The sequence below is a fragment of the Paenibacillus radicis (ex Xue et al. 2023) genome, assembly GCF_024722015.1.
Taxonomy (GTDB): Bacteria; Bacillota; Bacilli; order Paenibacillales; family NBRC-103111; genus Paenibacillus_S.
Genome location: NZ_JANQBD010000023.1, coordinates 1 through 57,671, shown reverse-complemented (window position 1 = coordinate 57,671; position 57,671 = coordinate 1). Strand labels below are relative to the sequence as shown.

At 42.6% G+C, this 57,671-nt stretch carries 55 protein-coding genes and 3 tRNA genes (1 of these 58 running past the window's edge); 42 read left to right on the top strand and 16 right to left on the bottom strand.

Annotation, left to right across the window (positions count from 1 at the left end):
* Nucleotides 1-1,168, bottom strand: partial view of a pyridoxal phosphate-dependent aminotransferase gene (locus tag NV381_RS27350; protein ID WP_258216475.1) — the 5' portion only. Its footprint begins 38 nt before the window's first position; 1,168 of the gene's 1,206 nt are visible here — the first part of the coding sequence; its start codon is at nucleotides 1,166-1,168; the stop codon falls past the left edge of the window.
* Between the two features lie 255 nt (nucleotides 1,169-1,423).
* On the opposite strand from NV381_RS27350, the gene NV381_RS27345 reads away from it, so the two are divergent.
* The gene (locus NV381_RS27345; protein ID WP_258216474.1) at nucleotides 1,424-2,212 is read left to right on the top strand and encodes a class I SAM-dependent methyltransferase; all 789 of its coding nucleotides are present in this window, start codon (nucleotides 1,424-1,426) and stop codon (nucleotides 2,210-2,212) included.
* Between the two features lie 80 nt (nucleotides 2,213-2,292).
* Nucleotides 2,293-3,090, top strand: a complete 798-nt coding sequence (locus NV381_RS27340; protein WP_258216473.1) for a carbon-nitrogen family hydrolase — start codon at nucleotides 2,293-2,295, stop codon at nucleotides 3,088-3,090.
* 884 nt (nucleotides 3,091-3,974) lie between these two features.
* Here the strand turns inward: NV381_RS27340 and NV381_RS27335 are convergent.
* On the bottom strand, nucleotides 3,975-4,895 hold the full coding sequence (locus NV381_RS27335; RefSeq protein WP_258216472.1) for a LysR family transcriptional regulator: 921 nt from the start codon (nucleotides 4,893-4,895) through the stop codon (nucleotides 3,975-3,977).
* Nucleotides 4,896-5,039: 144 nt separating this feature from the next.
* Between NV381_RS27335 and leuC the strand changes: the two genes are divergently transcribed.
* Nucleotides 5,040-6,458, top strand: coding sequence for a 3-isopropylmalate dehydratase large subunit (gene leuC, locus NV381_RS27330; RefSeq protein ID WP_258216471.1), 1,419 nt, complete (start codon nucleotides 5,040-5,042; stop codon nucleotides 6,456-6,458).
* A 73-nt stretch (nucleotides 6,459-6,531) separates the two neighbouring features.
* The gene (leuD, locus tag NV381_RS27325) at nucleotides 6,532-7,137 is read left to right on the top strand and encodes a 3-isopropylmalate dehydratase small subunit (RefSeq protein ID WP_258216470.1); all 606 of its coding nucleotides are present in this window, start codon (nucleotides 6,532-6,534) and stop codon (nucleotides 7,135-7,137) included.
* Between the two features lie 135 nt (nucleotides 7,138-7,272).
* On the opposite strand, the gene NV381_RS27320 is transcribed toward leuD, so the two are convergent.
* From NV381_RS27320 to NV381_RS27310, 3 genes are all read right to left on the bottom strand, one after another.
* Entirely contained in the window at nucleotides 7,273-7,692 is a 420-nt protein-coding gene (locus NV381_RS27320; protein ID WP_258216469.1) for a YjdF family protein, read from the bottom strand.
* 165 nt (nucleotides 7,693-7,857) lie between these two features.
* Nucleotides 7,858-9,108, bottom strand: a complete 1,251-nt coding sequence (locus NV381_RS27315) for an MFS transporter (RefSeq protein WP_258216468.1) — start codon at nucleotides 9,106-9,108, stop codon at nucleotides 7,858-7,860.
* A gap of 173 nt (nucleotides 9,109-9,281) precedes the next feature.
* Nucleotides 9,282-10,109, bottom strand: a complete 828-nt coding sequence (locus NV381_RS27310) for a helix-turn-helix domain-containing protein (RefSeq protein ID WP_258216467.1) — start codon at nucleotides 10,107-10,109, stop codon at nucleotides 9,282-9,284.
* Between the two features lie 126 nt (nucleotides 10,110-10,235).
* Here NV381_RS27310 and NV381_RS27305 point away from each other — a divergent pair, with 126 nt between their 5' ends.
* From NV381_RS27305 to NV381_RS27230, 16 genes are all read left to right on the top strand, one after another.
* Entirely contained in the window at nucleotides 10,236-11,009 is a 774-nt protein-coding gene (locus tag NV381_RS27305; protein ID WP_258216466.1) for a sugar phosphate isomerase/epimerase family protein, read from the top strand.
* Nucleotides 11,010-11,037: 28 nt separating this feature from the next.
* A complete protein-coding gene (locus NV381_RS27300; protein ID WP_258216465.1) occupies nucleotides 11,038-12,060 on the top strand; it encodes a Gfo/Idh/MocA family protein in 1,023 nt (340 codons plus the stop codon).
* A gap of 205 nt (nucleotides 12,061-12,265) precedes the next feature.
* Nucleotides 12,266-13,138, top strand: coding sequence for a 3-hydroxyacyl-CoA dehydrogenase family protein (locus NV381_RS27295; RefSeq protein ID WP_258216464.1), 873 nt, complete (start codon nucleotides 12,266-12,268; stop codon nucleotides 13,136-13,138).
* Nucleotides 13,135-14,352, top strand: a complete 1,218-nt coding sequence (locus NV381_RS27290) for an acetate/propionate family kinase (protein WP_258216463.1) — start codon at nucleotides 13,135-13,137, stop codon at nucleotides 14,350-14,352. Before NV381_RS27295 ends, NV381_RS27290 begins: the two co-directional genes overlap by 4 nt.
* Before the next feature lie 66 nt (nucleotides 14,353-14,418).
* The gene (gene asnS / locus NV381_RS27285; RefSeq protein WP_258216462.1) at nucleotides 14,419-15,717 is read left to right on the top strand and encodes an asparagine--tRNA ligase; all 1,299 of its coding nucleotides are present in this window, start codon (nucleotides 14,419-14,421) and stop codon (nucleotides 15,715-15,717) included.
* A gap of 25 nt (nucleotides 15,718-15,742) precedes the next feature.
* Nucleotides 15,743-16,417 (top strand): DnaD domain-containing protein, encoded by a 675-nt coding sequence (locus tag NV381_RS27280; RefSeq protein ID WP_258216461.1) that lies wholly within the window; start codon nucleotides 15,743-15,745, stop codon nucleotides 16,415-16,417.
* Nucleotides 16,418-17,095: 678 nt separating this feature from the next.
* A complete protein-coding gene (locus NV381_RS27275; RefSeq protein WP_258216460.1) occupies nucleotides 17,096-18,049 on the top strand; it encodes an ABC transporter ATP-binding protein in 954 nt (317 codons plus the stop codon).
* A complete protein-coding gene (locus NV381_RS27270) occupies nucleotides 18,009-19,136 on the top strand; it encodes an efflux RND transporter periplasmic adaptor subunit (RefSeq protein ID WP_258216459.1) in 1,128 nt (375 codons plus the stop codon). The genes NV381_RS27275 and NV381_RS27270 overlap by 41 nt, the downstream gene beginning before the upstream one ends.
* Nucleotides 19,136-22,099: an ABC transporter permease gene (locus NV381_RS27265; RefSeq protein ID WP_258216458.1), complete on the top strand. Its 2,964-nt coding sequence runs from the start codon at nucleotides 19,136-19,138 to the stop codon at nucleotides 22,097-22,099. The genes NV381_RS27270 and NV381_RS27265 overlap by 1 nt, the downstream gene beginning before the upstream one ends.
* Before the next feature lie 3 nt (nucleotides 22,100-22,102).
* The gene (locus NV381_RS27260) at nucleotides 22,103-22,987 is read left to right on the top strand and encodes an ABC transporter ATP-binding protein (protein ID WP_258216457.1); all 885 of its coding nucleotides are present in this window, start codon (nucleotides 22,103-22,105) and stop codon (nucleotides 22,985-22,987) included.
* A gap of 50 nt (nucleotides 22,988-23,037) precedes the next feature.
* Nucleotides 23,038-24,504 (top strand): ABC transporter substrate-binding protein, encoded by a 1,467-nt coding sequence (locus NV381_RS27255; RefSeq protein WP_258216456.1) that lies wholly within the window; start codon nucleotides 23,038-23,040, stop codon nucleotides 24,502-24,504.
* A gap of 7 nt (nucleotides 24,505-24,511) precedes the next feature.
* Nucleotides 24,512-26,677, top strand: coding sequence for a hypothetical protein (locus NV381_RS27250; protein ID WP_258216455.1), 2,166 nt, complete (start codon nucleotides 24,512-24,514; stop codon nucleotides 26,675-26,677).
* A 194-nt stretch (nucleotides 26,678-26,871) separates the two neighbouring features.
* A complete protein-coding gene (locus tag NV381_RS27245; RefSeq protein WP_258216454.1) occupies nucleotides 26,872-27,396 on the top strand; it encodes a GbsR/MarR family transcriptional regulator in 525 nt (174 codons plus the stop codon).
* A gap of 88 nt (nucleotides 27,397-27,484) precedes the next feature.
* Entirely contained in the window at nucleotides 27,485-30,598 is a 3,114-nt protein-coding gene (locus NV381_RS27240; RefSeq protein WP_258216453.1) for an efflux RND transporter permease subunit, read from the top strand.
* Between the two features lie 37 nt (nucleotides 30,599-30,635).
* Nucleotides 30,636-31,886, top strand: a complete 1,251-nt coding sequence (locus tag NV381_RS27235; protein WP_258216452.1) for an efflux RND transporter periplasmic adaptor subunit — start codon at nucleotides 30,636-30,638, stop codon at nucleotides 31,884-31,886.
* A gap of 25 nt (nucleotides 31,887-31,911) precedes the next feature.
* Nucleotides 31,912-33,645 (top strand): hypothetical protein, encoded by a 1,734-nt coding sequence (locus NV381_RS27230; protein ID WP_258216451.1) that lies wholly within the window; start codon nucleotides 31,912-31,914, stop codon nucleotides 33,643-33,645.
* Between the two features lie 128 nt (nucleotides 33,646-33,773).
* Here the strand turns inward: NV381_RS27230 and NV381_RS27225 are convergent, their stop codons facing one another.
* On the bottom strand, nucleotides 33,774-34,286 hold the full coding sequence (locus NV381_RS27225) for a 2'-5' RNA ligase family protein (protein ID WP_258216450.1): 513 nt from the start codon (nucleotides 34,284-34,286) through the stop codon (nucleotides 33,774-33,776).
* A 529-nt stretch (nucleotides 34,287-34,815) separates the two neighbouring features.
* Here NV381_RS27225 and NV381_RS27220 point away from each other — a divergent pair.
* The 6 genes from NV381_RS27220 to NV381_RS27195 all read left to right on the top strand — a co-directional run bounded on the left by NV381_RS27220 (nucleotide 34,816) and on the right by NV381_RS27195 (nucleotide 38,582).
* A tRNA-Met gene (locus tag NV381_RS27220) sits at nucleotides 34,816-34,892 on the top strand.
* A 9-nt stretch (nucleotides 34,893-34,901) separates the two neighbouring features.
* A tRNA-Ile gene (locus NV381_RS27215) sits at nucleotides 34,902-34,975 on the top strand.
* A 90-nt stretch (nucleotides 34,976-35,065) separates the two neighbouring features.
* Nucleotides 35,066-35,150 (top strand) — tRNA-Leu (locus NV381_RS27210).
* Nucleotides 35,151-35,438: 288 nt separating this feature from the next.
* Nucleotides 35,439-37,049: a plastocyanin/azurin family copper-binding protein gene (locus tag NV381_RS27205; RefSeq protein WP_258216449.1), complete on the top strand. Its 1,611-nt coding sequence runs from the start codon at nucleotides 35,439-35,441 to the stop codon at nucleotides 37,047-37,049.
* Between the two features lie 177 nt (nucleotides 37,050-37,226).
* Nucleotides 37,227-37,805 (top strand): RNA polymerase sigma factor, encoded by a 579-nt coding sequence (locus NV381_RS27200; RefSeq protein WP_258216448.1) that lies wholly within the window; start codon nucleotides 37,227-37,229, stop codon nucleotides 37,803-37,805.
* 6 nt (nucleotides 37,806-37,811) lie between these two features.
* Nucleotides 37,812-38,582 (top strand): anti-sigma factor, encoded by a 771-nt coding sequence (locus tag NV381_RS27195; protein WP_258216447.1) that lies wholly within the window; start codon nucleotides 37,812-37,814, stop codon nucleotides 38,580-38,582.
* A gap of 105 nt (nucleotides 38,583-38,687) precedes the next feature.
* On the opposite strand, the gene NV381_RS27190 is transcribed toward NV381_RS27195, so the two are convergent.
* The gene (locus tag NV381_RS27190) at nucleotides 38,688-39,023 is read right to left on the bottom strand and encodes a hypothetical protein (protein WP_258216446.1); all 336 of its coding nucleotides are present in this window, start codon (nucleotides 39,021-39,023) and stop codon (nucleotides 38,688-38,690) included.
* Nucleotides 39,024-39,052: 29 nt separating this feature from the next.
* Nucleotides 39,053-39,751 (bottom strand): pirin family protein, encoded by a 699-nt coding sequence (locus tag NV381_RS27185; RefSeq protein WP_258216445.1) that lies wholly within the window; start codon nucleotides 39,749-39,751, stop codon nucleotides 39,053-39,055.
* Between the two features lie 174 nt (nucleotides 39,752-39,925).
* Between NV381_RS27185 and NV381_RS27180 the strand changes: the two genes are divergently transcribed.
* From NV381_RS27180 to NV381_RS27165, 4 genes are all read left to right on the top strand, one after another.
* Nucleotides 39,926-40,318, top strand: a complete 393-nt coding sequence (locus NV381_RS27180; RefSeq protein WP_258216444.1) for a VOC family protein — start codon at nucleotides 39,926-39,928, stop codon at nucleotides 40,316-40,318.
* Nucleotides 40,319-40,365: 47 nt separating this feature from the next.
* Entirely contained in the window at nucleotides 40,366-41,514 is a 1,149-nt protein-coding gene (locus NV381_RS27175; RefSeq protein ID WP_258216443.1) for an acyltransferase, read from the top strand.
* A gap of 69 nt (nucleotides 41,515-41,583) precedes the next feature.
* Complete coding sequence (locus tag NV381_RS27170; RefSeq protein WP_171653531.1) at nucleotides 41,584-41,790, top strand: hypothetical protein; 207 nt, start codon at nucleotides 41,584-41,586, stop codon at nucleotides 41,788-41,790.
* A 229-nt stretch (nucleotides 41,791-42,019) separates the two neighbouring features.
* Nucleotides 42,020-42,283 (top strand): hypothetical protein, encoded by a 264-nt coding sequence (locus NV381_RS27165; protein WP_258216442.1) that lies wholly within the window; start codon nucleotides 42,020-42,022, stop codon nucleotides 42,281-42,283.
* A gap of 89 nt (nucleotides 42,284-42,372) precedes the next feature.
* Here NV381_RS27165 and NV381_RS27160 read toward each other — a convergent pair whose 3' ends face one another.
* Nucleotides 42,373-42,807: a PilZ domain-containing protein gene (locus NV381_RS27160; RefSeq protein WP_258216441.1), complete on the bottom strand. Its 435-nt coding sequence runs from the start codon at nucleotides 42,805-42,807 to the stop codon at nucleotides 42,373-42,375.
* Between the two features lie 325 nt (nucleotides 42,808-43,132).
* Here NV381_RS27160 and NV381_RS27155 point away from each other — a divergent pair, with 325 nt between their 5' ends.
* Both NV381_RS27155 and NV381_RS27150 read left to right on the top strand, forming a co-directional pair.
* A complete protein-coding gene (locus tag NV381_RS27155) occupies nucleotides 43,133-43,372 on the top strand; it encodes a hypothetical protein (protein ID WP_258216440.1) in 240 nt (79 codons plus the stop codon).
* A gap of 575 nt (nucleotides 43,373-43,947) precedes the next feature.
* Complete coding sequence (locus NV381_RS27150) at nucleotides 43,948-44,151, top strand: hypothetical protein (protein WP_258216439.1); 204 nt, start codon at nucleotides 43,948-43,950, stop codon at nucleotides 44,149-44,151.
* Between the two features lie 67 nt (nucleotides 44,152-44,218).
* On the opposite strand, the gene NV381_RS27145 is transcribed toward NV381_RS27150, so the two are convergent.
* The 4 genes from NV381_RS27145 to NV381_RS27130 form a co-directional block, all read right to left on the bottom strand.
* A complete protein-coding gene (locus tag NV381_RS27145) occupies nucleotides 44,219-44,476 on the bottom strand; it encodes a hypothetical protein (RefSeq protein ID WP_258216438.1) in 258 nt (85 codons plus the stop codon).
* Nucleotides 44,477-44,601: 125 nt separating this feature from the next.
* Nucleotides 44,602-45,054 (bottom strand): hypothetical protein, encoded by a 453-nt coding sequence (locus tag NV381_RS27140; protein WP_258216437.1) that lies wholly within the window; start codon nucleotides 45,052-45,054, stop codon nucleotides 44,602-44,604.
* A gap of 203 nt (nucleotides 45,055-45,257) precedes the next feature.
* Complete coding sequence (locus NV381_RS27135; RefSeq protein WP_258216436.1) at nucleotides 45,258-45,416, bottom strand: hypothetical protein; 159 nt, start codon at nucleotides 45,414-45,416, stop codon at nucleotides 45,258-45,260.
* 133 nt (nucleotides 45,417-45,549) lie between these two features.
* Entirely contained in the window at nucleotides 45,550-45,726 is a 177-nt protein-coding gene (locus NV381_RS27130) for a hypothetical protein (protein ID WP_258216435.1), read from the bottom strand.
* A 245-nt stretch (nucleotides 45,727-45,971) separates the two neighbouring features.
* Between NV381_RS27130 and NV381_RS27125 the strand changes: the two genes are divergently transcribed.
* The 3 genes from NV381_RS27125 to NV381_RS27115 all read left to right on the top strand — a co-directional run bounded on the left by NV381_RS27125 (nucleotide 45,972) and on the right by NV381_RS27115 (nucleotide 48,014).
* A complete protein-coding gene (locus NV381_RS27125) occupies nucleotides 45,972-46,202 on the top strand; it encodes a DNA-binding protein (protein ID WP_258216553.1) in 231 nt (76 codons plus the stop codon).
* 176 nt (nucleotides 46,203-46,378) lie between these two features.
* Nucleotides 46,379-46,531, top strand: coding sequence for a hypothetical protein (locus tag NV381_RS27120; protein WP_258216434.1), 153 nt, complete (start codon nucleotides 46,379-46,381; stop codon nucleotides 46,529-46,531).
* Between the two features lie 691 nt (nucleotides 46,532-47,222).
* Nucleotides 47,223-48,014, top strand: a complete 792-nt coding sequence (locus NV381_RS27115) for a protein-glutamine gamma-glutamyltransferase (protein ID WP_258216433.1) — start codon at nucleotides 47,223-47,225, stop codon at nucleotides 48,012-48,014.
* A 127-nt stretch (nucleotides 48,015-48,141) separates the two neighbouring features.
* On the opposite strand, the gene NV381_RS27110 is transcribed toward NV381_RS27115, so the two are convergent.
* Complete coding sequence (locus NV381_RS27110; protein WP_258216432.1) at nucleotides 48,142-48,315, bottom strand: mechanosensitive ion channel protein MscL; 174 nt, start codon at nucleotides 48,313-48,315, stop codon at nucleotides 48,142-48,144.
* Nucleotides 48,316-48,823: 508 nt separating this feature from the next.
* Between NV381_RS27110 and NV381_RS27105 the strand changes: the two genes are divergently transcribed.
* Nucleotides 48,824-49,012, top strand: a complete 189-nt coding sequence (locus NV381_RS27105; RefSeq protein WP_258216431.1) for a hypothetical protein — start codon at nucleotides 48,824-48,826, stop codon at nucleotides 49,010-49,012.
* Complete coding sequence (locus tag NV381_RS27100) at nucleotides 48,987-51,365, top strand: MHYT domain-containing protein (RefSeq protein WP_258216430.1); 2,379 nt, start codon at nucleotides 48,987-48,989, stop codon at nucleotides 51,363-51,365. The genes NV381_RS27105 and NV381_RS27100 overlap by 26 nt, the downstream gene beginning before the upstream one ends.
* Before the next feature lie 237 nt (nucleotides 51,366-51,602).
* Here NV381_RS27100 and NV381_RS27095 read toward each other — a convergent pair whose 3' ends face one another.
* Together NV381_RS27095 and NV381_RS27090 are read right to left on the bottom strand one after the other, a co-directional pair.
* Nucleotides 51,603-51,833, bottom strand: coding sequence for a hypothetical protein (locus NV381_RS27095; RefSeq protein ID WP_258216429.1), 231 nt, complete (start codon nucleotides 51,831-51,833; stop codon nucleotides 51,603-51,605).
* A 270-nt stretch (nucleotides 51,834-52,103) separates the two neighbouring features.
* Nucleotides 52,104-52,253 (bottom strand): hypothetical protein, encoded by a 150-nt coding sequence (locus NV381_RS27090; protein WP_258216559.1) that lies wholly within the window; start codon nucleotides 52,251-52,253, stop codon nucleotides 52,104-52,106.
* A 358-nt stretch (nucleotides 52,254-52,611) separates the two neighbouring features.
* Between NV381_RS27090 and NV381_RS27085 the strand changes: the two genes are divergently transcribed.
* From NV381_RS27085 to NV381_RS27065, 5 genes are all read left to right on the top strand, one after another.
* A complete protein-coding gene (locus tag NV381_RS27085) occupies nucleotides 52,612-53,325 on the top strand; it encodes a YwqG family protein (protein WP_258216428.1) in 714 nt (237 codons plus the stop codon).
* Between the two features lie 205 nt (nucleotides 53,326-53,530).
* Entirely contained in the window at nucleotides 53,531-54,145 is a 615-nt protein-coding gene (locus NV381_RS27080; RefSeq protein WP_258216427.1) for a hypothetical protein, read from the top strand.
* Between the two features lie 238 nt (nucleotides 54,146-54,383).
* Nucleotides 54,384-55,067 carry a hypothetical protein gene (locus tag NV381_RS27075; protein ID WP_258216426.1) on the top strand — a complete coding sequence of 228 codons (684 nt, stop codon included), beginning with the start codon at nucleotides 54,384-54,386 and terminating at the stop codon, nucleotides 55,065-55,067.
* A gap of 272 nt (nucleotides 55,068-55,339) precedes the next feature.
* Nucleotides 55,340-55,603, top strand: a complete 264-nt coding sequence (locus NV381_RS27070; protein WP_258216425.1) for a hypothetical protein — start codon at nucleotides 55,340-55,342, stop codon at nucleotides 55,601-55,603.
* A 686-nt stretch (nucleotides 55,604-56,289) separates the two neighbouring features.
* Nucleotides 56,290-57,426 (top strand): hypothetical protein, encoded by a 1,137-nt coding sequence (locus NV381_RS27065; protein WP_258216424.1) that lies wholly within the window; start codon nucleotides 56,290-56,292, stop codon nucleotides 57,424-57,426.
* Nucleotides 57,427-57,671: the final 245 nt, after the last annotated feature.

The following is a 57,671-nucleotide window of genomic DNA, read 5'->3' as shown; positions in this document are numbered from 1 at the left end:
CTTCACGAAGCCTATCCTCTGGTGTCAGGAGGCCAAGTCTGACGTAGCCTTCTCCGTTCTCACCGAAGCCGATGCCCGGAGCTACTACTATTTTGGCTTCCTCTAGCAAACGATCGGCAAGCGATGCGGATGTATAGCCTTTGGGAACCGGCAGCCAAGTGAAGAAGGAGCCCTGTGAGCGTTGGGCTTTCCAGCCAATCTGATCCAGTGCGCTATATAAAGCGTCTCTACGGTCTTGGTACATTGCAAGCAAAGAGGCTACGCAATCCTGCGGTCCGGTTAGCGCAGCGGCCGCAGCGGCTTGAATGCCCCCGAACAAGCTGCAATAGTAATGATCCTGGATCAGGTTGATCAAGCGAACCACTTCCGGATTGCCTAGAGCAAAACCAACGCGCCAGCCAGCCATATTATAGGTTTTGGATAACGTATAAAACTCAACGCCGACTTCTTTGGCACCCGGCTGCTGAAGGAAGCTGACGGGCTTTTGGCCGTCAAAGCCCAGAGCGCCGTATGCGAAATCGCTCGCAACTACGATTCCATGCTTTTCAGCAAAACGGATCGTATCTTCATAGAATGAAGCAGGAGCCGCCGCACCTGTCGGGTTGTTCGGGTAATTAATGAACATTAGTTTTGCTTTGTTCAAATCATCGGCCGATAACGCATTGTAGTCAGGCAAGAAGGCGTTGGCTTCATGAAGCGGCATAAACGCCATTCTGGCACCGGATAGTGCTACTCCGGACCAATAGTCCGGATAGCCGGGATCTGGCACTAAGCATACATCACCTGGATTAAGCAGACATTGGCTAATTTCAACAAGTCCCGTTTTGCCGCCAAATAATATAGCAACCTCGGTTTCGGGATTTAAGTCTACGCCGTAATCCTCTTTATAGCGCTGCGCTATAGCTTGTTTGAGGAACAAAAATCCATTAAATGGAGGATATCGGTGGTACAGCGGATTTTCGGCTGCCTCTTGCAAAGTTTTTACAATATGGGGAGGCGTCGGTTGATCCGGATTGCCTTGGCCCAAGTTGATAACATCATGTCCAGCCGTAATTTGTTCATTTGCTTTGCGAACCAAAGTGGCAAAAAACTGTGTCGGAAGCTCTTGCATACGTTCGGCAGGCTGAACCTGGAAAGCAGATACTCGGGATGAAAAGGATGAATTCATCTATAGTCACACTCCATGATAAAATAGGTTGTTTATTCACATTATGATTATTGTTCCAAGAAACTAAAAATAATGTAACATGAAACGAAAAAGCTGTATAGCTGATCGGGATAATTGCTTTTCATATTCACAGAAAAATGATAATATATACTATATTTAGTTTTATTATATGGGATTTAGTTTCACACAACGAAACAATTATAACCTTTTTCATTCTTATGTGTTTTTATCTTCTTAATGGAAGGAAGGATAATTATGACTATGGACTTTCATGATAGTAAACACAGTCATTCTTATACTAGCCGTGCCGTAAATATAGGCTGGCTGGAGCAGATTGCAAGCACGGTGAATTTGAAAGGCACAAAGGCAGCTGATATAGGCTGTGGCGGCGGGATCTATTCTAAAGCGCTGGCTGCTCTCGGTGCGGTTGAAGTTACAGGTGTTGATTTCTCCCAGGCTATGCTGGCTGGGGCAGTGGAACATTGCTCGGGATTCTCGAATGTTCATTTCTTTCTGGGTCACGCACTGCATACCGGTCTTGCTGATAGCAGGTTCGATGTCGTATTGGAGCGGGCACTCATTCATCATCTGACAGCTGATCAGCTAACAGCTTGTTTTATTGAAGCCTATCGCGTTCTGGATCAGGGTGGGACGCTCCTTGTGCAGGATCGAACACCTGAAGATTGTTTGCTTGCTGGCGGGCTGGAGCATTTGAGAGGCTACTTTTTTGAAAGGTTCCCGAGGCTGATAGAGAAAGAAACCGTACGGAGACATTCATCGTCGGCTGTATGTGACGCTCTTGCAGCTGCGGGCTTTGTAGAGCAAGAACAGATAAAGCTGTGGGAAACAAGGCAGATGTATTCAAGATTTTCAGATTTTCGCAGTGATCTGTTGAAACGGACTGGGCGCACTCTTTTGCATGAGTTGGATGATATGGAGCTGTTGGAATTGGCTGATTTTATTCAGGAGCAAACAGGCTATAAAGACGAGGAAGCTGTTGAAGAAAAAGACCGATGGACGTTATGGATTGCAAGGAAGCATTGAAGTCACGGTCAGCTTCGACTATCATGAAGAAAAGGCTGACTTTCATATGGTTTTATAATGAGTACAGAGGGTGGTATTAATTGGTAAACAAAAAATGGAATGTAGCATTGCTTCAGATGGATATTGCGATCGGTGAGCCCAAATTGAATTTTTCAAAATTAGAAGTGATGCTGGAGCAGGCCGTTCAGCAGGGGCCTAAGCCTGACGTCATCCTGTTTCCGGAAATGTGGAATACGGGGTATGCGCTGGACCGGATTCATGAGCTGGCTGATACGGAAGGGCAGCAGGCTCACGAGCTACTTTCGGCGTTCAGCAGGAAATATGGCGTAAATATAATCGGTGGTTCGATAGCAGAGAAGAAGGGCGACGAAATTTACAATACGATTTATGCTTATGACCGGGAAGGCAACCGGGTCGCAGACTATTCCAAAATTCATTTGTTCCGTTTGATGGATGAGGAGAAGTATTTAAAGGAAGGCAAGAGCTTAGGGCAGCTTCAACTGGATGATATACCGGCAGGAATGATGATATGCTATGACATCCGGTTTCCGGAGCTTTCCAGAAAGCTGGCTCTGGGCGGTGCGCAAATATTGTTCGTACCGGCTGAGTGGCCGAATCCAAGGCTCCATCATTGGCGGACTTTATTAATGGCGCGGGCCATTGAGAACCAAATGTTCGTTGTTTCCTGCAACCGGGTAGGCATAAGCGGGACAACAGAATTTTTTGGGCATTCCATGGTCATCGATCCGTGGGGTGAAGTGTTGGCGGAGGGCGACGAGACCGAACAGATTATTCGGGCTGAGATCGATATGGAGCTGGTTGGACAAGTACGCAGCCGTATTCCGATCTTCGAGGATCGGCGGCCAACATTATACTGAGACTTTAAATATAGTACAAAGTAATAAAGGGCTGTCCCCTTGTAGCATGTATTAGCTACAAGGAGGCAGCCCTTTACTTTCCTAAATTGGACTCTATGAAATGATCAGCTGGCACATTGGTTTAACCTTGCCGAAAGACTACCTGTTGATCTCGATCTTCGGTGCTTTCTTCAACAAATTGTGAGCAGATAAACGTAACCCGACCTTCAAGCTATCGTTGAGGTAAGCCACGAAGCAGAAAGCCTTGTTGTTCTCCAATTGAGTAGACACACTTTTAATTTCTATCATCCGACGTACGCACAGGACTCTGCCATCTTCACTCCATAGTCGTTACCTCTCTTGGTTGTGTTGTGAGGATAGGCCATACTTACTTGCAGAGATGAGGTTACTTTCCAACGTGTGCTACTCTCTGGTATAGGAGCTCGATTCAGCATTGTATGGCAGCCTAGCGAGCCCCACGCAAATAACAGGAAAATGTCGGGTTAATTACTCCGAAAATAGCGTTACAAGCCATATAGCTGGAATTTCTCATGCTAATTCTGTGTGTTTTGACTGATATCATCTATATCGCCTATATTAGCAGGAGTTTTTCCAGTTAGATTGATTTCAAACGATATTAAGGCTGGATTAACGGGAAAATTTCCATCTATCGCATTACTTTCGGCAGACGGTTCGAAAATCCAAGACTCACACCCAAGAGTTGCATCTGAAAAACCAAGGTTTTACCCCATATATATTCTAAGGAGCTTACTCCTCCAACTTCAAAGCAAATTTGAAGGTTCATTTGCAACGCTATATTCAGGATAAAGTGGGTACGCTGTCCCAAAATAACATCAGGGACAGCTCCTTGTTCGGCTACCGCTTATTCCACGAAGTGGGCTGGTTCAGCCGCGTTTCTCTTGCTGCTGTTTTTCCACAACCTCACGGAAGGTTGTCATAAAGGCTTCTACCGCTTTGGATAAGTACCGCCCTTTGCGGTATGTGATGACGAGCGTTCTTGTTGGACGGTGTGAAAGTGACAAATAACGCGGCGCAAGCTCGCTCCATCCTCCGCGAGATACCATGTGGGGGACAAATGCGATCCCCATTCCTGCGGCCACTAGCGACTGCACCGTTTCGATATTGCTGCTTTCGAAAACGATTCTTGGCGTAAAGCCGGCATTTTCACATAGCTCAATAGTAATTTGTCGGAAACCTTGCCCTTTTTTCAATGCGATAAAGGGCTCATCACGCAGGTCGTTAAGCTCAATTGTTTGCTGCGGATTTTTCGAGGACTGAGCTAACCGATGCTGTGGAGGCACAGCTAGAACTATTTCTTCTTCTATTAAAGGGACATAAGTTAATGCCTCGTCTTGAAGTGGCAGAGATAGCAAGGAGATATCAATCTGCCCGTTCGCTGTCATATGCTCCAGGTTTGCGGAAGTCTCCTCCATCAGCATAATTTCGATTTCAGGATAGCTCGCTTGAAATACGGGCAGCACAAGCGGCAGCACATGAGCTCCGGTAATCGGCAAACTGCCTACAATGAGCTTGCCTTTACGCATTTGCGATATATCCTCCATTTCCCGCTTCAATTGCTCAACCATGTCGAGAATCGCTTGCGCTTTCTCCATGAACAGCAGGCCGGCATGAGTTACCTCAACGGAGTTAGTGGTTCGATGGAACAGCAGCACACCGATTTCCTTCTCCAGCTTGGATAGCTGCTGACTGAGGGAGGGCTGGGCGATATGAAGCTTCTCCGCTGCTCGGGAAAAGTTTTTTTCTATTGCTATTTGCAGCGCGTACTGCAACTGTCTTAGTTCCATGTGAGATTACTCCTTTATAGGCACAAATTATAGGAAACATCTATCAAGCTTATAGATATTATATCTTGGATCAATCAATAAAGTAATGCTAGTATAATAAAATAAAATGAATTGATTCGCATTCATGATAATGAGGTGAAACTGATGGCAAAAACTTTGTTCGAAAAGATCTGGGACAACCATGTTATTCATCAGGAAGAGGGCAAGCCGAGCATCATTTATATCGACTTGCAGCTTGTGCATGAGGTAACGTCCCCGCAAGCATTTGAAGGTCTTCGTTTAAGCGGCCGTAAGGTTCGTCGTCCTGACCTGACATTTGCTACTATGGACCACAATGTACCTACGAAAGACCGTTTCAACATTACAGATCCTATTTCCAAGCAGCAAATTGATACGTTGTCACAAAACTGTAAGGATTTTGGCGTGAAGCTGTTCGATTTGGAAAACATCGACCAAGGCGTTGTACACGTTATGGGACCTGAGATTGGTTTGACTCATCCGGGTAAAACGATTGTTTGCGGCGACAGCCATACATCCACTCACGGTGCATTTGGCGCACTTGCATTCGGTATCGGTACAAGTGAAGTTGAGCACGTAATGGCAACTCAATGCTTGCAGCAATCAAAGGCTAAAACTTTGGAAGTTCGCATCATCGGAAGCTTAAATCCGGGCATTACGGCTAAGGATTTGATTCTTGGTGTAATCGGCAAGTATGGTACGGATTTTGCTACTGGCTATGTTATTGAATACACAGGTGAAGCTATCCGCAACCTTTCCATGGAAGAGCGTATGACTGTTTGCAACATGTCGATTGAAGGCGGAGCAAGAGCCGGCTTGATCGCACCGGATGAAAAAACATTTGAATACCTGCGTGGACGTGAATATGTACCGCAAGGCGAAGCGTTTGATCAAGCAGTTGTTGAATGGACGAAACTTATTACTGACGATGGCGCTCAATTTGACCGTGTCGTTGAATTTGATGCAAGCACTCTAATCCCGCAAGTTACCTGGGGAACAAGCCCTGGTATGGGTGCCGATATTACTTCGCTTGTACCAGATCCAACAAGCTTCGCAACAGAAAACGAAAGAAAAGCTGCTGAAAAAGCAATCGAATACATGGGCTTAACACCAGGTACTCCGATGACTGAATTGGCTGTTGATTATGTGTTTATCGGTTCCTGTACGAATGGCCGTATCGAAGATCTGCGTGCGGCGGCAGCGGTTGCTCAAGGTCACAAAGTTTCTTCCAGCTTAACGGCTATCGTTGTTCCTGGCTCAGGACGCGTAAAAATTCAGGCTGAAAAAGAAGGCTTGGACCAAATTTTCATCGAAGCGGGCTTCGAATGGCGTGACGCCGGCTGCAGTATGTGCTTAGCGATGAATCCGGATGTATTGAAGCCGGGCCAACGTTGTGCATCAACTTCTAACCGGAACTTTGAAGGTCGTCAAGGACGTGACGGACGTACTCACCTGGTATCCCCGGCTATGGCTGCCGCGGCTGCTATCAAAGGGCATTTCGTTGACGTGCGCGATTGGAACTTTAAAGTGAAGCAGCAAGCCTAAAATTTAACTTTAGTGCAGCCGTTACTTCAGACAGACCGAAGTTGGTTGTCACTCATGTGAGGAGACGAACGACATGGAAGCTTTTAAAAAGCATACCGGCCTTGTAGGTCCGGTAGACCGCGTAAACGTAGATACAGATGCGATTATTCCTAAGCAATTTTTGAAACGGATCGAACGTACCGGCTTTGGCCAGTTCTTGTTCTTTGAATGGCGTTTTGATAATCAAGGGAATGTCATTCCTGACTTTTCATTGAATCAGCCGCGTTATCAAGGATCTTCCGTCTTGATTTCCCGCGCGAACTTTGGCTGCGGTTCTTCTCGTGAGCATGCGCCATGGGCGATTCAAGATTACGGCTTCAAGGTTGTTATTGCACCTTCTTATGCCGATATCTTTTACAACAACTGCTTCAAAAACGGCATCCTGCCTATCAAGCTGAGCGAAGAGCAAGTGGAAGAGTTGTTCCAACGCACAACTAAAACAGAAGGCTACAAGCTGACTATTGATCTGGAAAACAATCAGATTACCGATGATCAAGGTCTTAGCATCGAGTTTGATCTGGATGAGCATCGCCGTCAGTTCCTGCTGCAAGGTTTGGACGACATTGGTTTGACACTTCAGCATGATGATAAAATCGGCGCTTATGAAGCCGCTCATCAAGCAAGACTAGCTTACAAATAAGTTTTAAAATAATGAAATAGCTGTTGGGAGGTAACCCTCTCAACGGCTTTTTTTGCGTACAATAGAAAAGCAACCGCCCCCCGCAGGGGACCAGTTGCTTTTGGGATTGCAAGAATTCACTTGTATGAAAATTGACTATTTTCCACGATGCTTCTGCTTTGCTTTTTGAATCTTTAAGGCATACTTTAATTCTTTTTGCTGCTCTATGAGGTGCTTTGATCGTTTTTTGCGTTCAACTTTCCTGTGCTCCAGCTCTTGTTTGATCACCAGTTGTGCATAGGTCGATCCACCGCGTTGTTTGAGCTCTAGAGCGGCTTGCTTTAAAAGCCGTTTTGGATTGGTATTGCTTTTTTTCTTAGTCTTCGAGACCTCAATTGCTTGTGTTGTTTTGTGAAGCAGCGGCAGCATTTGAAAATTAATGAAAGCAATAATTTCTTCAGCTTTAGGCTCTTGACCAAACAAGTGCCGGCAGGCTTTCAAATGGTTATTTTCTTCTGCTTCTACTACTCCCACCCATAATTGCAACCGATCATCAAAATATACGGTAAGCTTCATCCAGCTTCCCCCTCTATAAAAATATAGAGTGACGGACATCCCGAGGGGGGAAGGCTACTTACATAAGCTGCTGCTCCTATGCGCCCGGACTACCAACCGGACTGTGATTTTACACTCCAACCTTATTATAAAACAACGAGTTATCGGTTAGAAGCCTTACTTATCCTATTTGGTATTACTTAAATTCGAGAGGCTTGCACTTTTATTAAGATTATATTTGAGACACCATAACATAGTAATGATCAGCAGCGGTATCCACACGATGAGAACTGATCGAAGAGCATTAAACACTCCCATATGATCCCCCAGTACGCCAAGCAGCAAGAAGGTAACCATCATCCCGGCAGATACCATCATATTAAATACAGAAAGCATCGTAGCGCGCATGGAGGAGGGGACAAGCTCATTCAGATAGGCTTCCAATAGAGGTTCCAAATAGCTGATAAAAATAGATAGCAGGAAAAAGCAGCTGATAATCATAACGGAGCCTTCACTCGCGGAAAACAGCACCAAGCAGCAGGCAAATCCTGAAGCACTTAGAATCAGCGAAATCTTTTTGCCGAGCCAACGTTCACCGAGATAAGCAACAGCAGTAATGGCTGCCGAGATCCATGTTTCCAAACCATTAACCGTTCCTATAGTTGAGTTGGCGAGGCCGTTTTTTTGAAACAATATTTGACTGTAAAAAGAAATGGACCACGACATGGAGTAGAGCAGTGCGCCAAATAAGCTCATAGTTAGAAAAGGGCGGCTTCCCCGTATGAATGAAGCCCCTTCGCGCAATTGGTTGATAAAGGATAGTTTGGTTACCCCTGAGAGTAAGGAATCACTCCCCGCCTCTTTGCTCCCAATGTGCAGTGGTTCTATGATCATAAGAACTATAAGAAACGAGATTAAATGGATGATCATTTTACCTATGTAAACCCATTCCCAATGAAGGTCGGATAAAAAACCGCCAGCACTGCCACTGAGCCCCATCGATATAAGAACGATAGCAGACAGCCTTGAAATAAGCTTCTTAAATGCATCTGCTTTACCCTGCATTTTAAGCGTTTCATACACCAATGCACTTGTAGCGCCGGATTGAAGTGTGCCGACAAAAGCTCCTAGTATGAAGCCGGCAATAATATAAAGGGGATCGGAAGCGAGAACCAGACATCCAGATGCAAGCAGACCAAGTACTTGGGAGAGCAGCAAGCTGGTCCGATTTCCAAAGCGGTCGGCGATATAGCCTGTAGGTACCTCAAATATAAAAATGACCGCATGATATAACGCTTCAATAATGCCGATTTCGGTTAGGGTGAAGCCGCGAGCAGCCAAGTAGAGCATCCAAATACCGCGGTCCAGAATAAATGAATTTAAAAACTGATACAAGTAAAATAGGGGAATATTTCGAGAGAGAAGACTTGGATTCATAATAAAGGTATTCCTTTCCAGAGCCTACTGCTTAAATAAAAAAAGAACCGTGGAGCAGCTCCATGGCCTAAATTTTTGATTGATGAAGGCTGCCTTCAATATAGCATGGTAGGCAGTCGGCTCGATATGGATAACTTGAATATAACCAAAAAAGCCGGTTGTTTAGTTCACGGCTATATTAGCTTGTGCTCATCAATTCCGCCTTCAGCAAATTTAACTCTGTACGCTTTTGGAGATAAGCCATATTTATCTCGAAAGACTCTGTGGAAATAAGAATAACTGCCAAAACCCGTTGTTTCAGCAATCTGCTCCAGTGTCATAGTGGTGTAAACCATTCTCTCAATAGATGAAGAGAGGCGGATTTCCTGCGCGTATTGGATGATGGTCTTACCGAAGCATTCCTTAAACAAATGGACGGCGCGGGATACACTGATACCGACATGCTGAGCCACATCCTCGACTTTGAAAGGGAGTACCGCATGCTCCTCTATGAAGCTTTTCATCCGGGTTGCTAGGAAAGAGCTGCCACGGAATGATATATGATCGGCTACTGCCCGCTCAATGTGAAGGCATAAGGCTCGCAGCAAATATTCGGATAATTGTTTGTTTTCATCCTCGAAGCGGCGTTTCTCCAAAATAATTTGCCGCCATAGAGTGAGCAGCGGTTCATTGACAGCTATGCGGACCTTCTGTGGCTTTCTGGAGCTGCTCCACCATTCGTCAATCCATTCACCCTTGCATAAAATATAATAATCTCCGCTGGAAACAAGGGTTTGCTGCATGGAATTAGTATGTTCTTCTACACGCAGGTCGTATTTATCGCCAGGTTTAAAAAGGAGCAGGTCACCTGTTTCGATAAGGGTCATACTGCCTCCTACCAAGGCATAGCTGCAGCCTTCTGTCTGAAGTCGGAATAAATAGCAGGGAACGCCATCGCTATGGCTGTTATGAAACTTTTGTGAGTGATAAGAATATCCGCAGGTTAGGATCTGGGAGATCATAATAAACACCTCGTCTACTTTGTAGCCAAATAGTTCATGTTGGAAGCACATCGTTCATAGTCATTATAGGGCATTTGTAGGTACAATGGTATCAAATCCAAAAACTTTTAAGGAGTGTGCGTTTGCATGAGAAGAATGGGAGTTGGCTTACAGCTATACACATTGCGTGATGACATGGCTCAGGATTTCCGTGGTACGCTGCGCAAGGTAGCCGAGCTTGGATACGAAGGTGTGGAATTTGCTGGATACGGTGGCTTGGAAGCAGAAGAACTTAGAGATTTACTTAAAGAACTTAACTTAAAAGCAATTGGGGCTCATGTAAGTCTTAAAAATATGCGTGAAAACCTTGAAAAAGAAATCGCTTACTTGAAAACAATCGGCGCTCCGTATTTCATTTGTCCTCATATTGCATTGGAAGACCGCAAGGATGCTGAGGCTTGGAAAGCTCTGTTTGCTTTTTTTGAGCATGCTGGCCATCAAATTAAAGAAGCGGGATTACAGTTCGGTTATCATAACCATGCATTTGAGTTTGAAGAAAGCATTGATGATGAGTTTGTGTTCGACGCTTTGTACTCAACCACCTCTGCAGATATTGTTAAAGTTGAGATGGATGTTTGCTGGGTCAAATATGCGGGTCAAGATCCGCTTGCCTATATTAACACGTATGCGGGAAGATTACCGCTGCTGCACTTGAAGGATTTTAACCGCGGCGCAGAAAATCAAATGGATACAGTCGAGCTGGGACTTGGCGAGGTTGATTTGCCCAATGTGATTCAGGCGTCGTCCGATGCCGGGGTTGAATGGCTGATTGTTGAGCAGGACCGCTGTGCAAATCCTCCGTTACAAAGCGTTGCTACGAGCTTGAACTGGGTGAAAGAAAATTATATGTCTAAATTATAAACAATTATAACAGGGGTGCATATTAATCATGGGTAAAGTCAGAGTTGCTGTAATAGGTTGCGGTTCGATTTCCAAGCATCGTCATATTCCTGAGTATGCAGCTAATCCAAACGTTGAACTGGTAGCTTTTTGCGATATCGTAACGGAACGTGCTGAACATTATGCCAATCAATACGGCGCAAAAGCTTATATGAATTATGAAGAAATGCTGCAAGCAGAGAAGCCGGATGCAGTAAGCGTCAATCTGCCGAATGTACTCCATGCTCCGGTTTCGATCGCCGTTGCCAACGCAGGTGCGCATGTTTTGGTAGAGAAGCCGATGGCAACAACTTACGAGGAAAGTTTGGCAATGATTGAGGCCGCTAAGAAAAATGGCGTATTCCTGATGGTCGGCCACAACCAGCGTTTGATGCCCCCTCATGTAAAAGCGAAAGAAATTTTGCAAACGGGTAAGCTGGGTAAAGTATTGACATTCCGTACATCGTTCGGACATCCGGGCCCGGAAGGCTGGAGTATTGATGGACGCAATAGCTGGTTCTTCCGCAAGGAAGAAGCGATTATGGGGGCAATGGGAGACCTTGGCGTACATAAGTCCGATTTGATCCGTTGGCTGCTGGAAGATGAGGTGACCGAGGTTGCCGCATTTGTCGGAACGATTCATAAAGATGGAACCGAATGTGATGACAACTCGACCTGCTTGCTTCGTATGAAAAGTGGAACAATCGGTACACTGGTAGCCAGCTGGACTTACTATAAAGGTCAAGACAACAGCACTGTGTTATGGTGCGAGAACGGTGCTATGCATATCGGAACTCATCCCGAGGATCAAGTGATCGTAGAACTTCGTGACGGCTCCGTTGAGAAGCATCGGGTCGGTGCAATGGCAACCAACGATAAGCAAACGGCAAGCGGTGTTATTGATGCATTTATCAACAGCATTGTGACGAATACGCCTCCAAGCATTTCCGGTGAAGAGGGCTTGAAATCGTTGAACGTTATTTTGGCGGCATTCGAATCGCAAGCTACTAAACAGAACGTACTTATCAAGTAAGAATGCAAGATAAGTACAATAAGGTATGAACAAGGTAAGTCAGGGCGGTACAGCTGCTCTGGCTTACCTTTCTTTTTTAATTTAAACAGTGTGAGGTTTTTCATTTCAATACAAGGTTGTTGTATAATAAGATGGTTACGGTAGTTCCAGCTTGAATGAAGGAATGAGCCGTAGTTATTGTTGTTTGGCAGGGGGAGATTAAGCTATGCAATTTAATAAAATTGGCGTTATCGGAGCCGGAACAATGGGCCAGGGAATAGCTGAGATGTTGGCGGAGCAAGGTTTGGAAGTTTTTCTCATGGAGAGAACTCCGTTGAAGTTAGAGCAGGCTTTCGAATATATCCAAATGAGCCTTGATAAGCGGCTGGAGAAGTGGGCGATTACTACTTCGGAGAAGAAGCTGATTATGTCCAGAATACATAAAGAGACAGATATGCAGAAATTGGCTGATTGCGAGATGGTTATTGAGACTATCAGCGAGGATTTAGACCAGAAAAAAATGCTCTTTCAGCAATTGGATGCAATATGTCCTACGCAGGTCATTCTTGCCAGCAACACGTCCACGCTTAGCTTGACCGAGATTGCGGCTGTTACGACACAGCCGGAACGAGTAATCGGGGTTCATTTTCTGCATCCCGTATCCAAGGTTCATTTGGTAGAAATCATTCGCGGGTTGAAAACCTCCGAGCAGACATTTTCGCTTACGAAGGAATTTGTTGAAAATACGATTCAAAAGCGCGGCATTCAAGTATATGAATCACCAGGATTCGTAACTACCAGACTGATTTGCGTGCTTATTAATGAGGCTATGCATACTTTATCGGAGCGGGTGGCAACTGCTGAGGATATTGATTCAGCGATGAGGCTTGGCTATGATTTTCATTACGGCCCATTGGAGATGGCGGATCGCTTCGGGTTGGATTCCGTCCTGGATGCCATGGAACGGATGTTCCGGGAGTTTGGGGACGTAAAATACAGACCGTCTGTATTGCTCAAGCAAATGGTGCGTGCTGGACAGCTGGGTACAAAAACGGGACAAGGATTTTTCAGCTACGACAGGGAGGGCGACCGCTTGTGAATATTTTAGTTATCAATGCAGGAAGCTCGTCATTAAAATTTCAACTGTACAATATGGATAATGAAGAGGTTCTGGCTAAAGGGAAAGTAGAACGGATCGGTATGGATTCTGCAATTATTAGCTATGATCCTGCAGATGGGCAAGGAATCAGGGAAGTAGCGGAGGTTCTGGAGCATACGACAGCTATCCAAAAGGTTCTCGGCATGCTTATGCATAAAGACCATGGAGTACTGTCATCGATGGGAGAAATTGATGCCGTGGGGCATCGGGTTGTACATGGCGGTGAATCATTCTCAAGCTCGGTAATCGTTAATGAGGAAGTGAAACGGGAGATCAAACGATTATTCGATCTGGCGCCGCTTCATAATCCAGCGCATTTGCTAGGAATTCAAGCGGTTGAGAATAATATGCCAGATGTAACGCAGGTCGTTGTGTTTGACACAGCTTTCCATCAAACTATGCCGCCGCAATCTTACTTATATCCGATTCCAATGGTGCTGTATAAGAAGCATCAAATTCGCAGATATGGCTTTCATGGCACTTCTCATGCTTATGTCAGCGAGAGAGCGGCAGCTTTAATCCAAAAGCCATTAAATAAGCTGAAGCTTGTGACCTGCCATATCGGCAATGGGGCAAGCTGTGCAGCTATATTGAACGGCTGCTCCGTAGATACCAGTATGGGTATGACACCTCTTGAAGGGCTCATGATGGGAACTCGCAGCGGGGATATTGATCCAGCTATTGTACCGTTTGCTATGGGTAAGGAAGAGCTTACTCTCAATGAGGTTAATTTGATGCTTAATAAGCATAGCGGCTTAATGGCGATATCAGGCATAAGCGGCGACATGAGGGAAATTGTAAGGGCGATGGAAGCTGGTGACCGGAATGCTACGCTTGCATTTGAAATGTATGAATACCGGCTGCGTAAATATATTGGCGCCTATGCAGCTGCAATGAATGGCTTGGATATATTGGTCTTCACAGCGGGAGTCGGGGAAAACTCGGCGGAGCTGCGGGAAGCCGTATGCCGCAATTTGACCTTCCTTGGTTTAAAGCTGGATGAAGAAGCTAATGTTCAGAGATCTGATGAGGAACGCATCATCTCCACGGGAGATTCACGTATACAGGTGATGGTAATTCCGACCAACGAAGAGTTGGTGATCGCCCGCGACACGCATCGGCTGATTTTAGACCGCAAGGAAGATGTAGTATAATAAATGAAGGGTCTCGAGAGGCATACAAAATGTTGGAAATAGAATTAGAGAGGATGATTGGTCCACATGAGTCGAAAATTATCCATGATCCGTGATGTTGATAAGCATATAAATGATACCGTCACGATAGGCTGCTGGCTGCACAACAAGCGTTCAAGCGGTAAAATTCAGTTTTTACAGCTGCGTGATGGCTCCGGTTACATCCAGGGTGTAGTTGTGAAGAGTGAAGTAGCGCCAGAAGTATGGGAGGCTGCGGCAAAGCTGACTCAAGAAAGCTCCTTGTACGTGACCGGAACAGTGCGTGAAGACACGAGAAGTAAAGGCGGCTTTGAGCTGAATGTTACTGGAGTCGAGATCATCCAAATTACGAGCGATTATCCGATTACACCCAAGGAGCACGGAGTCGACTATTTGATGGATTACCGTCATCTGTGGATCCGTACCCCCCGGCAGCGGGCGATTCTTGTTGTACGTGCGCAAATTATTCGTGCCATTCAGCAGTTTTTTGACGAACGAGGCTTCCAACTGGTGGATCCGCCGATTTTGACGCCATCCTCATGTGAGGGAACAACGAATTTGTTCCACACCAAATATTTCGATGAGGATGCATATTTGACTCAAAGTGGACAGCTCTATATGGAAGCCGCAGCGATGGCGCTTGGCCGTGTTTATTCATTCGGCCCGACGTTTCGCGCTGAAAAATCCAAAACGCGTCGTCACCTCATCGAATTCTGGATGATTGAGCCTGAGATGGCTTTTGTGGGGCATGAGGAAAATCTAGAGGTGCAGGAACAGTTCGTCTCCTATATTATTGAATCGGTGCTGAAGCATTGCGCGAAGGAGCTCGAGGTACTCGAACGAGATGTAACGAAGCTTGCGAAAATCACAGCCCCTTTTCCGCGCATTACCTATGATGAAGCGGTTGATTTCTTGAAGGCGAACGGCCATGAATTCGAGTGGGGAGAGGACTTTGGGGCTCCTCATGAAACCGCTATTGCAGCAAACTATGACAGGCCGGTATTTATCACTCATTGGCCGACGGAAATTAAAGCATTCTATATGAAGCCGGATCCAAACCGTCCTGAAGTGGTGTTATGTGCCGATATGATCGCGCCGGAAGGCTACGGAGAAATTATCGGAGGCAGCCAGCGGATCGATGATCCGGAGCTGATGGAGGAACGCTTTACGGAGCATGAGCTGTCCAAAGAAGCTTATCAATGGTATCTGGATTTGCGCAAATACGGCTCTGTACCTCATTCCGGCTTCGGGCTGGGCTTGGAACGTACAGTAGCCTGGATTTGCGGCTTGGATCATGTACGGGAGACGATACCTTTTCCAAGGCTGCTATATAGGTTGTATCCATAGAAGTATCGAATAAAGAGGTGAACGGATGAAACGAAACGAAGCTGAGCGGATTGGCCTGCAGAACGCATTTGTGGCAGGCTGGAGGGAAGGGAACATTGAGGTTCCCTACCTGCTGCTGAAGTATTATTCTCAATTGAAATTGAATGAGGTTGAGGTCATGCTAATGATTCATGTCATGGCCTTGATTGAAAAAGAGCGTAAAGATTTCCCTACGCTGGAGGAATTGCAAGGACGGATGTCCGTAGGTCCGGAGAAAGTTATCGCAGCACTTCAGAAGCTGTTGAAGGAAGGGCTGCTGACAATAGATGAAGACATTGATCTTGTCACCGGGATGCAATGCGAGAAATATAACTTCAGCCCATTGCTGGAACGGCTGGCAGGCTGCTGGTATGATGAGCAGATGGAGCGGCAAAAGGCGCGGGAGCAAATCGAGCCGGTCGTGCGTAAAGATATTTTCAGCATTTTCGAGAAGGAATTTGGTCGTCCGCTCACTCCTATGGAGCTTGAGTCCATTACAGGATGGCTCGACAAGGACCAGTATCCTGAACAGCTTATTCTGGCCGGATTGAAGGAAGCTGTGTTTGCCGGTAAGGTGCATTTCCGCTACATTGATCGAATTTTGATGGAATGGGGCCGCAACCGTATTACAACTGTGGAGCAAGCGAAGGAGCATTCGCAGAAGTTTCGCTCTATGCGCTAACGGTAGGCACTAACTTTTTATAGCTGGATGCATTCAAGAGATTCACAAGAAGAAGACCGCTGTATTCTCCGTTTAAACGGGGAGTGAGGAAAATTTTTACGGTATGCAATCATTTAGAGTGAGTTCCTTTTTATATCCGGATAGCGAGGGGAGCAGCTATGTGCTCTAATGGTCCTGAACGGAACTGAAAATTCCGTTATTTAATTTTCCGCCTCCAATTTAAGGCGATAGCGGAAGCCGGGATTCCGCTATGTGTAAGAACGACGAGTACTATGCAAACAAACAGAGAGATAACGGAATTAGGTCTTCCGTTATCTCTCTGTTTTTTTGTGTTTTCCATGTCATAGCGGAATGATTACATCCGCTAATACTTTGACTGATTCATTATGGGAAGAATAAGTCCCCTGCAAAAAAATTAATAGATTCACTTAAATAATCGGTGGCCCCACATCCAGCCCTCCCCCACAAAAGTATGTGTTTACACAAAAAAGGACCGTGAAACTAATCTTCCATATAGATCCACTTAAATGTAAATAAATGTAAATATCAGTCGCGTACATTCAAAAATAATTTTTATTGATATATATTGTAACTTTTAGAAGATTTAAGTCGTCTATAATTGGGAATATATTAAAGGCACTTGATACATAGATATTACCGGCAGGAGGGCATCGCGAGATGATGGGTTGGCTTCGATCCAAAAGCATAACCAGAAGTACCGCAGCGAAGCGGGATCCTGATTCCAAGGCACAGGTTTCTACAGAGGTGATATCAGAATCAGAAACAGATGGAATGAAACAAAATCAATCAAAAGTATCAGAACAAGATGATTTGAGGGGATCTCTTGGTGAAACGGAAGCAGCGGAATCATCAATGCTAATTGATAAGAATGCTTCAGAAACATCAGCTTCTTCAAGCGGCGATTCTTTATTCGCCCCACGCCAATTTGATGAGACCAAACCTCTGCTTACTGTAACGGGTGTAGAACGTTCTTTTTCAGTAGGAGGCCGTCAATTGGATGTTCTGAAGGGAATCGATATGGCCTTGTTCCCGATGCAGCTTGTTATGCTGAAGGGTCGGTCGGGCTCAGGGAAGACTACACTGCTTAATATGATTGGCGGATTGGACCAGCCTAATAAGGGAGAGATTATTTTCATGGGGCATCCTTTCCATCAAAGCGGTGACGACCAGAGGACACTGGTACGGCGCAAGGAAATTGGGTTTATATTCCAGTCATTTGCTTTGATGCCGCTGCTGTCGGCTTGGGAAAATGTAGAGCTGGCACTCCGAATGGCTAATGTGCCTCGTTCTGAATGGAAAAAACGCACAGCTCACTGCCTTGATTTGGTAGGGCTAGGCAAGCGAATGCACCATCGTCCCTTCGAGCTATCAGGAGGCGAGCAGCAGCGTGTTGCTATTGCAAAAGCGATTGCCCATCGGCCTAGCCTCTTATTAGCGGATGAGCCAACGGCCGAGCTGGATTCACAAATGGGGGCACAGGTAATGGCCGTTTTCCGTGATATTATTCAAACCGAGCAAGTTACCATATGTATGACAACACACGATCCGACAATTATGGAGGTTGCCGACCATGTATTCGAAATGGTGGATGGGAAATTTATTAACACATAGACGAGCCGCGAGGCCTGTATTAATCGCATGTATGGCTGCCCTGTTGGCAGTTAGTTCCGGCTGCTCGCTGCTGCCCAAGGAGGATGAGGAGGAGACACTGCCAGCTATCGCGCCTCCCAAGCTGTCTAAGAAGCCGGAATATGTAGTGAAAACTGAAACATTGGAAACAAAGGTTAGAGGCTCCGGCAGAATGATGGCAACCAAGGAAGAAGATTTGTATTTTACCGATGAAGCCAACCGTCGCATAAAAGCGATGAATGTTAAGAATGGCGATAAGGTGGAGCAAGGACAGATCATTGCCGAGCTGGATGTCACCGAGCAGGAGAGCAAGCTGAAGCAGCAAAGGCTGCAAACACGCAAGGATGAGCTGGCTATGATTGAATCCATGCGCAAAGCGGATGAAATGAGCGCTGAGGCGCTGGAGCAGGCCAAAATAGATTTTGAGCTGAGACGAGAAGAATTGGTTAAGCTCGAAACCACAATTGCGAATGCCAAATTGGCTGCACCTTTTGCGGGGACTGTCGTTACGATCTATATGAAAAAAGGGGATTCCGCCCAAGCCTATGATGTTGTTGCGACAATAGCAGATTTATCGCAGTTAACGGTTGTGGCAACATTGAACACCGAGGATTTGAAGAAGGTTTCCGTCGGAATGGAGGCGGTTGTTGATATTAATGGAGCCGGCCAGCACAAGGGGAAAGTTACGCAGCTGCCCATTCCTAAGGTGGACAATGGCAACGGCAATGGGAACAATAACGGAGGCTATATTCAAGGCAATAATGGAGGCAATGGACAGCCGAAGCCTATAGATACGATAGATAATTATTTAGTCGTACAGCTGGATGCTCTGCCTCAAGGATTGAATAGAGGAACGCCTCTAAGCGTATCCATTATAACCCAGCGTAAAGAAAAAGCAATCACTATTCCATTAGCTGCACTGCGTTCCTACTCCGGTCGTAATTATGTGCAGGTCGTAGATGAACAAGGAAATAAGAAGGAAGTGGATGTGGAAATAGGTCAGCAAACGGCTACTGACGTCGAGATTATTAAAGGACTAACGTCTGGACAGAAAGTAGTGGGCCGATAATGTCAATCCCAATGCTTCGTTTTTTATACCGTAAAATGTGGAATACGCGCTGGTTGACTTTAAGCTCCTTGCTTGGCTTGATAATGGCGGTAGCTTTTACGACGAGCATTCCCATGTACGCGGACGGTTCTTTGAAAAGGGTCGTCACTAAGTCGCTCCAAGAGAAAACAGGCGGTTTACCTGCCGGCTCCGTGCTGATCCGTTTTCAAGTGGCGGGCAATGACAAGGCTGATCTGGATTCATTGAACGATGCGGACCAATACATACAGAATGAACTTCCTAAGGACATCGCATTTCCATATCAAGCTTACGTCAAGAGCTATTCCATCAGGGCTTCTCAGCTGACACCGGATGATCCCCAGAAGGTAGATCCCAGCAAAAAGCGGCAGATGACTCTGTTATCACAAAACAGCCTGAAGGAACGTGCCGAAATTAAGCAGGGTGCATGGTTCTCCGATCAAGTAACCGGTGGTATTGTTGAAGCGGTTATTTTGGAAGAAGCCATGTATCGTAACGATATACATATTGGGGATGTGTTTACGTATCCGATCAGTGGAGGGCTTGGTATTGCTCCGCTAAAGATTAGGGTGGCCGGCACCATTAAGGCCAAGGACGATAATGATCCTTACTGGTTTCAAGGGATGGAAGGCCTTATAAATACTTTTTTCATGAGCGAGTCCGGTTTTCAAGATTACATATTAAAGCAGAAAAAAATTCCTTTGAACCTGGCGAATTGGTACTACGCATTTGATTTGCGGAATATTCAAACGAGCCAGCTCTCGCCGTTGGAAAATACGCTGGAGCGGCTTGATGTCACCTTGTACCAGAAATTGAAAAACACCAGGGTAGACCTGTCGTTTATTCCGATTCTTAAGGAATTCAAAACACAAAGCTTACAGCTTCAAATCCTGCTATTTACATTAGCAGCCCCGATGATTGCGATGGTGTTCTATTATATCGTGATGAATGCCCGACAGTCGTTGGACCGTCAGCGCAGTGTCATTGCTGTTCTGCGCAGCAGGGGGGGCAGCACAAGGCAAATTATCGGTATTTATTTACTGGAAGGACTGCTGCTCGGAGTTGCAGCATTGATTATCGGTCCAGTGCTTGGCTGGTTCATGGCTAAGAGCATCGGCTCCTCAAGCGGATTCCTGACCTTTGTGGATCGTCAATCAGTACCGATAGGTGTATCGGTTGAAGCTATAACCTATGGCGTGGTTGCCGTTGTAATAGCTTTGCTCGCGAGTGTCATACCTGCAGTTGTATTTGCACGGGCGTCAATTGTCAGCTATAAGCAAAAGCTGGCCCGTTCGGATCGGTCTCCATTTTGGCAAAAATGGTTTCTGGATGTACTGCTGATCGGAATTGTGGGCTATGGCTACTATTTGTTTGACCAACGGCAAGTGTTATCCGCTCAAACCGGATTGACCACCGATCAGCTGCAGGTACATCCTTTGTTATTTTTTGTACCGGCATTGTCCATTATTGCGTTAGGGTTATTTTTTCTTCGCATCTTTCCTTGGCTGCTAAAGCTGTGGAATTGGTTGGGCAAGCGCTTCTTGCCAGTTCCGGTTTACTTGACATTGACACAGCTGTCTCGTTCCGCACAATCGTATTATCCGCTGATGCTATTGTTGATCTTGACATTAGGTCTCGGCGTATATAACTCCTCGGCGGCCCGGACGATTGATCTGAACTCAACGGATCGAACGCTTTATGCTTATGGAACGGACATTGTCATTCAAGCTGTCTGGGATGGTGTTTCTGACGACCTGCCACAGGATCAATCCGGCGGACAAAATGGAGGAGCTGGCGGCTCCGGTAGTGGCTCAGGCGGAAACGGCGGGGCAGGTGGGTCGCAGGGAGGAAGTGGAGGAGCCGGCGGCAATTCTGGCGGTGGACAGCAGGGCGGCGGAGCCGGCGGGGGGAACCCTGGAGGAGGGATGGAAGAACCACCTCCTAAATTGCGGTACGTTGAGCCGCCCTTTGTAGTGTACCAGCAGATGGAGGGAGTAGAACACGCAGCCCGCGTTTTGCGTACTAAAGGAAATGTTGTAGTGTCCGGCAAATCCTTTGGACAGGGGATGCTGATGGGGATTGATAATGTTGATTTTGCGAAGGTGGCCTGGTTCCGAAATGACTTGTTCAAGGCGCATCCTTATCAATATTTGAACCTGTTGGGAACCTATGAGCAGGCTGTTATTGTGCCAACCTCCTTTGCTGAGAAGAACCACATCAAGGAAGGCGATATCATTAGCATTTCCATCCAGCAGCAGCTGGTTGAATTTGTTGTCGTAGCAACTGTGCCTTATTGGCCAAGTCAATATCCGGATCAGATGCCGTTCTTCATTGCTAATTTGGATTATATTTATGATCAAGCACCCGTTACACCTTATGAGGTTTGGCTAAAGATGAAAGATGGGGCGAAGGCAGCACCGCTTATTGAAGCGTTGAATGCCAAGCAAATTCAAATAGCAAGTATGAAGGATGTCCGCAACGAGCTTATAACGCAGAAAAAACATCCTGCCAGGGGCGGTGTATTCGGGATTCTGAGTCTCGGCTTCCTTGTATCCGTGCTTGTGTCATTGGTTGGTTACATTCTGTATTGGTTCTTCAATCTCTCCAGCCGGGTTGTGCAGTTTGGGGTGCTTAGGGCAATGGGGCTGTCTCGTAGACAGCTGACGGGCATGCTCCTTCTCGAGCAGGGCTTTACTGCAGGGCTTTCAATTGCACTTGGAGTTGGAATCGGCAAGCTGACCAGCTATTTATTCCTGCCTTTCTTGCAAACTGCAGAGAATGTTAAGACTCAGGTTCCGCCTTTCCGGGTCGTATTTAACGCGAGAGATACAGATCAACTGTATATTGTGGTAGCTTTTATGATGCTTACGGGAGCAGGATTATTGTTCCTTCATATACGTAGGCTGAGGGTGCATCAAGCCGTGAAGCTCGGAGAGGAGAAATAAGCGGTGATTTTATGTGAAGAGCTCGTCAAAATTTACAAAACGGATGATATCGAGGTTGTTGCATTAAAAGGCCTTAACATCTCTATTACCAACGGCGAAATGATGGCGATCATTGGAAACAGCGGCAGCGGTAAATCAACGCTTCTCAACATCCTGGGCGGTCTTGATCGTCCTTCGGCCGGACAGGTACAGGTTGGAGAATGGAATTTGCTAAAGATCAGCGACGAAGAGCTTGTACAGTATAAACGTAAAACGGTTGGCTTCATATGGCAGAATAACGCGCGCAATTTAGTTCCCTATTTATCCGCATTGGAAAATGTTGAAATGCCAATGATGCTGAGCGGTCAGTATGACCGGGTTTATGCCAAACAGCTGCTTGAATGGGTCGGGCTTAAGGAACGGATGGGCAATAAGCTTCAGCAGTTGTCAGGCGGGGAGCAGCAGCGTGTCGCTATTGCCATCTCTCTGGCTAACAAACCGTCGCTTCTGCTGGCTGATGAACCAACTGGCTCTGTCGATACGAAAACGTCCGATATGATTATGGACATTTTCCGTAAGTTGAACCAGGAGCTTGGAGTCACAATCGTTATTGTTACCCATGATATGGCGCTTGCCGGTAAAGTGGATCGTGTAGTAGCTATCCGCGATGGCATGACCAGCACGGAATTTATCAAACGAAATCCGAATTTGGATCAGGTAGAGGTTGGGACCTCTGATGGGCAGCATTCGAATACCATTCAAGATGCGCATGAGGAATATGTCGTATTAGACCGGGCAGGGAGAATGCAAATTCCAAAAGCCTACCTGCAAGCACTCAAAATTGATAACAAAGCTTCGATGGAATTTGATGGGGAGAAAATCATAATACGCCCACCTAAAGCATTATAGTACTATATTTTATACAGATTTAAGAATGATATATTTGGAGGAGTGCTAGAATGAAACCCTATGTAAAAAAAGCCTTGGTATTATCCGTATGTACGAGTCTTACCTTGCCTTTATTGGCTGCATGCAGCAAGACGCAAAGCGGTGACAGCAAGACGGAAAGAGTGCTTAGAATCGCAACGAGCTTCGGATATGGAGATGATGAATATTTCCGCCAGCAGTTTACGGAGGTTTTTGAATTTGCCAATCCTACTATCAAGCTGGAAATGATACCTACGATGGATGAAAGCTTCCGCTACGGAAGGCAGGATCCTAATGCGAAGCCGGTTGATCCAATGGTTAAGCTTAAGGAAGTGATGCAGGGCGCTAATCCGCCGGATGTCGTAATGGTAGGCTATGACCAGCTTGGCGAATTGATCGGGGGCAATATGTTAACGCAGTTGGACCCTATGATCACCAAGGATAAATTCGATACCTCGGATATGGTTCCGGCTGTAATTGACGGATTAAAGAAGATGGGCGATGGCAAGCTGTATGCGCTGGCGCCGAACTTTAGTTCATCCGCTCTTATTTATAATAAAAGGATGTTTGACGAAGCGGGCGTAGCTTATCCGAAAGATAAAATGACTTGGGATGAAACATTTGATCTGGCAAAACGTTTAACTAAAGGGGAGGGTGAGGACCGCAAATTTGGCTTCTCGTTTTCTACCCAATCCATGGGGGATATGTTTTACTCGATGCAAATGTACACGGCTCCCTTGCAGCTGAGTATGTTCGATGAGAAAGCGGAGCATATGACCGTTGATACCGACCAGTGGGAAAAAGTATGGAAGAAGATGCTCCAGCTATCGCAGGACAAAGTGACACCTACTCAGCAAGAGCCGGCGATGATGAAAAGTCGTGCTATGAACAGCACAAGCGTTGAGAGCTTTAACCCGTTCCAGTTCGATGACTTCTTGTCAAGTCGGGTGGCCATGTCGATTATTAATTATGGGCAAATCAGTCAAATCAATAATGCCAATAAAAATGCTCAAAATGTAAAAGGATTTACACCAATCGACTGGGATGTTGTAACATTGCCTGTCCATCCTGAAGCGCCGGATATGGGCGGTCAAATCGGAATGAATGGAATCATGGGAGTCAATGCCAAGGCTCAAAACATTGAGGATGCCTGGAAGTTCATTAAGTTTATTAATGGCGAGGATTGGGCTCGTCTCAAGTCAAGCAGCTCTTACCAGATTGTTACCCGTAAAAAGTACATCAAACCTAAAGATGGTGTGCAATTCCACATCGAAGCTTTCACAACACTAACACCGGCTCCTCAACCGGATAGCAAGATTTATAGAGACAACCGAAATCTGTATCAAGTGCAAGATATTGGACGGCGTTTGTTTAACGATGTAACCCAAGGGAAAATTCAAGTTCGGGATGCGTTAAAAAAATGGCAGACCGATGGCGACGCGATGCTCCAGCAGCTCAAAAATAACCCCGATGGACCCATAAATGGAGGAAGAGGGTAATTACACCATGAGAAGTAAGAAGAATGCAACCGTTGTACTATTAATAGCAGCTGTACTGAGCTTCGGTAGTGCTGTCCCGGCATTTGCCGCTGACAGCTCGACAGCTCCGCCCTCAAATGGCAGTTCATCAAGTACTTTATCTACAGGCAGTGCTCCATCTCTCGGGACAGTATCGTTGAACGGCGGCAGTTTTTTTGAACTGAAGAATGTTATTATGCTTACTGAGCAAAAAGGCAAGACCGTTACTTTTACAGTGAGTGTCCATAACGAAAGCAGTACCGACTTACTCTTCATTGATTATTGGGTTCATGTGCTGACAAAGTCCGGTAATCAAATATCAGTCCGGGTACTGCCCCAGGATAAAGACAAAAACAAAATTTCAGCCAAATCCGTACAGGATATAAATTTTTACGCAGCTCTTAATGAGACTACAGAGCTTAATGATCTGATGTTCGAATTCATAAAATGGGATTTCAGCCAGCCCAATTTCGAACGTAAGATCGGCGATATTGCTGTTCCTGACAATTATTCGACTGTGACACCTGCAGATGATTCACATGCAATTAATATGACTGGAACCGAAGTGAAAACATCGATAAAAAAAGTACTTCTGACCAAAAATGAGAAGAACTATTCGCCAACCGTCATCTTAAACATGGAGAATATAGGCAATCGTTCTGCTAAAGTTCCAGGGTATCAATACTTGCTGCGTACAGCAGAAGGATACATGTACCCGCTGGATGCGAAGAAAAATAAGGAATTAACCATTAATCCTCAAGTAAAAGAAGAGGTGGAGCTATCCGGCTCCGTTCCGATTGCCGTCAGTACAGAAGGCTGGCAGCTGGTAATTGTCCAGGAGTCTGCTGAATTAAAGCTTAATCTGCCGATTGCTTATTTCCAGCTTCCTCCAGTATCGGCTACGGATACGGTAGCTACAGGTATTGAATATAACTTTTCAAACAAGAAGGGTACCTACACAACCAAGCTGAACTCGTTCCAACGTTTACCTTGGGAGGACCAGGATATTTTGGCGGCAAATATTACTTTGCTGAATAAGGGAGTAGAGGCGCTTCCTATTCCTGATTTGGCCGGTTATTTCATGCTGGATGATAACGTGAAGGTAGAAGCCAAGCTGATCAAGACGGATAAAACGATCGGGCTGGCCAAAGGGGCTTCGGCTAATTTTCAATTCATTGGAAAAATGCCTTACACCTATGAATTTACTACAGTTAAGCTCGTTCTTGAGGAGAAGACAAGTGAAACGGAAAAGGAGGAGCTGTTGGAGTTTGCGCATAGCTCCGAGCTGCTGAATATCCCTTATCTGAATGTCGGAGAAACTCACAAGATGACAAACGTAGGGCGCAATGCGAGCTACAACGTAAGAAGCATCAAAACCTACTCAGGTGACACAGCCGATATTTTCACTGTTCAGCTTGAAGCTACGAATCTGGAGAAACGATTCACGGATATTTCCAAGCTGGTCGCTCAATTCAAGACGACGGATGGTACCGTATATCCTGCAGCTGTATCAGAAATTAAGAAAAAGATCGGTCCTAACGCCTCTGCCTTATTGTTTCTATCTGGAACGCTCCCTAGAGGCTTCCAGTCCTCCAATGTGCATATTATGATAGGGGAAGCAGTGACGGACGATAAATATACCGAGAAAGATGCCGTACCCGATGCTTATGTTAATGCCGCAGCTTTCTGGCTTCCTAACGAAAATCGGACTGTTCAGGATGATTTGATGAATGTGGACATATTGCCGTATACGTTCTCAATGAACCATATTAACACCTGGTTGCTGCAAGGCCAACTGAAGCTCACCTTTAATTATGAACTAACCAAAAATTTATTGATGGAATCCAATACAGAAGGCCGCAAGTTGATTATTGGTTTGGAAGACGAAAACGGCAATAAAACGTTTAGCAGAGAATTTGATTTTAAAGACTTTGATACTAGCGACTCTATTGTTGAAAGCACTGGTGATGATGTTAACATTACGAAGTTGAAGCTGGGTAAGCACGACGGCGTTAAAATTATCGAGCGTGACCAAGATCTTATTTATAAATTAGAAACGCTTAAAACGTACAAGCTCAGCATATACGACTCGTTCCAGGGCCAGAAAAAGCTGCTGGCTACTAAAAAAATTGATTGGTTCTCAACTACAGATTAATAACAAAAATTACAATAAACCGCCCTAGCGACAATGCGATAAGCATGCCAGGGCGGTTTATTGAGGTTGGTCCCATTTATGAACCTTTGGTTAATTTTTCTAAAAATGTATTGACACATTTTTCAAAAGGTTTTATGTTATTATCGTTAACAACAATCTTAACGATCATAATGTGCAAAATTGAGGGGATTGCTATGAAACCATCAGATCATTCATTTTCCAGCCTTAAGCAGCAAATGAGCGACCACATGTCACTGAGCTTTGAAAATGAAGGATTCAGCCCATTGGTTGGGAGAATTTTTGCTTATTTGCTTTTTGCAGCGGAACCGGTCAGTCTTCAAGAAATGGCGGATCAACTCGGTGTCACTAAAGCAGCAATCAGCGTTCAGGTGAGAACTCTTGAAAAGCATTTAATGTGCCAAAAACTGCCTACCAGCAGCGACCGCAAAGATTATTATTACATATCCGAAGATTTCAGTATGACCGCGGTTCAGAACAGCATTATTAAAATGAGGCGCGTTTTGCAGCAAATTGAATCAACTTTACATCTGTTTAACAGCTTGGAAAATATTGAACAGCCAGAGCGGCAATCTCATGACATTTCTAAACGAAGATTTATCGAAATGAAAGAGCTGCACCAGATGTTTTTGAATCGTTTGGATGGCTTGGAGGAGGAATGGAATGAAAGACGAGAACGGCTGTTTCCACCAAGTGAATAAATATTCCTATTTTTTAATAATAAAATTGAAGGGGTAGCCAAAAAAGCTTCGTCTAAAAAGTCAGCAAAAGTAATGGAGGAGTAGAGAGATGAATAAGTTAACTGAGTTTTCGATGAAAAACGTCGCAGCCGTTATCATTTTGATTCTGCTGCTGTTTGGGGGCGGGACCTATGCAGCGACCACGCTCAAGATGGAAAGTATGCCGGACATTACGTTCCCGGTTGTCATCGTTACGACCCAATATACAGCGCCGCCTAAAGATGTGCTGGAGGATGTAACAAAGCCGCTTGAAAAAGCGATTGCCAGCTTGGAAGGGATTAAGAAATTAACCTCTAACTCAAGCGACAATTTTTCTCAGGTGGTTATCGAGCTGGAGCAAGACAAGAAGCCCGATGATGTTAAGAAAGATGTTGAAAGCTTGATTTCTAACGTTAAGCTGCCACAAAGCTCCGAAAAGCCTAAAGTAGCTACCATGGGCTTTGCATCGGAACCGGTTTATTACTTGTCGGCCTATGCCAATAACGGTATGAACCAGAATGATCTTGATAAAGTATACAAAGACGTTATTTTACCAGGCTTTAACGGTATCAAAGGGATTGACCATGTCGATTCGATCGGGAATCAGGAGGCGGTATTAACCCTAAAACTCGATGCCAACTCAATTAACAACTATGGCCTTACACCGGCACAGGTTGCAGGCAGCATCAAGGCTGCATTGATGTCAAGTCCTACGGGATCCGTTGATTTTAGTGGAAATACACAAATGGTTCGTGTAAAAACGGAATTGAACACAATTTACAATTTGGAAAATATGAAAATCAGCGCACCATCTGGTGACACGCTGCTGCTGAAGCAGTTTGCCAAAATAGAAGCGATTCAAGAATCAACCTTCATTTCAAGATTGGACGGCAAGCCGGCGATTGGGATCCATTTATTTAAAACAAAAAATGCTAATGCCGTACAATTTGCCGATGATGCAGATAAGCTAATGGCACAATGGAAGACAGCTTATCCGAATATTACGTTCCATACCATTTACAACTCTGCGGTTGATGTTAAAGATTCGGTACGCGGAATGTTACAGGAAGGTTCGCTTGGTGCCATTCTGGCTTCCGTAATGATCTTACTCTTTTTAAGAAATATTCGTATGACCTTGATCGTATTGGTCTCCATTCCTTTATCTATTTTAACGACGCTATTGTTAATGGCTCCACTTAATATTTCATTAAACATTATGACCTTGGGCGGTATGGCGATTGCCGTAGGCCGGGTCGTAGATGATAGTATAGTCGTTATTGAAAATATATACAGCCAGCTATTGAAAGCGCAGGATCGTAATGAATCTGTCATCAAGCTGGCGACTAAGCAGGTAGCCTCAGCGATTACATCTTCTACTATTACTACGGTAGGGGTATTCGCACCGATTGCTATGGTAAGCGGCGTGCTCGGAGAAGTATTCCGGCCCTTCGCGATTACCCTGGTATGTGCCCTGATGTCTTCTTTGATTGTGGCATTAACGGTAATTCCTATGCTAGCTAAGCTTTTGGTAATGAACAGTAAGAAAATTCCTCATCACGATGAAAATCATGTAGGAAAAATGGCATTAACTTATAAAAAAGCATTGAACTGGTCGCTAAAAAACAGAATTAAAACACTTTTGCTTGCATTCCTCATGTTTATAGTAACACTTGTTGTGACTATTCCTAACTTGGCAGTAGGCTTTATGCCGGAGAGTGAAGCAGATAAATTAATGCAGGTTACGATCAAAATGCCACGTGAAACGAAATTGGAAACGATGGACGCCAAAGTAAAAGAAATTGAAGCCATGATGCGAGAGTCAAAAGATTCTGCCGGAAAGCCCACCTTTGTATATATCGAATCACTAACGGGCTACAATGGCGGTTCGGACCGGATTCCATACCGTTCTCAGTTTTTTGCTGAAGTTTCCAAAGCTTCGGATGCTAAGAAGGTTGTGAAAGATTTAAAACTAAACATCGAATATGCAGTACCAAAAAGTGCGAATGTTGAAGTAATGCTGCTTTCCGGAGGGCCTCCTAGTGGAGGAGCGGATTTCTCTTACGCCTTGAAAGGCGAGGATCTTAACCAATTAAAGGCGGGTGCAGCAGCGGTAAGAGAGAAAATGAAAGAATTCCCTGAGTTGATTGATATTAAAGATAGTCTAAGTGAATCCAAAACAGAGGTAGAAATTACGGTTGATCAAAATAAAGCGAGAATGTATGGATTAACCTCACCACAAATAATGGAGACTGTTCGCAGTTGGTTGGCTGAAGAAGCGATCGGTGACCTGAAGTTTGATAATATTACTTATGAAACGAAGGTAATGCTGGACTCCCGCTTTAAAGATTCCATTGAAAAGGTGGGTCAGTTTACGATCAAAACGGCGACTGGCTTGACAGTTTCCATTAATGATATTGCAAAAATACGCCAAATCGATGCGCCAGTGGCTATCGGTCGTGAAGCGCAAGAACAGATCGTCAGTGTAACGGCCAAAATTGATAATGTGGATAAGGGAGGCGTCAGTCAGAAGGTTGCTGCTGCTCTAAAATCGGTAGAGCTTCCTTCGGGCGTCCGGACTGAAGTTAAAGGGGTAACTGACGATATTCAGAAGAGCTTTGGTGAAATGTTTATTGCCATGGGTGCTTCCATATTTATTGTATATTTGGTTATGGTGCTTGCTTTTGGTAATGCGAGCGCGCCGTTCGCGATACTATTCTCGCTTCCTCTTGCGGCGATCGGCGGTTTGTTCGGGCTTCTATTCACTAAAGAATCGATAAACATTACATCCTTGATCGGCTTCCTAATGCTTATAGGTGTCGTTGTAACGAATGCGATTGTACTTGTAGACCGCGTGCAGCAGCTGCGTGAAGCTGGTTACAGCGTTCGTGATGCTTTAGTAGAAGCGGGAATGACACGCTTGAGACCGATTATAATGACAGCGGGAGCTACTGTTCTGGCTCTTACACCACTAGGACTTGGATTATCCAAAGGTACAATTATTTCGAAGGGCTTGGCGGTTGTTGTTATCGGCGGCTTGACAACTTCAACCTTCCTTACTTTGCTTGTTGTACCGATTGTTTATGAATTAATAGAAGGATTAAAACGCAGAGCATCAAGACTAGTTAATAAAAAGAATCAAGCGGATACTGAGTCTGCATCCCAGTCAGCTCCCGTTACACACTAATAACTATTAGGGATATAAGGAAAAGGAGAATCGGCAAATGAACTTGACACTCATGAATACAGTTAAACAAAGTACGAAAGTGGTGGGTGCCGTTGTCTTGAGCGCAGCTCTAATAACAGGCTGCACCAGTCCGGCTGCCCAGCCACAGCCAAATGCTGCAGAAACGGTCTTAAAGACGGTAAAGGTAGATAAGATTTCTAAAAAGTCAATTGGAGATCCACAGGAGCAAGTTGCTGACATTGTTTCTTCAATCTCCATGGATATAGTAACGAAAGTAAATGGCGATGTGCTGGAAATTTATAAGAAACGTGGAGATTCCGTTCAAAAGGGTGAAGTTATTGTTAAGCTGGACCCTACTGATGTGCAATTGCAAAAGCAAAGAGGAGTCCTGGGTGTAAAGAGTGCCTCTCAGCAGCTGACAAAAGCCAAGGAAGATTTGGCTAACTCAAAGGTTGATTTGCAAAATGCCGTAACTAAAACAGAGACAGCCGTAAAAGACGCCGAAAAAAATTACAGCAAAGCACGCAATGACTATGATTTGGGTCTTATTACCAAGTTCCAATTAGATCAAATGGAAACGCAGTTCAACAACATCAAGCTGGATTTGGAAAGCGCCAAAAATAAGCTGAATACTTTGGAAACAACAAATTCTTTGTCACAACTGGAAACTCAAATGGAATCATCCACTCTTTCTGTTCGCGAAGCTGATCGTACTTTAGACAATCTGGAGCTAAAAGCTCCTGTCAGCGGTGTGTTAACTGAGCTCCCTATCGAGGTGGGCATGAGCTTGTCCGGTGGGTTTAGAGCCGCACAGGTTCAACAGTTGGACCCTATTAAAATTAAAGCTGAATTAACTGAGGCGTCTGCTGCATTAGTTCGCGGCAAAAACGAATTGAGCTTTTATATTCCCGGCAGCACAGAAAAGCTAAAAGGAACGGTCAGCTACTTAGCTAATGTTATGAGCACTCAATCGAAATCTTACTCGTTAGAGCTGGAAGTACCTAATGCAAATACGAAGCTTAAACCAGGCAGCAAGGTACAGCTTTTATTGACAGAGGAGAAGGACGAAGTGGTTATTACAGTACCAACACTAAGTGTGGTGCGCGAAGGCGGGGATACTTTCGTATTCGTGCTTGTGGGCGACACGGCAGAGAAACGCAAGGTACAGCTGGGACGCTTGAATGAAACAAATCAAGAGGTGCTTTCCGGGGTTAAGGAAGGGGAACAGCTAATCATATTCGGACAAAATCAGCTGAAGGATAAAGAAAAAGTTCAATTAGCGAAATAATTTCTACTAACTGGAGGAGAAACAAGTGAAAATAAATTGGAAAAAGACAGTAGCATCTGTAGTTATATCTACTTCACTAATGACATCAAGCTATGCAGCTATAGCAGCAGAACCAGTAGACAGTGCTGCAGAAGCACTTGGGAGCACAACCTATCAGCTTAATGATATTATGAGTGTGGAGATTAAGAGTGTTTTGAACGAACATGTGTTGGGAGGAACGAGGATTGGCGTTATAGTAAGAATGAGGAATAACGGTTCCTCTATCTCCCGTGTACCGGAATATGAGGTGCGTGTGAAAACGAATGAAGGCGTGGAATATATTTTGCAGGCAAGCGCCTCGAATCCTAAGTCCATTCAGCCTAAGGCCAATACTGAGCTGAGCTATTTGAGCGATATTGATCGTACGGATACAGTTACTCTGTCTGAGGTTAACTGGACCGATGTAGACTATTATGTGTACCCGAAGAAGGAAACTTTAATGGTAGCCGTACCTATCAATGGTCAAGCTTGGAAGGGCAGTGACATGCCCATTACGAATCCTGCAGCAGTTAAGAAGTGGGGCGAACCGTTTGCGGTTCCATCCTTGCTTTCACCGCTTCAATACCAGCCGGTTAGCATTGAGAAGGAAGTAACGGATAAGGGAACGGTTCAGGTCGTTCAATTTCTGGTAACGAATCCTGCTCAGCAGCGTGAAAAACTTCCTGAATTTGTAATTGACGGTAAGTCGGAAACCCAGTCCTTTTCAGGTAAAAAAATTGAACAAGACGAGATTATCCTTGAGGCTAATGAAAAAAAATATATTCACTATGCCGTCCCTACGGATAATGACACTGTATTGTCCAGCATCAATGTATTGACACCTGAACAGTTCTCACAATCGAGTGGTGGTCAAGGAGGACAGCCCGTAACGGTCAAATACAATGTTGGCAGATTGAGCATACTTCTACCTAATGTTTCCGCACCGGCATCATATTCATCTTACCAAATGGGGGAGACGATGAAATTTGATACGTTGAGTGAGTTAATTCATCCGAATTTAAATGTTTCCGTAGTTGAAATGCACATGAATGACAATGAAGACGAAGGGTCCAAGAGTGTTACTGCTAAATTCAAGCTCTTTAATAAGAGCGATCAGCCAATAGCTGTTCCTGTATTCCAAACCGATCTGGTAAGCTCCGACGGATTTACCTATACAGGTAATCGCCAAAACATAGCAACTCAGCGAATATTGCCAAATTCTGGATTAGTTATCAACTATGCTTATACACTTCCGGCTTCTGAAAAGGGCACAGGTCTGGTCATAAGAGTCAATGATACACAAAAAGCTGCGCCATACAAAACAACAATTGCGGCATACGGAATTAACCTGCAGCAAATGGATGGCAACGATAAGTTCAGCGTGTATCCGTTTGATGCGAAAATCAATTATTGGACAGTTTCACCTTTGTATAATCGTAAAGGTGATATGACTTATTCGTACAAAGCCAGATTTGATCTTGAATTGAAAAGGGCCGAGCAAATACAGGTTGATGCAAGCTTCTCCAAGCTGCAGTTGGAAATCTACAACACTACGAATAATTTGATAGGAACAAAGCAAATTAGCTTTATCGGTGCTAACCGTCTTATAACAGGTGAAAATAACATTATGCTGGACGCGACTTCCGAGCAGTTGGAACGTCCATTAACGATTAAGCTGTATGAATGGTTCTCAACACCTGCGGGTGACTCCAAACGATTGCTTGGGGTGTTTACTCAATAGTTTCCGTCCTTATCCATATTGAATAGCTCCCTAAACAAACAAGCCGACCCTCTAGGGTCGGCTTGTTTGTTTAGGGAGCTAGGAGTTACTCTTACGTTTAATTCAGCTTACAAAGGCTTAGGATTGATTTAAACACCCAATGCAAATTGTTCCAATGGCCGCCATATACCATCATCTGACAGTTTCAAGAGCACTATACGATCGATGGTACAGCCCATGTCCAAGGATTTCGGTCTAAGGCTGGCGAACACATCATGCAGCTCATCATCGTCCAAATTTTGAGCTACCGTCAGATGCGGTGTAAAGGCGTAGGGTTTGTTCATTTCCTCAAGTACCCCGCTGCATAACAGCTTGTATAAAGCCTCCATTGGTTCAGGGTCGGATAAAGCCATGTAGATTACATTATTAACCGGGAAAAAGGTGGAGAACCGGTTGAAATGAAGCTCAAGTGGCTTGCAGGCTGCCGTTACATGCTTCAAATGGCTATGGACCTTATGCAACTGTTCTTCTGTCCAGTCTTCACGTGCACGAAGCGTCAAATGCGGCTCGATAGATGCAAATTGCGGGTCGTATCTTCTTCGATAATGATTCGCAAATTCTTTAATTTCTTGTGATGGAAAGACTGCTATGCCATATAACATATGGGTCACCTCCTAAAATGCCCTGGCGGGCTCAAACTGAGATGAAATGCGTGAGCTCAAATATGCACTAGGTAATCATTAGAAAGCACATGTTGAGACAACGTAATACACTGATATGGTAAGCATGTGCATATCTTATGTAATATTATACCTTTGATTAATCGCCTCTCCAAGTGGGGAAAATTTGTTTCCTGAATCAAATAAGGGAACTTCTTTTTGGTTATGCTAACCATATGCCCCATAAGCAGTAATATACATTTAATAAAGTGGAGTGAGACCTTATGAATTGGATTTATTGGGTTAAATTATACGAGAGCAAGTTTCAAGCAGGATGTTTGGCTAAACGAATGGAAGAAGATTGGTGGATTTACGGTTATGAATGCCCTCAAGAGGTTGAAGTATTCCGGTCAAAAAAGGGTCGATTTGGTGTGCGTTATTTAATATAAAATAATGTGAAAATTTTTCCTTGACATTTCTTTTTCATCTGTTGTACAATAAGTCTCGTCGCTATGACAGGCTAACCAACCAACGCGGGGTGGAGCAGCCCGGTAGCTCGTCGGGCTCATAACCCGAAGGCCGCAGGTTCAAATCCTGCCCCCGCAACCAATTCATCAAGGGCCCTTAGCTCAGTTGGTTAGAGCGGTCGGCTCATAACCGATTGGTCGGGGGTTCGAGTCCCTCAGGGCCCATAACCCCAATTCCCTTGAATTAATCATTGTATGGACTTATCCTATACAAACGTGGAAGTACGATAATAGTTGGTTTTAAGTTATGCCTTTGCCGAAGTGGCGGAATGGCAGACGCACAGGACTTAAAATCCTGCGGTAGGTGACTATCGTGCGGGTTCGAGTCCCGCTTTCGGCATTACAATCCTCTACTCCTATTGTAGAGAACATTTAAACAATAGTACATAAGGAGCTCTGCGTGGTATTCCACGTAGGGCTCTTTTTCCTATGGTTCGAATTATCTTTAGTTAATGTGCACGTGAGATTCATGTAATTCTCTTGGCACCATAAGGCGATCTATTGATTGCAATTGAAGTTCAGGATATATTTTTACCTGTGATAAAACCCTTTCATTACTATGTACGTTTCCTGAGATGAGTAGATTAATTGAACCTAATTTTATTATTCTTGGGAGGTATGAATTCGTATGGGCAAAAGAAGCAAAGCAGCAGCATGGTTATTGGCAGGTGCTTTCATGCTTGGCAGCGCATTTCCAGCATGGGCAGCGGAGGCACCAACTCCAAGTCAAGTTAAAACGGATGTACAAATTGTCGCAGATTTAGGCGTACTGCAAGGTGATGGCAATGGTGTAAGCGACGCATATTTGGCCAAAGCGACTACAAGGCTGCAGGCAGCTATTTTATTTCTTCGTCTAAAAGGATTGGAAACAGCCGCTGCCAGCTTCAGCGGTAAAGACAACTTCACCGATGCTAATCTGGTAAGCGACAGCAACAAGTCTATACTTGCTTATTTAAAAGCGAACCCGCAGCTGGGTTGGTCGGGAACCGGCAAGGGTATGTTCGAGCCTGCTGGACAAATAACCGCACAGCAATACTACAAAGTATTGCTAGAATCACTAGGCTACAAGCAAGACAGTGATTTTACATATGACAAAACAGTGGCTTTTTCGGGTAGCTTAGGCTTGTCGCAAGTAGCGAATGCGGGTTCGCTTCGTAATGGGCATATTGCAACCGCTACAGTTGAAGCTTTGAAAGTGAAAGTAAAGGGAGGCAGCAAGACGCTTCTTGACACATTGGTCGAACAAAAGGTCGTTGATGCTGCAAAAGCGTCTGGCGCACAGTATGCATCAATCCGTATAGCAACGGATGCTGCGCTTGGCTCCTATCTGGTAGACGGAGCGGGCAAGACATTATATATGTTCATGAAGGACACAACGGATGTAAGTACATGTAAAGACCAATGCGTAACGAACTGGCCGATTTATTATTCGGAGAGTATCCAGGTTCCAAGCGAGTTGAAAGCGGCCGACTTCAAGACAATTGTACGCGAGGATGGCAAAAAGCAGACTACGTACCAGGGATGGCCATTATATTACTATGCCAAGGACGAAAAAGCTGGGGATGTCAAAGGGCAGGGCGTAAATCAAGTATGGATGGTCCTGAATCATTCTGCGGTTACAGTTGCCAGTCAGGAAGGGCTAGGCAAGTATATTGCAGACTCCAGAGGGATGGCATTGTATTTGTATACGAAGGACTCGACAAATTTAAGCGTTTGTAAAGGCAATTGCGAAGTTAACTGGCCGATCTTCTATACGGAACATCTGCCTGTAATGGGCGAGTTGAAAGCCGCTGATTTCGCAACCATAACTCGTGAAGACGGCACTAAGCAAACTACTTACCAAGGCTGGCCATTGTATTATTATGTTAAAGACATGAAGCCTGGGGAGGTAAAAGGTCAAGATGTCGGCAAGGTGTGGTATGTAATTGATCCGACTGCCGCCGCAAAGCCAGCCGTTAAAGCTGACCCTAAATCATACTCAATTGAAATTGCCAAATTTGCTTTTTCTGAGAAAGAACTTACTGTTGAGGCCGGCTCAACTATTACTTTTACAAATAACGATCCAGTCATGCATAATGCGGTGTCCGACTTGCTAAATGAGGATGGTAAGCCGGTGTTTGAAACGAAGCTGCTGGGCAAGGGAGAATCGGAATCCATTACGATCACAAAACCTGGTGTATACACTTACTATTGCCAACCACATAAGGAAGGAATGAAAGCTACGATTATAGTCAAGTAATTCAAGGCGAGTCCGATAGCTGGGGTAACCCGGGTTATCGGGCTTTTTTTATGCAAACAAAGGGCCAACCTATTGCAAAAAAATTATAAATATAAGAAGATAACAATAAACTGTATGGCTATTTTATTCGTTACTTATATTGAGGGAGTCCTTAGCGACTTGAGGAGCGCCGATCACGTGCAGCTATATTCGGATGAGCAATTGATGCAGCAGATAAAAGAAAAGCAAAGCGCTGCTCTGCGTATGTTATATGAACGCTACGTGCGGCTCGTCTACTCGTTTGCCGTCAAATCAGGAGCGGGAAGTGATCCCCAGTTCGCTCAGGATATCGTACAATTGGTATTCACCCGCATCTGGACGACGGAAAAGGGCTATGATCCGAGCAAAGGCCAGTTTGTTAACTGGCTTATTACTGTGACTAGAAATGTCACTATAGATCAACTCAGAAAGCAGCGTAAGCAGGAATGTCTTGTTTCTTTTGAACAAACCTCAACGGAGGCTGAGCTCGCAGGCTTGTATAAGCAGGATGAGCTCCAGGATCCAATCTCACGTATGCTGCTTAAACAGCAGATCGAGGCGGCCTACGGCTTTTTAACGGAAAGCCAAGCCAAGCTTATTCGCCTTTTCTATTGGGAAGGCTATACGTTAAATGAAATTGCTGAGAGTAACGGAGAGCCTTTGGGAACGGTAAAAAGCAGATTGCATCAAGCGTTAAAAACTTTACGTAAGCAACTGAAACCTGACGGAGAGGAGTGAACGGCCATGACTGAAGGAAATAACCTCTGCGAGCAAGTGTTTCCCTACTTCCTGAAAGAATTACCGCCAGAAGAGGAAGAAACCTTCAAGCTTCACTTGAGTTCTTGTCAGGTGTGCAGAGATGAATTAATAGAACTGGAACAGATCTGGCGAACACTCCCCTTTGAGATGGAGGAAGTGGAGCTTCAGGATTCGGTTAAAGAACAAATGCTGAATCATATTTTGCAAGAGATTCATGAGCCTGTGAATTCAATCGGGCAAATAGTGACCGAGCCAGAAGCGGCTCCATTAGTGAACAAAATTAGATCGACTCCAAGGCGAAGTAGATGGTCATTTGCCGCTGCGGCAGTCGTATGCATCCTGATAGGGGCTACGGTGGGCTGGGGACTCAATGAATACGGTATAGCACGTTTCCCTTCAGGCAGTAAAATTGCGGCTCCTGCACAGGTAGTAGAGCAATATGCACTGAAAGCCTTCGATCCTAATATGCCTGCAGCGAAAGGTCATTGCTGGATCAAGCAGCAGGGGCAGCAGCAGCAATTGGTAGTACAGGTCAATGGTCTTAGAGAAAATGCGGGAGATCAAGCTTATCAGGTCTGGATCGTCAAGAAAGGAACCAGGTTCAACGGGGGGACCTTCAGGGTTAATGACGATGGGAGCGGCCTTTTGACGCATGATCTGAATCCTGCAGAGAGTGAATTCGATACGATAGGCATTACTTTGGAGCCTGATGCTGTGGGTTCGAAACCTCGCGGTAAAAAAGTGTTAGGCTCCTAAGAACGGCCAAACCGCCAATCATCTGAGAGTTTAGATGATTGGCGGTTTTTTTGTAAGTATGTGTATACAAATAACATCCGTTTAGAGCGGACGTAGAGGGATTGGTCACACTTTTTCGTTATTATAGTCCATTTTGGAGTCGACCTGAATTACACATTGGCGCGAAACATTATCATAGGAAATTAATGGACGATCCTTATCATATAACCAGTTTTTTTGGACGGGCTGTCCAGGCTGCTCTACAAAATAAAAAATATTAAGCTCCATATCGTTGGATACCAGAAGCTGGGCAGTTTCCGGTTCCACGTCAGCTATGACAATCCTCCAGCCTCCTGAACAATCCGATAATTCGAATGCTTTATTCCTTCCGGAAACATCAAATAACATTCGGCTGCCTACGGCATGTTTTATATATAAATGCTTTTTCGTTTCGGCTTGCATGAGGTCATCATCTCCTTTCTTTCAATCGATTATGGCAAATCAATCAGCAACAGCATGGAATCCTGTTCGCTATTTACGGTAAGAGAAGATAAATCGGAAATTCGAGCTGCGTCACGGCGATTCAAGTGGTTGCCTTCATTAAGGGTAACGGTACCTTCAATTATGTGCACATAGATTCTGCGTCCTTCCTTCTGTTGAAAGGAAAGGGACTTGCCTGCTTCAAGCTTGGTCATATAGATAGTCATATCCTGATGAATGTGGGCTATGCCAGGGCCTGATTGATTGGATACGATAGGCAACCAATTGTTTGTCAGCTTGGCTGGGTCATAGTTAGAGGTCTCATAAGAGGGTTCTAGTTGGCGCTGATCCGGTGTAAACCATATTTGCAGTAAGCTAACGGGCTCATCCGACGGATTTACTTCGGAATGAATGATTCCAGTACCTGCGGACATACGCTGCACGCCACCGAAGCCGGTTATCGCCGTGTGTCCGGTGCTATCCTCATGTTTAAGCTGTCCTTCCAAGACGATGCTCACAATCTCCATCTCCCGGTGAGGGTGTGCTCCAAAGCCTCGATGCCCTGCGATCACATCATCGTTATACACCCGCAGCGGCCCGAACTCTGTATTATCGGGATCGTAATAATCGCCGAAGGAAAAGCTGAAATTGCTCTGCAGCCAGCCATGATCGGAAGAATGGCGGGAAGTTGAAGGATAAATACGGATCATAAAATCACTCCTTAAGTAGTATAACACCATGTTCTTCTATAACTAACTATATCGAAGTTACGAAATAATTACAAGTGAGATACCAACTCTTTTGAATGAGAGGTCGACCTGAGTTGTATACGTGTCCAATATTGGATAAGATGGATAATAAACAATAATTGGGAGGTAACCACTATGGCAAGGAAAAAAATTGAGCATATAGGAATTATGGTGTCCGATTTACAGCAATCCATCCGGTTTTACCGGGAAGTGGTAGGGCTCGTATTAAAAGACACGCTGCTTCATACCAATGGGGTTATTCAACTTGCATTTCTTGGATTCGATCAATCCGGTGAAACCGAAGTTGAGCTTATCCAGGGGTATAACGATAAGCTGCCGCAGGAAGGGAAAGTTCATCATATTGCTTTTACTGTCGACAATGTGGAGGAAGAATTCGAACGTATTAAGCTGCTTCAGCATGTTAAGCTTATTGATTCAGAGATTATAACGCTGCCGAATGGCTCACGTTATTTTTTCTTTCATGGTCCAGATGGGGAATGGATTGAATTTTTCCAATCAACCCGCTAACTTTGGATCGATTCCATCAAGATGACATCGAGAGGAGCAGAATCGTTATGGCCAAACAGGCCAAAATTGAAGAAATTCAATATATGCGCGGCTTCGCTTTTCTGGCCGTTGTGCTTCAGCATGCCATTGGACACTATGCATATTTGCCGGAGGCGGGCTTACAGGATGGCGTCATGCTCGCCGTTTTTTTAATTGCAGCTAAATTTGCCGTACCTTTATTTATTTTTATTACCGGGCTGGTGCTTTTCTATAATTATAAAGAAGATATTGCTTATGGGGCTTTCGTATGGAAACGGTGTAAAGATATCGTGCTGCCTTATGCGGTCTGGTCGATTGTGTATGCGCTAATCTTCGGGGGCGATCATCTCGAGCTGTGGAAGGAAACTAAACAGATCGCCTTGTACCTATTCACGGGTACGGCATGCTATCACCTCTGGTATGTGGCTATGGTTATTCAACTGTATTTCTTATTCCCGTTGATTCAAAAAGCTTTGTTACGAATCCGTCGATCATGCAAGCCATGGCAGCTAGCTGTAGGGTTTGGGCTTTTGACTATTGGTTATGTGCTGCTTACTGGGCAGGTTTCAGTGATAGGTAATGCTGCTGAGATGCTCCATATTTCCGTCTTGAGCTCGTTATTTACGGAATATGCAGATCGCAATGCCCTTTACTTTTATCTATATTTCTTGATGGGTGCAGTAGTGGGATTGAATGTTGAAGGCTGGAAAAGGCGGATCATGAACTGGAAAGCGAGTTTCATTTTCATTTATGTGTTCATTTCAGGTCTGTTGCTTTATAAAATTACTGCGAGCTTCCAAACGAAATCCGGATTGGTAATTCAATATAATGATACGCTGCTGGTGCAGCCTTTTATGGCCTTGTTCTTAATTTTCTCTGTGATCGCGATGAGCATTATTTCAGTTATTATTCAGCAATCGGCAGGTCAATGGATTAAGAGGATGCTAACATTTCTAGGACATTATTCATACAGCGCGTATTTGGCTCATGCTCTGATGCTCACTGCAGCAACTTACATAGCAGACTCCTTATTCCCTGATTGGAACGTATCCGTACGGACAATTATAGCTTTCGTCTTATGTACATTGTTATCTGTTGGTTTGGCTGTTCTACTAAGCCGCTTTCGTATCGGCCGTCTGTTAAGTGGAGTACCTGCTCCTCGCAAGCCCGCTATGTAACGCTCCTTCTGTAGCCAATTCGCCTCAAGTCACATAGTATACATCAATACTTATGTTGAGGTGAACGTGATGAGCGGCAAAAAAGTGAAGAAGAAAAATACGCCACCGCCTAATGGTGATAAGCAGCGTTTTAACATGAAGGTAGTGACCTCCGATGTATGCAATAAATGCAGAAAATGTGAACGTGGGCTCCGTTATCTGGAGAAAATGTCACAGCCCGGGGCGGTTGGCAAAGGTGTTCCATGTATTCTTACCAGAGGCAAGGCTTACGTCTAGCCTTAATAAAGGCGAATAAAGCGTCTCTCTTCTATTGGAGGGATGCTTTTTTTTTGATCATTACTGACCCTTGAAAAGCCGATTTATGTTGCCAGAATGGATTTTTTCCTGTTCAGTGTGGAGGGAATGGGAGCAATGTGGTAAACTTTTTATATTAAGCCTTGAACGTACAGGATGTAGGCTTCAAGATCAGTACTAAAGATGAAGTAATGTAAAGTGGAGGCAACCGATGCCAGAGACATACCAGGCCAATTATAAACAACTACGAGCTGCATTGGAGCAGCTGTGTAAAGATGCGGGCTATGAAAACCCGGATCTTGTACAATGGATTGATGCTTCTGAACAGCAAGCTCTGAAGCTGGATCAGCTGAATGCATTAGAAACAGAGAACGTTCGTTTAAAGCAGGAAGTGAAGAAGCTGCGGGATTTATACTACAACAAGACGCTTAGCAGCAGCATGTCTACTAAGCTGAAAGACGCTTTAAGGGAGTAAATAGGTTATAGGTGTAGCTGTGATTGGAAAATGAATGTTTGGGATAGTAGGGGCAGCTTTAGCGCTGCCTCTTTTTCATATTATCGGAATTACTTAGCCGAATAAAATTGCTTCATTTCTTCCTCTGAACAGAAGCTGCAGCTCGAAATAATATTGGATTGCCTCAGACGAATGCTTAGAAGGTTCAAATGTCCCATAAGCAGAGTATGCTGGTTTTCATCCAAGGAGAACCGGATTCCGTACTCGTACATGGAGGACGATATGACAGACTTTCGTACGATAGTACCGAGAACCTTCAATTCACTATGAAACAGTGAAAACATAAATTCCAGGAGCAGGTCTATATTTAGGGGAAGGTCTAATTTAGAGTGGACGCGTAAACCGCCTGCGCTAATATCGGTTACAAAAATACGGGCATATTTGGTATCGACTAAAATATTGTTAATGCCGACAATTTTTAATTGAGCCGAGAGTGGGATTTTTAGTCCTATCCGAAAATATTCTCTTTTGTTTGCTTTAGACATAAGTAATCAGCCTTTTTCTATAATAGTGAAGCTAAAAATAAAAAAATCATTAGAATTGTGTTAATTTCTTGATTATAGCATATTTTTAGCATATTAATGAGTAAAAAGAACTACACCCAAAGTCATGGGCCTTGGGGAAGGTTTATAGGAGGGAAGCTGCCAGATGGATAAGAAGCAGTTTACTATGTTTCATAAAGACGAGCTTTGGATTAATATATTTTTGAAAGATATTGTAAAATATTATTGTAAGCGCTACAATGATAATTAAGACACACTAAACCTTATATATTATGTATTAATTTAATTCATTCTTAGGAGAAGGGAATTGATTAACATGATGCAATGGAATACTTATGCAGGATATAAGGAAAAGCTCGAAGAGATGCAGGATTTAACATTCGATTGTTATCGAACGGACCCTGAGCTATTCAGTGTCATTGATAGTCTGGTACGGGCCTGTGAGATGATGACAGATTCATCCCGTGAAGCTCATGTATATAGCCAATTGGAAACAGCATGTAATGGATTGAAGAAATACAAAAGCGAACGCATGAGCAATTTATAAAATAGATGACAATCCCCTCGAATTATATTAATAAGAGGGGTTTTTTATGTACAAAAGACCTGACTCTTTAAACGGGGTCAGGTCTTCACATTAATATAATGTTAGTAAGCATAGTTAGGGTCAAGCACAATTTAAGTAGCTGGTTGATGGATAAGTCTTGATCATTGATCTTAATTCATCCAGAAGATTGTCAAATTCAATTTGGAGTTTGTGAAGCTCTGAAGTGTTATCCTTTTGGAGAGTGTCTAGCTCTTTAGATGATAGTGTAATGAATCTGTTGTAATCATCAAGGCAGCTGTTTGACGGATCGATCTCTACCTCAGTCTTTAGCACATAATTACTCATAACAGTCACTCTCCTAATTTTTTCTCTAAAGAATATTACAAATAAAGCTTATATTTGTAAGCATTTTCAAGTCAAGCTAATTATTTTAAAGATTCTGACAATTTAATTAATAATTAAATAAAAAGGAAAATTCCAAATATTGTCGAATATATGAAAGTTAGTACTAAGAGTATGCATTCGAACATATTGACCAAACCCAAATAACCGGTTCCCACAACAAGGAGATAACGATGATAGAAATAGGCTATGAACTCGGAGATATTGAGACGCTTAAAGTGAGATCCAAAGTGGAGTTGCCTAAAGGAAAAGTGTTTAAATCACGCGGCCAGATGGAGGGGCAAACGAATGTTTTTTGGGAAGTTTTACGAAAAGAGCTGGATGGCCGCTATATTTGTAAAGTGGTAGGTATTAATAGCTTTGGCAAAGCTAAATAAATAATTAGGCCCTTGATCCTCCGATGTAAAGGATTGAGGGCCATTCTATTGGACTCATACATTCATTTCAGTCCATATATTTGGGGCTATAGCAATTGTGGCAGTTTTTATGATCGGAATGGCCTGATAAGGAGTATTCATGGTTTGCCCAATAAGTTTTGTTGCAGCAGTCACATCTCCAGTAACCTAAAGCGTAGCGGGTAAAATGATAGCTTCCTTTAGGAATCGAGCAGACGATAAGGAAAATAATAATTCCTGTATATTTAACAAGCTGTGAGGTGAAAAAAATAGGATACAGCAGCGGAATACGCTTGATTGTTTTCATAAACAGCACATCCTTCCAGTAGATAGTATCCATTATTAACAGATTTCTTAATAAATATTATTTGTCATAAAAAATAGACCTTTCCCCCTACAGGGTCAGGTCCATTTAGTCATATATAGTTGAAGCTACTGAAGAGGGCTGGACGTTTTATTATTCTGACTGGATACAAAATCCACTGTCCAATCAATCATTCCATTCATCATAGTTAGCATTAAGTTGATAACGTCCTCTTCGGTTAAACTTTTATTATTGGAGCTATTCGAACTATTTGAAGTGTAATCTTGCATTTTCTTTTCTAGACTGCTTATTAAACCTTTAAGTTTTATAAAATCATTGGCGATATTAAAAATTTGATTATCGTTACTTTCGTTTTGATTTCCGCCGCTATCACTTTGATTGTCACTGCTGCTATTACTGCTTTGATTTTGTTGATCGCTTTTATTTTTATTTTGTGCTTGCTTCTGGCTAGAGTCCTGATTTTGCAGCATTTCTTTAATTTCTTGCAGCTCTTGAGTCAGCATTTGATTATGCTCAGTCAGCTCATCGATCTGGCCCTTAATTTCACGATTACTAATCATAATATACTCCTTATGCAGTGTGGTTTTTAATCTTAGGGTAACCAACTATAAACTGAATATCCAAATTTAATGAACTTTTGTGAAATAAAAAAAGAGGGCAGGAAGCCCCCTAATCAACTCTTCTGCTGTAATATATCGGTCTGTGTATAACATAATATAATGAAGTTAACATTAAGTTCAGCGTGAGAATAAATGGAAAAATTCTAAGACTGGATAGGATGAGGAAATACAGGAAAAAGCAGGGGTTCAATTGCAATATTAGCGGGCTTGATCACTAAATCCTTGATTTCAAATAATCTGACAGGCCATGAGAGGACGCCGCTTCCATCATAGTAAACTGGTTTTTGGTAATCATTACTCACGATAAACATCTCCTTTATGGATTCGAACCCATTAGGTTAATTTTACCAAATAAATAAGGTATTAACACTAATTAAATTTAAAAAAAGAGAACCGTTTTTGCGGCCCTCTTAGGAATCTGAATTCCGAAAGTTATTATTTTGTAACGCCGTATGGATTTGCTATGACTTGTCCATTTAACAGCTCAAATTCATATTCAAATGGATCGGCTGGGATAGGATTTACGAGTACGAAATTACTTTTCAGTTCGTTTATAACCAGGATAGATAAAGAAGCCAAGCAGATAATCGCAAGTAATTTTGTTTTCCTCATAATATCGATACCTCCGGCACCCTGAGATGTCTTCATTGTAATTGGCGAATGTAATTGGAGTATTAGCCATACGTAAAAGAAATATTAATTGTGGCGGCCAATAAGCGAGCAGTTATACTTTTCGTTTGTTTTACAGTTTATTGGTCAATACATGGTATACTAGGTTAAAGTACAGCAGATGCGGAGAATAGTTCTGTTTAATAAGTAACAGTTATATTCTTTTCAAAGAAGAGGGGGCATACATGATGGCAGTCTTTGAGGATTGGAATCAAAAATTGAAAAAGACTTTCGAAAACACAAGCAACAAAGAAGTGATGACAGTTACTGAGGCGGGAAATTTATTTAACCTGTCCAAGGACAAGATGAAGGAATATGTAGTTGAAAAAGGACTTACAAAAGTTAAAGTTATGAGAAGTGCCCATAGATATTTATTGTTGAAAAGCGAAATCGAAGCCTTATTAAAAACAGAAAGATAAACTTAAACAGTTCCACTTATCTATGGTTGAAAACATAATGTAGCTCATTTATTTCGAATGGGCTATTTTCGTATACATGCGAATATTATCTAAACGGAAGGATTATGAAGGGAAATGATTCTATAGCGATGATAAATAATAAAAGTTGGCAATAATCTTCTTAAGGGGTGACGAAATTGAAAGGTTCAGATTACGTCAAGACCGGTATCAGCTTCGGTACAGCATTGGCAATGGTTATATCCTACACTACAAATAAATCCATTCTCTGGGCTATTATTCACGGCCTGCTGAGTTGGTTGTATGTCATTTATTTCGCACTAGTTAAGTAAGGCTAAATGAAATAAAAGATTGCCGCTTATCGAGCCCGTTTGGGTAGATGGTTGGCAATCTTTTTTCATGATCCTGGCAATGGTCGTTAGCGGGGCACGTTCTTCTAGAGGTTGTGTCATTAGCGTCTTCTTTTAAGGGCACTAAAAAAAGCGCCTGAGAAAAAGAACACAGCAAGGAGCCAACCAAACGCAGGAGCTGAGTTCCAAAGATCCTTTCCTGCGAAAGCAAACCCTAAACATGCAACACCAATCATACAAAGCGCAGAGGGGTTCATAAACAATCTCCTTTTACTTGGTTATTAAGTATACGCTCTGTATTTCCAGAAAGTTGCAGTTATTGAACGAGGCTTCACAAGTACTTCTTCTCTACTTTGTAAAAAAATCGATTTATCCATACTTTCTTTTTTCTGCGCCGCTTCGCTCTTGGTAAATAATCATTATCTTTTGTTAGCTCAAAAGTTTGCGCCTTATCATTGTTTCCGAAAAGGAGAAGCGATAGTTCTTCTTGAGTCACGCCTTGGTTGTCCAGAGAGCATCCATCCTTATTCGATATTATTCGACATTATTCTACCAGATTGAGCCAAAATCTTCTGTGAATAATTTAACAAATTAACAGTCAATGAGATTCCAGTCACCTATTCCAAAATGGGCCATACACTAAGAGAAACTACATGAAAAAGAGGGATAGCCCATGATCGTTATCGCCGGGAACAAACTTGCTGATTTCGACGAGAGTATGCTTTCCGAGCAGGAGCGGATCATTTTCCAAAAAAAGAAAAGTAGTCCTACTGAACAGCGTTATGAAACTGTGGATGAGCTTATATTTGAGCTGCATATGCGGGCTCGAATTGTGGCAGCCGCTCGGCTGCTGAGTAAATCCGGTGCCCGCTTCGCAAGTTTTAAAGAATCACGCTGCAATGAAGATTTTTGGAAACTTACGGAGTCCGGAGGATTTCAGCTGAAGGATGGGGTTACTCCACAAAATGCGATAAATGATATATTCTCGAACGGTAAAAAGTATGCGTTTGAGTGCTCAACCGCTGTCGTTATCGTTTTATACAAAGCGATATTGGATTCAATTGATCCCGAGGAATTTAATAAGCTGTTCGCGGATTTGCTAATATTTGACTGGCATTTAAACAGCAACTTACGACTATTGGAAAAAAATAATAAAGAGGAAGCCGAGGCTGGTGATTTACTGTATTTCAAAAATCCCGATTTCTCTCCCGTAACTCCATGGTGGAGAGGGGAGAACGTTGTTTTGTTGGAAGATGGTAAGTATTATGGGCATGGCATTGGAATAAAGTCTGACACCGAAATGATCGCAGCACTGAACAAGTATAGAGTGAAAGACAGCAATAAATCAGCTTACTTGACCGACAACATCAAGGAGCTGAATTTTAATTTTTATCGGCAGCATCAAGCAAAAACTCGGCTCTCTCGAGTCAAGGTAACAATAGGGGGAAAACCTATCCGAATATAGTGATAAGGCAGGTGAAGGAACTATTCCTTCACCTATTTTTTTTGAGATAAGAACGTATAGTTTGAACCGGAGGTTTCCTTTCGGGTCTCGCAAGAAAGCCAACCTCTAAGTGAATGAAAATCAACGTTTATTGAGGGTAAACCTCCATTGTTCTTTTTGAAATCTGGAAGTTTTCTCCGTATTTCTCTTTAATAAGTTGAACTTGATCTACCATGAACCAATACATTTCCTGAAGTCTTTGATCTTTAGGCTGTAAAGTTTCTTGAATCTGTCCGTTCACAATTACGTCGAATACGATCATACAGTCTCCTCCAGGTTTCTTTTCAAAATTCGATTACTCATCTATAACTCCATTAAAATAAAGAAGGGACACCACGATCGGTTGTACTTCATTCTTGGGAGAAGAATTTTCAACAGACTCTTCATTGAGTTCCTTGTCTTCATCATAATAATAGAAATGCATGATTTACCTCTCCTTTCTAAGGGTGGTTAATTATTAGTATAAGTTTGTTTCATCACCTCTATATAAAATGATTGTATACAATATGTAAATTTAGTGATATGAAAGATAGGAGACTCTGGAAAATTTCGCCCAGACGATTTAAATAGTAATAATTCAAAATCAAAATTCCGAGATACAGTGTATAGTGTTATGATAAAATAACTTGAACTAATAATAGGCTTGCCTGCGCCAGCGGCAACTATTATCTTTTTGAATGTGAAGGGGAGTAGAAAAAGCAAAATGGTTAAATGTCCATTTCATTCTTGAATAATATCTATGTTCGATGGTCAAATCGATGGGGGGTACTTTGAAAAAAGGATTAGAGTTGCTCGCAAAGGATGGACAAGAGTGGCTTGCCAGATTGAAATCACACATGTTGAACTTACCTTTGTCAGGTGGCGGTGAGGAAAAAGCTTTCCTTGGTCCGCTGAGCCTGATTGGAGGCAATATAATGGAAAGAGGGATTTTAAGTGGAGCATATTCATGGTTCACATGATACGGTACTTGTAATATTTTCATATATCGTTGCAGTTGTAGCTTCTTACACAGTTCTGGATTTGACAGGGAGAATAAGTACATCCCATGGGAGAAACCGTTGGCTATGGCTCTTGTTTGGTGCCGTTGCAATGGGTATGGGTATCTGGTCGATGCATTTTGTCGGGATGCTTGCCTTCTCGCTTCCGGTACCTATCGCTTATGATTTGAAACTTGTTCTTATATCTATGTTGGCAGCTATTGTTGCATCCTTTATTGCTTTGTATATTGTCGGTCGCAATCAGTTAACCCTGCGACAATTACTCATTGGAGGACTGCTGCTCGCGGTAGGTATTTCAGTGATGCATTACATTGGAATGGCTGCGATGCAGGTTGATATTACATATAACCCCTTCTATTTTACGCTCTCTATTATTATCGCTTTGGCTGCAGCTATTGCAGCATTATGGTTATCTTTTTATTTCCGCAAGGATGGGGAAAGCGGTGATGGTTGGATGAAGCTCGGAAGCGGGTTGATTATGGGAGCCGCAATCGTAGGTATGCATTATATTGGTATGATGGCTGCTGACTTTCATTTGGGCGGAAAAACGGAGCTATCTTCCGGTATGGTATTGGACCAGAAATGGCTTGCTTACTTCATAGCGGGCGGAACGTTATTCACACTTGGATTATCGCTGCTTGGGATATACATTTCCAGACGATTTTCACATAAAGATTCCGAAATCCAGCAAAAAACAGATGAAATTTATATCATTAATCAGGAGCTGCGGCAGTTAAATGAGCATTTGGAAGAGCTGGTTGCGGAACGTACCGCTCAGCTTGAGAAAGCCCATGATGAAGCCATCAATGCGAACAAGATCAAGAGTCAATTTCTGGCCAATATGAGTCACGAACTACGAACGCCACTCAATGCCATCATTGGATACAGCGAAATGTTGAAAGAAGAAGCGGAGGAACTTAACGAGCCTACCTTCGTGGATGATCTCGGGAAAATCAGCAAGGCGGGAAATCATCTGCTTGCACTTATTAATGATATCCTTGATATTTCGAAGATCGAAGCTGGCAAAATGGAAATTCACCTGGAGACATACGAGTTGTCAGAACTTATTCAGGATGTGATGATGACAGTCACACCATTGATTGAGGGGAACGGCAATCAGGTGGAAACCCGTTGTGAGAAAGGTAATATTACAACTGATGTAACGAAGCTGCGTCAGATCTTGATCAACTTGCTCAGTAATGCAAGCAAATTCACCAAGTCCGGCCATATCGACTTCGATATATTCCCACAAGCACGAGGGGACGAAGCGGGTTATTGTTTCCGTGTTAAAGACACGGGTATCGGGATGACACAGGAGCAGCTTGATAAGCTGTTTCAGCCTTTCACGCAAGCCGATTCTTCAACAACGCGAAAATATGGAGGCACTGGACTTGGGCTGGCAATCAGTCAACGCTTCTGCAACATCATGGGTGGTGACATTCGCGTGGAAAGCGAGTTTGGAGCCGGCAGCACCTTTATATGCTGGATTCCAACAGCTCCGAAAGAACAAGGAGCTGCTACGGCCACGTCTGCTGAAACCGAGCTCGAAAATGTGGAAAAAGACAGCAAGGTGAGCGTTCTTCTCATCGATGACGAGCCGTTTAACAAGCAATTGATGGAACGTTATCTCTCCAGAGAGGGATGGACAATGGCGTTCGCTGAAAGCGGCCAGGAGGGGCTCCTGCTGGCCAGGAAGCTTAGGCCCCAAGTGATCTGTCTAGATATTCTCATGCCGAGTATGGATGGATGGAGTGTACTGTCGGCACTGAAGAGCGACCCTGAGCTGGCAGACATCCCCGTTGTAATTTGGTCCATGACAAACGACAAGAAATTGGGTTACGCGCTTGGCGCTTCCGAATTTTTGATGAAACCGGTGCAACGAGAACGGCTGATAGATGTGATGCAGAAATATGTACCTCAGCACACCAACCACTCCATCCTCGTTATCGAAGATGATACGACGACAAGTGAACTGATGACCAAGCTGCTGCACAAACAGGGCTATAGGGTAACTCAAGCTGGAAATGGCAGATTGGCATTGGAGTGTATGGAGAAGGAAGTGCCTACGCTTATCTTGCTTGACCTGATGATGCCGGAAATGGACGGTTTCCAATTCATTGAAGAACTGCGTAGGCAAGATGTTTGGAGTGCAGTTCCCATTGTGGTGCTGACTGCGAAAACAATTACGTCGGAAGATCGAAATAAATTGAACGGCTATGTGAAGAATGTTATTCAAAAGGGATCATTCGACCCTAAATCATTATTGGCGGAAATTCGCCAGTTCATTGCGGATGACGTGGTTCTTAAACGTTAGTATGTGCGTCCTTATTATTTAAGTAAAGATAAGCTCATCTCCGATTGATCGGGATGAGCTTATTCTACGTTTACTCGAGCCAGCTTATGCTTGCGTCTTGACTTAAGGAGTTCGAATCCACTTTTCTATGGAAATTGGTGGTGCTACCTGTGCTTATCGAAGTTATTCATGTGCTGATGCCCTAGCCCTAGAATGGATCATGAGGGTTTCACCCAAAAGCAGCCATCCATTTACAAGTTAATGAAGGATTTCATTCCACAAAGACATAATTTTATTTTGGGTTTTGACCATTTTTGCTTCCTTATCCTCTTCTCCTACTTGGATTGTCGATGCTTCTGAATCGAGAGTAGATTCGGTCAAGGAATCATCATCCTCTATCTCAAACCGAATTTTGGATGCTTTTGATTCAAATAATGCTTTACATAATTCATCCGTAGAGCGGGTACCACATTGAATAATCTCTTTCAAATCAAAGCACCTCCATCAATGTCTGATATATTAATAGATTATCCGAATTCAGGTAAAAAGATTCTCGAAGTTCGTTGTCGTAGCATGACTATTTTTAGGGAGAAGGTCGATAAGAAGGCTTATATCCACAATATATATTTCAATTTCAAAACAAAAAAAGAGGTGCTTAGCTCCAGAGTGGCGGCATAATAAGGAATCGAAATAAGGAAATGTTAGGGGGAGATAAGGAGGAAATTACTCCTCCGGTTGGAGCAAAAGTGGATTCGATGCTTATTTTTCAGGAGTGCGGTCCAAATATAATTGCGTTACTGAAGTCGATTCACCTTCACTTACTTCTTCCTCTGTAGCTTTTTCTTCGAGCTCTTGGTGATCACTCATACCAGGCGCAATGGTTGGTTCATGATTTTCTTTTTCGTCCAAATTAGTCACCGCCTTTAGGCCATAGTTTGCACGATTGTATGGAAAAATATTCTTAACTTAAAGCAGAATGAAATGATTCGGCAGAGCACTCAGCAAATCGGAGTGGGCTTTTATTTTATTGTGGGAGGAAAGAAGCGTGGAAGAGTCAAGTTTTGACCAGAAAAATGTATTATTGACTAAATTATTGCCTTTGTTGGAGCCGAATTCGGCATTTATTCATGTATCTTAAATGTCCTAAACACTATATTTTAATAAGTTAATTTAGACTAAAAGTAGTACAGATTCGGGTTTATTGTGTCGAAAAATGTAATATTATGGTATAATATGAGGGTTGGAATGCATAATGGGAGAGTGTAAAATGACAACATTAATCAATAAGATAAAGCCACTTGAAAAGAAAGCATGGATTCCAGATACTATAGACGGTGACAGTTCAAATATAGCGAGCAAATTTTCAGGAACACCTTATATCTCAGAGAATGAGTCATATCCAATATGCCAAAACTGTAGCAAGCCTATGCAGCTATTTGTCCAATTAAGCTTATCTGAACTTCCTCAATCATTTCAATCATATGTTGGTATAGATAAAGGCATACTACAAATGTTTTATTGTTTGAATGAAGAACCTCTCTGTGAAGTTGAATGTGAAGCTTATTTTCCATTTTCTAAAAGTACCTTTTTGCGAATAATCAACCCAATTGATAGTGGGAGATCTGATATCGATGTATCTAAATTTTATCCAGCTAAGACTATACTTTCTTGGAATGAAATTGCTGATTATCCCAATATCGAGGAAATGAATGAGATGGGGTTATCTTTTACTGATGATGAAGAAAGTGAACTCTATGAATCGCTTAATCCTGCAACTGGAGATAAACTAGGCGGTTACCCAAGTTGGGTACAGGGTGTTGAGTATCCCAATTGTCCAAAATGCCAAGAGAAAATGCAATTAATATTTCAGATAGATTCTGAGATTAATCTGCCTTACATGTTTGGAGATTCTGGATGCGGTCATATTACTCAATGTAACAAGCACAAGGATGTACTGGCATTTGGTTGGGCTTGTTGTTAACATAAAGAAAATAAACAAATGATAAGCCGAATATCCCATGCACAAGTTGGGTAAACGGCTTTTTTGTCATGTCAACATTTGTAAAATTGTGGTACAATTGTCACAGGAAAATTAAGGAGAATTTACTTATAAACTAGGGCTACGTTAATAAAGTTATCTAAAAAGGATATATAACAAATAAAAATAAAAGCTAGGAGTTTAATTAATGAGTGAATTTACAGTAGGGACGCTATTCCTAAAAGAGTATTTTGAATTAATTTCAAGCACTATCAAGGTGGGGAATTATGGATACCATGTTCATGAGCTTAATGAAAGATGGATTGTCATGCTGATGGAAGATGAGTATTTAAGCAAAGATGATACTTACAAGAACTTATATGTACTTTCTGAGATTGCCCCATTACTTTATTTTAGTAATGCTGAAGATCATGAATGGGGTTATAAAATATTTCACAATAAACAAATCGTTGCTTCCTTTAATTTAAGTTATGAACTAAAGTATCAATACTTTTTAGATATCGCACAGACTAAGTATCCAGATGAAGACCCTCATATGTTAGACATACAATTAACAAAACATATTTATAATGAAATTGATGCTTCCAATGAATTTATTGAACAATTCAATAATCAGTTTAAGGATATAAATGTTGAACAATTCCAATTGTTTGGAGTCAATGTTGAGGAACTTAGAGATATATTCAATTATGAACTATTGAGAAAGTTAGATTATATCCATGATGTTGTTGAGGATTTTAAGAGAATTGTCGAGATCGAGGAAATGGAATGGATAAATAATGATTCTGAGTTTGAACGGTGAGTAGAAGTTTTAATAATATTATTTCAGTAAGGTCTATGATGAAGCTTATTACGATAAAATAACTAATCCGACAAAATGGAGAACTTGGAACAATCAGTAAAAACACCCATGGATTATTATAGTTTATATTTTATTTCTTGTATTAGCCGGAGTCATTCATTTTATCTCCTCATCGAAGGATATTCAAAAGTAAATGAACATATTCTATAGTTAATTTGGATTGGAGAATAGCTGACAAATGCAAGAAGATAAAATAATAATGGATTTGCACGAAGTAGTTGGATACTATTTAACTCAACCAATTGCTACTTTACTAGAACAAATAGAAAATGCCCATCCTGATATACCACATTTCCATTCCGTAGTTTATTTAGAAAGTTCTTTCTCAGCGGCAGTAATTCCTATAGTTATCACATATATAGAGTCTTTTGTAGATTGGGCAGGATATCTTATTAAGAATGAAAAACCAAACAGAAGTACTATTGATTCAATTAAGTATGACTATAAGAATTCAGAGCTTTCGGAGAAACTTAAAGAAATTCTTTGTGTTAGGGATGTAATTACACACGCTTATATATGGAAAAGAGAAGTTCACCATAGTAATAATTTTGGGAACATTGATTATAGTGATTTTAATTTACATGAGGGGTATGGCATAAAAGGCAACAAATTCAAAGAAACCGTGGATATAAATACTGCAAAAACCAAATTATTAGGCTTGAGTGTAATACCCACGAGAGTTACCAAAACAGAAATACAAATAGTTCTCAAAGTATTAATAAATGTAATAGAAGTATTAGAAGAAAGAGTAATAGAACATAAACAAGAAAATTCATTAAATATATCTGGACAGTATGTTGTGTTTCAAGGAAAAGTAACGTTATTCACAAATCTTCTCAGAGAATTTGTTGATGATAAATAAAGCTAAACAACTAAAACATGTATTAAGAAAATGTAAGAACGTTTGAATCTGTAATAAAAATACAACAAGCTATCAGTCATAATTTCTTAGATGATTGAAGGTTCGAAGAAAACAAAATTTGACAATTCCGATGGTGTTAGATTACAAAGTGTCACTATTGAATAAGTATGATGTAAAGATAAAACGCTGATTTCATTGTAAGTGAATATTTTAAATCACTGAGTATACGAAGTAAGTTTATATTATTTAATTCTAAAGGGGATAAAATCCATATGACAACTAAAGATGATTATGAAGAAATTAAAGTAATAAATTATGATCTTGCACCAGAATTAATAAAGGAAGCTATACAAAATGTAGCCTTGCCTATGGTTAAACAATTTGACTTAAATCTTGAACTAAATCCTAAAGAAAAATTAGTTGTAGACACTAACTTTAAAATTATAGATAAAATAGTAGTAGCACTTGATGATCCTAAATTGTCTTTTGACCAAAAAAACAATTGTTTGAATATCCTAATGATATCAACAAAATGAATTCGGAATATATGGAAAACCGCGGAGATAAGAAGTATATGTTTGGTTTAATTTTTAATTTAGCGAAAATTCTGATGGCTATCTTAACAATATTACTAGGTGCTATCATGATTTCGTATTTTCAAAAGAGTGATAATAATTACTGATCGAAATGTTATTATATCTACCCAAAAAGTTTAAAGAATAGTAAAAGTAAAATTATTTATCAAGGATACATATGGAACTACTAATCGGAATTATTTGTTTGGGAGCATTTATCTACTACTTGAACGAAGATAGATTTAGAAGAAAAGCGTATTTAAGAAGTATCTCAGATTCTGATATTTCAAAAATTGACACAATGAGTGGACAGCAATTTGAAGACTATCTACTAACAGTATAATCCAACTATATATGGTGAAAATGAGAATATAGGAAAACACTATTATCTCATTGAGTCTACGGTTGAAGAAGATGTTAAATGAAACAAATCTGAGGTACAAGTCAAACCCGTGAGCAAATAAAACAAAAGCCCCCAATTCAAAATAGAATGGGGTTATTTGATGTGCTTCCTTCTGAATCTATCCGAAATACGGACAAGATTGGACGATGCTCCAACTTGAATTATTCAAAAAATATGTAATTCCTTTATTATTTTTAACTTAATCATTATTATTAAATTAAAGATTAAATAGGGAGGCATATGAATGAAAGGTGGACTGTATTATCATCCAGATCGAATTAAAGCTGTTAGCTATCCGATGCTGCTGGATAAGACGAGATATGACTCAGTGTCATATTTTACAAGATTAATTGAGGAAATGGTTCCAGAGGTAATTAATGATCTGCGGGGAAAAGTAAATGCTTATGATGAAGCTCAGAAATGGTTCTTAAAACACCAACTATCGTATAGGGAGCAACCTTCTGAATGGCACCTAGTCAAAGTTTCAGAAGAAGATTCTACGTACTCAGGTTACGCATCACTGAAGAAGGAACTATTAAGTTGGACTGAGAAATATAATCTACATTCACACAATGATTTGTACCAAGAGTTAGGATTAACTGCTCTTTATTATTATTATGAGGATATTCAAGAGGAGAACAGAGATAAACGCAAAAAGAATGCTATTGAATACTCAAGACAATTTGGAGTGCCTTCAGATATTGCATTAGATTGGTACTTTTCACGTCTAGAGAGTAATTCAAGACCAAACAGAGAAAAATTATCATTATCCTCCGCTTTAAATATGTTTGAACTTGAAATTGATGATATTGAGTTGGAAGCAAGTGCAGGAATTAAAGCTAGTGATTTTAATAAAGATTTCTTTAATACACAATTCCCATTTGTTTTTACTCCCAACAGAGTAGATATTAGTTTGTTCGGGTTAAATAATTATAGTTTTGAGGAAATCTTGGATTATGATCATAGAAAAACTTTTATGCTTAAACAATCAATGAATAACGAAGACATGAAGAGCTACGAACCAAGGGATTGGGAAAGTGGTAAAGGATGGGACCCAAGAACAGAAACATGGAAATCTTTTGAGGACACAATCGATACATGGTTCAAATCATACAAAAAAATGTATAAGGAAAGAACCGAGCAGTTCATGGACAAACATGGTTACGTCAAAGGAAAAGAAAAGCGAACTCAGGAGCACTTCAAATGGTTATTACATTATCAGATTCAAGGATGGAGTCTAAGACAAATTGCTGAATACTATATAGATGCTGAATTTAATGAAGATACACTATATCGCGGTGTGAAAAGCGCAGCAGAGGTTCTGATGCTGAATTTACGTCTACCCATTAGAAATGGGAAACAACAGTTTGATTTATCGTAAAAAGGCAGGGGGCTATAAGCCCCTAAATCTATTAGGTATCATAATAAGTACATCCGATTCAGGGGTAATAGATTAAAGGCTATATTTCTTTATAATGACCTCACTTTAAACATTTATTTGGATCTCTGTCAAGAAAGTAGACACTCAAATAAGAGATATCACACAACCTTTTTGTAATACATGGCCTCGTATTGATCCGGTGAAACATAGCCCAAAGAACCATGAATTCTCTTACGGTTGTAAAA

Coding starts and splice junctions, on each gene's coding strand:
- NV381_RS27345 (WP_258216474.1), top strand. CDS start 1,424: ATGACTATGGACTTTCATGATAGTAAACACAGTCATTCTTATACTAGC.
- NV381_RS27335 (WP_258216472.1), bottom strand. CDS start 4,895: ATGGAACTAAGACAGTTGCAGTACGCGCTGCAAATAGCAATAGAAAAA.
- leuC (WP_258216471.1), top strand. CDS start 5,040: ATGGCAAAAACTTTGTTCGAAAAGATCTGGGACAACCATGTTATTCAT.
- leuD (WP_258216470.1), top strand. CDS start 6,532: ATGGAAGCTTTTAAAAAGCATACCGGCCTTGTAGGTCCGGTAGACCGC.
- NV381_RS27320 (WP_258216469.1), bottom strand. CDS start 7,692: ATGAAGCTTACCGTATATTTTGATGATCGGTTGCAATTATGGGTGGGA.
- NV381_RS27315 (WP_258216468.1), bottom strand. CDS start 9,108: ATGAATCCAAGTCTTCTCTCTCGAAATATTCCCCTATTTTACTTGTAT.
- NV381_RS27310 (WP_258216467.1), bottom strand. CDS start 10,109: ATGATCTCCCAGATCCTAACCTGCGGATATTCTTATCACTCACAAAAG.
- NV381_RS27305 (WP_258216466.1), top strand. CDS start 10,236: ATGAGAAGAATGGGAGTTGGCTTACAGCTATACACATTGCGTGATGAC.
- NV381_RS27300 (WP_258216465.1), top strand. CDS start 11,038: ATGGGTAAAGTCAGAGTTGCTGTAATAGGTTGCGGTTCGATTTCCAAG.
- NV381_RS27295 (WP_258216464.1), top strand. CDS start 12,266: ATGCAATTTAATAAAATTGGCGTTATCGGAGCCGGAACAATGGGCCAG.
- asnS (WP_258216462.1), top strand. CDS start 14,419: ATGAGTCGAAAATTATCCATGATCCGTGATGTTGATAAGCATATAAAT.
- NV381_RS27280 (WP_258216461.1), top strand. CDS start 15,743: ATGAAACGAAACGAAGCTGAGCGGATTGGCCTGCAGAACGCATTTGTG.
- NV381_RS27275 (WP_258216460.1), top strand. CDS start 17,096: ATGATGGGTTGGCTTCGATCCAAAAGCATAACCAGAAGTACCGCAGCG.
- NV381_RS27270 (WP_258216459.1), top strand. CDS start 18,009: ATGTATTCGAAATGGTGGATGGGAAATTTATTAACACATAGACGAGCC.
- NV381_RS27265 (WP_258216458.1), top strand. CDS start 19,136: ATGTCAATCCCAATGCTTCGTTTTTTATACCGTAAAATGTGGAATACG.
- NV381_RS27255 (WP_258216456.1), top strand. CDS start 23,038: ATGAAACCCTATGTAAAAAAAGCCTTGGTATTATCCGTATGTACGAGT.
- NV381_RS27250 (WP_258216455.1), top strand. CDS start 24,512: ATGAGAAGTAAGAAGAATGCAACCGTTGTACTATTAATAGCAGCTGTA.
- NV381_RS27245 (WP_258216454.1), top strand. CDS start 26,872: ATGAAACCATCAGATCATTCATTTTCCAGCCTTAAGCAGCAAATGAGC.
- NV381_RS27240 (WP_258216453.1), top strand. CDS start 27,485: ATGAATAAGTTAACTGAGTTTTCGATGAAAAACGTCGCAGCCGTTATC.
- NV381_RS27235 (WP_258216452.1), top strand. CDS start 30,636: ATGAACTTGACACTCATGAATACAGTTAAACAAAGTACGAAAGTGGTG.
- NV381_RS27225 (WP_258216450.1), bottom strand. CDS start 34,286: ATGTTATATGGCATAGCAGTCTTTCCATCACAAGAAATTAAAGAATTT.
- NV381_RS27205 (WP_258216449.1), top strand. CDS start 35,439: ATGGGCAAAAGAAGCAAAGCAGCAGCATGGTTATTGGCAGGTGCTTTC.
- NV381_RS27195 (WP_258216447.1), top strand. CDS start 37,812: ATGACTGAAGGAAATAACCTCTGCGAGCAAGTGTTTCCCTACTTCCTG.
- NV381_RS27190 (WP_258216446.1), bottom strand. CDS start 39,023: ATGCAAGCCGAAACGAAAAAGCATTTATATATAAAACATGCCGTAGGC.
- NV381_RS27185 (WP_258216445.1), bottom strand. CDS start 39,751: ATGATCCGTATTTATCCTTCAACTTCCCGCCATTCTTCCGATCATGGC.
- NV381_RS27180 (WP_258216444.1), top strand. CDS start 39,926: ATGGCAAGGAAAAAAATTGAGCATATAGGAATTATGGTGTCCGATTTA.
- NV381_RS27175 (WP_258216443.1), top strand. CDS start 40,366: ATGGCCAAACAGGCCAAAATTGAAGAAATTCAATATATGCGCGGCTTC.
- NV381_RS27170 (WP_171653531.1), top strand. CDS start 41,584: ATGAGCGGCAAAAAAGTGAAGAAGAAAAATACGCCACCGCCTAATGGT.
- NV381_RS27165 (WP_258216442.1), top strand. CDS start 42,020: ATGCCAGAGACATACCAGGCCAATTATAAACAACTACGAGCTGCATTG.
- NV381_RS27160 (WP_258216441.1), bottom strand. CDS start 42,807: ATGTCTAAAGCAAACAAAAGAGAATATTTTCGGATAGGACTAAAAATC.
- NV381_RS27150 (WP_258216439.1), top strand. CDS start 43,948: ATGATAGAAATAGGCTATGAACTCGGAGATATTGAGACGCTTAAAGTG.
- NV381_RS27145 (WP_258216438.1), bottom strand. CDS start 44,476: ATGAAAACAATCAAGCGTATTCCGCTGCTGTATCCTATTTTTTTCACC.
- NV381_RS27140 (WP_258216437.1), bottom strand. CDS start 45,054: ATGATTAGTAATCGTGAAATTAAGGGCCAGATCGATGAGCTGACTGAG.
- NV381_RS27130 (WP_258216435.1), bottom strand. CDS start 45,726: ATGAGGAAAACAAAATTACTTGCGATTATCTGCTTGGCTTCTTTATCT.
- NV381_RS27125 (WP_258216553.1), top strand. CDS start 45,972: ATGGCAGTCTTTGAGGATTGGAATCAAAAATTGAAAAAGACTTTCGAA.
- NV381_RS27115 (WP_258216433.1), top strand. CDS start 47,223: ATGATCGTTATCGCCGGGAACAAACTTGCTGATTTCGACGAGAGTATG.
- NV381_RS27110 (WP_258216432.1), bottom strand. CDS start 48,315: ATGATCGTATTCGACGTAATTGTGAACGGACAGATTCAAGAAACTTTA.
- NV381_RS27085 (WP_258216428.1), top strand. CDS start 52,612: ATGACAACATTAATCAATAAGATAAAGCCACTTGAAAAGAAAGCATGG.
- NV381_RS27080 (WP_258216427.1), top strand. CDS start 53,531: ATGAGTGAATTTACAGTAGGGACGCTATTCCTAAAAGAGTATTTTGAA.
- NV381_RS27075 (WP_258216426.1), top strand. CDS start 54,384: ATGCAAGAAGATAAAATAATAATGGATTTGCACGAAGTAGTTGGATAC.
- NV381_RS27070 (WP_258216425.1), top strand. CDS start 55,340: ATGACAACTAAAGATGATTATGAAGAAATTAAAGTAATAAATTATGAT.
- NV381_RS27065 (WP_258216424.1), top strand. CDS start 56,290: ATGAAAGGTGGACTGTATTATCATCCAGATCGAATTAAAGCTGTTAGC.